Annotated in this window: 23 protein-coding genes (1 of these 23 running past the window's edge); 16 read left to right on the plus strand and 7 right to left on the minus strand. The window is 74.2% G+C overall.

All coding sequences use genetic code 11. The annotated features are described in order from the left end of the window. Positions 1-139 precede the first annotated feature (139 nt). On the minus strand, positions 140-1417 hold the full coding sequence (locus ACGFMK_RS34405; protein WP_392772257.1) for an MFS transporter: 1278 nt from the start codon (positions 1415-1417) through the stop codon (positions 140-142). A 170-nt stretch (positions 1418-1587) separates the two neighbouring features. Here ACGFMK_RS34405 and leuC point away from each other — a divergent pair, with 170 nt between their 5' ends. From leuC to ACGFMK_RS34425, 4 genes are read left to right on the plus strand one after another with little or no spacing between them, the layout of a single operon-like run. Beyond that, on the plus strand, positions 1588-3006 hold the full coding sequence (gene leuC / locus ACGFMK_RS34410) for a 3-isopropylmalate dehydratase large subunit (RefSeq protein WP_392772259.1): 1419 nt from the start codon (positions 1588-1590) through the stop codon (positions 3004-3006). 29 nt (positions 3007-3035) lie between these two features. Then, entirely contained in the window at positions 3036-3665 is a 630-nt protein-coding gene (gene leuD, locus ACGFMK_RS34415; RefSeq protein WP_392772262.1) for a 3-isopropylmalate dehydratase small subunit, read from the plus strand. Further along, positions 3662-4234: a cysteine hydrolase family protein gene (locus ACGFMK_RS34420; protein WP_392772265.1), complete on the plus strand. Its 573-nt coding sequence runs from the start codon at positions 3662-3664 to the stop codon at positions 4232-4234. Before leuD ends, ACGFMK_RS34420 begins: the two co-directional genes overlap by 4 nt. A gap of 16 nt (positions 4235-4250) precedes the next feature. Next, positions 4251-4637: a cupin domain-containing protein gene (locus ACGFMK_RS34425; RefSeq protein WP_392772268.1), complete on the plus strand. Its 387-nt coding sequence runs from the start codon at positions 4251-4253 to the stop codon at positions 4635-4637. On the opposite strand, the gene ACGFMK_RS34430 is transcribed toward ACGFMK_RS34425, so the two are convergent. Next, positions 4590-5171: a CGNR zinc finger domain-containing protein gene (locus ACGFMK_RS34430; RefSeq protein WP_392772271.1), complete on the minus strand. Its 582-nt coding sequence runs from the start codon at positions 5169-5171 to the stop codon at positions 4590-4592. The genes ACGFMK_RS34425 and ACGFMK_RS34430 overlap by 48 nt on opposite strands. A 96-nt stretch (positions 5172-5267) precedes the next feature. Here ACGFMK_RS34430 and gap point away from each other — a divergent pair, with 96 nt between their 5' ends. Further along, entirely contained in the window at positions 5268-6272 is a 1005-nt protein-coding gene (gene gap / locus ACGFMK_RS34435) for a type I glyceraldehyde-3-phosphate dehydrogenase (RefSeq protein WP_392772274.1), read from the plus strand. Positions 6273-6285: 13 nt separating this feature from the next. Here gap and ACGFMK_RS34440 read toward each other — a convergent pair whose 3' ends face one another. Beyond that, positions 6286-6963, minus strand: coding sequence for a LuxR C-terminal-related transcriptional regulator (locus ACGFMK_RS34440; protein WP_392772276.1), 678 nt, complete (start codon positions 6961-6963; stop codon positions 6286-6288). 1379 nt (positions 6964-8342) lie between these two features. Here ACGFMK_RS34440 and ACGFMK_RS34445 point away from each other — a divergent pair. The 11 genes from ACGFMK_RS34445 (at position 8343) to ACGFMK_RS34495 (ending at position 47084) form a co-directional block, all read left to right on the plus strand. Beyond that, positions 8343-16343, plus strand: a complete 8001-nt coding sequence (locus ACGFMK_RS34445; protein WP_392772279.1) for an SDR family NAD(P)-dependent oxidoreductase — start codon at positions 8343-8345, stop codon at positions 16341-16343. Beyond that, entirely contained in the window at positions 16340-24811 is an 8472-nt protein-coding gene (locus ACGFMK_RS34450) for an SDR family NAD(P)-dependent oxidoreductase (RefSeq protein WP_392772282.1), read from the plus strand. The genes ACGFMK_RS34445 and ACGFMK_RS34450 overlap by 4 nt, the downstream gene beginning before the upstream one ends. Next, a complete protein-coding gene (locus tag ACGFMK_RS34455; protein WP_392772284.1) occupies positions 24808-33384 on the plus strand; it encodes an amino acid adenylation domain-containing protein in 8577 nt (2858 codons plus the stop codon). The genes ACGFMK_RS34450 and ACGFMK_RS34455 overlap by 4 nt, the downstream gene beginning before the upstream one ends. 31 nt (positions 33385-33415) lie before the next feature. Further along, positions 33416-39460 carry an amino acid adenylation domain-containing protein gene (locus ACGFMK_RS34460; RefSeq protein WP_392772287.1) on the plus strand — a complete coding sequence of 2015 codons (6045 nt, stop codon included), beginning with the start codon at positions 33416-33418 and terminating at the stop codon, positions 39458-39460. Beyond that, on the plus strand, positions 39457-40797 hold the full coding sequence (locus ACGFMK_RS34465; RefSeq protein WP_392772290.1) for a condensation domain-containing protein: 1341 nt from the start codon (positions 39457-39459) through the stop codon (positions 40795-40797). Before ACGFMK_RS34460 ends, ACGFMK_RS34465 begins: the two co-directional genes overlap by 4 nt. After that, complete coding sequence (locus tag ACGFMK_RS34470) at positions 40794-41018, plus strand: MbtH family protein (RefSeq protein ID WP_392772293.1); 225 nt, start codon at positions 40794-40796, stop codon at positions 41016-41018. The genes ACGFMK_RS34465 and ACGFMK_RS34470 overlap by 4 nt, the downstream gene beginning before the upstream one ends. Further along, positions 41015-41776 carry a thioesterase II family protein gene (locus ACGFMK_RS34475; protein WP_392772295.1) on the plus strand — a complete coding sequence of 254 codons (762 nt, stop codon included), beginning with the start codon at positions 41015-41017 and terminating at the stop codon, positions 41774-41776. The genes ACGFMK_RS34470 and ACGFMK_RS34475 overlap by 4 nt, the downstream gene beginning before the upstream one ends. A 38-nt stretch (positions 41777-41814) precedes the next feature. Then, a complete protein-coding gene (locus tag ACGFMK_RS34480; protein ID WP_392772298.1) occupies positions 41815-43368 on the plus strand; it encodes an MDR family MFS transporter in 1554 nt (517 codons plus the stop codon). 82 nt (positions 43369-43450) lie between these two features. Next, a complete protein-coding gene (locus ACGFMK_RS34485; RefSeq protein WP_392772301.1) occupies positions 43451-46249 on the plus strand; it encodes a LuxR C-terminal-related transcriptional regulator in 2799 nt (932 codons plus the stop codon). 3 nt (positions 46250-46252) lie between these two features. Continuing rightward, positions 46253-46522 carry a hypothetical protein gene (locus tag ACGFMK_RS34490; RefSeq protein WP_392772304.1) on the plus strand — a complete coding sequence of 90 codons (270 nt, stop codon included), beginning with the start codon at positions 46253-46255 and terminating at the stop codon, positions 46520-46522. Between the two features lie 76 nt (positions 46523-46598). After that, on the plus strand, positions 46599-47084 hold the full coding sequence (locus ACGFMK_RS34495; RefSeq protein ID WP_392772307.1) for a hypothetical protein: 486 nt from the start codon (positions 46599-46601) through the stop codon (positions 47082-47084). Positions 47085-47130: 46 nt separating this feature from the next. Here the strand turns inward: ACGFMK_RS34495 and ACGFMK_RS34500 are convergent, their stop codons facing one another. From ACGFMK_RS34500 to ACGFMK_RS34515, 4 genes are all read right to left on the minus strand, one after another. Next, a complete protein-coding gene (locus ACGFMK_RS34500) occupies positions 47131-47907 on the minus strand; it encodes a BTAD domain-containing putative transcriptional regulator (protein ID WP_392772310.1) in 777 nt (258 codons plus the stop codon). A 118-nt stretch (positions 47908-48025) separates the two neighbouring features. Then, positions 48026-49540: an FAD-dependent monooxygenase gene (locus ACGFMK_RS34505; protein WP_392772312.1), complete on the minus strand. Its 1515-nt coding sequence runs from the start codon at positions 49538-49540 to the stop codon at positions 48026-48028. 16 nt (positions 49541-49556) lie between these two features. Next, positions 49557-52766, minus strand: coding sequence for a type I polyketide synthase (locus tag ACGFMK_RS34510; RefSeq protein WP_392772315.1), 3210 nt, complete (start codon positions 52764-52766; stop codon positions 49557-49559). A gap of 22 nt (positions 52767-52788) precedes the next feature. Then, positions 52789-57671 carry part of the coding region annotated (locus ACGFMK_RS34515) for an SDR family NAD(P)-dependent oxidoreductase (RefSeq protein ID WP_392772317.1) on the minus strand (this coding region is incomplete at its 5' end). The annotated region continues 4909 nt past the right edge of the window, so 4883 of the 9792 annotated nt are shown.

Here is a 57671-nt window from a genome sequence, read left to right on the forward strand (position 1 = left end):
TGGTGTGGGGCCGCCTCCGTTTGGGGGGGCGGTCGCCCGGGGGGGGGTTGGGGGGGCCCAACCCCGGGCGGGGGGGGCCCCCCCAGCGAACCCCGGGGGCCCCCCCCCCCCCGTCGATGTCAGCGAGAAGAATTCCGCGTTATGCGGAACCGCCGGCCTGCGTCGGGGTCCGGGCGGCTTTGAGCACGGCCGGCGCCAGCGGGACGGCCAATGCCGAAGCGACGCCGATCAGCAGCCACACCAGCATCCAGGAACCGGACCAGCCGAGCACCAGCGGAATCAGCAGCGGGGTGATGAAACCCATCGAGAACACCGTCGTGTTCTCGAGCCCCAGCGCCGTGCCGGCCTTGGCGTGCCCGGCCATCGACGCGATCTCGGTGTACGCGACGCCGTGCCAGGCGTTGGCGAAGATGCCGCCGACGGCGAGCACGGCGGCGACCAGAACCGTCGGGGCGTCGACGAGGACCGCCGCCAGCAGCAGCATCACCGCGGCCGCGCCGCCGAACTGCTTGATGACCCGACGGCGGTTGCCCCGCTTGTCGGTGTAACGCCCGCTCAAGATGCGCGCCGCGCCGCCGCCGACCTGCACCACGATCAAGGTCAGCACGGTGGTCAGCACACCCGCACCCTTGGCGTCGTGCAAGAACACCGCGCTGAAGGTCAGAATGCCGAACTGCGGCATCGTGAGCAGGGCGCTGGCCAGAGCGAGCCGCCAGATGTCCCAGCGCGCGAGCGGGGAACGCGCCGAGGCGATCTCCGCCGGTCCGCCCGAACTCGCGGTCTTCCCGGGTTCGTGCAACCAGACGAAGGTGGCCACGGCCGTGACGAAGCAGAGCCCGGCGAGGATCAGGTAGACGACGCGGAAGCCGTAGGCGGCGGCCAGGCCGGGAAGCAGGGCGATGCCGATCGCCCCGCCCGCGGGCATGGCCGTCTGCCGGATGCTCATCGCCAGACCGCGTTGTCCCTCTTGGAACCACGCCATGACCGCGCGTCCGGACGAGCCGTTGATGCTGCCCCCCAGCACGCCGACCAGGAACATCCCCGCCACCAGCAGCCAGGTGGGCGGCGTGTCGCCCGCGGAAGGCACCACGCCGATCGCCATCAGGGCGAGCACGGCCGCGGTGGAGAGCAGGCCGACCAGCAGCACCTTGCGCTCGCCGAAGCGATCCGTCCAGATGCCCCAGGCGATTTCGGAGACGGCGATACCGAGGTAGATCGCACCGATGACCAGACCGAGCGTGGCCGTCGTCAGCAGGTAGTCGGCCCGCATCGACGTGCCGGTGACCGGCAGGCCGGAGATGGCGGCGGAGAAGCTGGCCTGAGCGGCGACGCCGATGCCCAGCACCGTCCATCGATGGTTGGGCCCGAACCGGCGCAGCTCGGCGCGCTCTTGTCCGGTGGTCGCACGAACAGACACCGGCTGCTCCTATCGGTAACTGGTTAGTGTGGTTATCGCCAACCTAGCATCCGGTGACAAGCCGCTCAAGCGGTGCTCCACCAGGTGGAGCTGTGCGGTAATCCGGTGGACGACCTCGCCTCCGCCCTTGGCCGTTGTGGACGGAAGGGCGACCGGCCGAAGCTGGCGGCATGAGAGCGATGCCAGGACGAACCCTCGCGCGGAAGGTGTGGGACGAGCACGTCGTGCGCTCGGAAGCCGCCGGCCACGGGGGACAGCCGGACGACCTGCTCTACGTGGACTTGCACCTGCTGCACGAGGTCAACACGCAGTTCGCGTTCGACGATCTTCGCGCGGCCGGGCGCACGGTCCGCAGGCCGGACCTCACCCTCGCCGTGGAAGACCACAACACCCCGACGCGGTCGCCCGCGGAAGCCGTCCACGGGCCGTCGGGCCGGCGCCAGCTCGAGCTCCTGCGCCGCAACTGCGCCGAGTTCGGCATCCCGCTGCGCCGCCTCGGCGGCGCCGATCAGGGCATCGTCCACGTCGTCGCCCCCGAACAGGGCCTGGTCCGGCCCGGCATGGTCGTCGTGTGCTGCGACTCGCACACGACGACGCTCGGCGCGTTCGGCGCACTGGCCTTCGGCATCGGCACCGCACAGGTCGAGCACGTGCTGGCCACCCAGACGGTGCCCGCGCGGCGGCTGGCCGACATGGCCGTCACGGTGCACGGCTTCCTACCCGACGGGGTGGAGGCCAAGGACCTGGTCATGGCGCTGATCGCGCGCATCGGCACCGGCGGCGCGCAGGGCCACGTCGTGGAGTACCGCGGGGAAGCGGTGTCCGCGATGTCCATGGAAGCCCGGATGACCCTGTGCAACATGTCGGTGGAGGCAGGCTCGAAGGCGGGCCTGGTGGGCCCGGACGACACGACGGTGCGCTACCTCCGGGAACGGCCGGGGATGCCGGCGGACTTCGCCGCGGAAGCCGGGCGCTGGCTCGCGTTCCGCACCGACGAGGACGCGGTCTTCGACGCCGAGATCGTCATCGACGCGAGCCGCCTGACCCCGTTCGTCTCCTGGGGCACCAACCCCGGGCAGAGCCTGCCGCTGTCCGGGCGGGTCCCGGACCCCGGCGAGTTCGAGGGGGAGGGGCAGCCGGCGGCCCGGCGGGCGCTGGACTACATGGGACTGCGGCCCGGCACGGCGTTGCGCGACATCGAGGTCGACTCCGTGTTCCTCGGCTCGTGCACCAACGGCCGGATCGAGGACCTCCGGACCGCCGCGGCCGTGCTCGCCGGCCGCAAGGTCGCCGACGGTGTTCACCTGATGGTCGTACCCGGGTCGGCCCAGGTGCGCGAGCAGGCCGTCGCGGAGGGCCTGGACCGGGTCTTCGCCGAAGCGGGCGCCGACTTCCGGCCCCTGGCGGGCTGTTCGATGTGCTGCGGGCTCAACGACGACCGGTTGCGTCCCGGCCAGCGCGCGGCCTCCACGAGCAACCGCAACTTCGAAGGGCGGCAAGGCAAGGGCTCGCGCACGCACATCGTCTCGCCGTCGGTCGCCGCGGCCACCGCGGTCACCGGCAGGCTCACCGCACCGGCCGACCTGTAAGCCCGCCGGCCCCAGCGATCAGAGGACACATGCACCGGTTCAGCCACCACACCGGCACGGTCATGCCGCTGCGCCGCAGCGACATCGACACCGACCAGATCTCCCCCGCCCGGTTCGTGCCCTACTACGCCAGGGGCGGGTACACCAACATCCTGTTCGCCGACTGGCGCGACGACCCCTCGTTCGTGCTCAACCAGCCCGAACACCAGGGCGCGACGATCCTGGTGGCGGGTACGAACTTCGGTACCGGGTCCTCACGCGAGTCGGCCGTGTGGGCCCTCCAGTCGGCGGGGTTCCGGGTGGTGCTGGCCCCGCGCTTCGGCGACATCTTCCACGGCAACGCACTGACCAGGGGCCTGCCGGCGGTCACCTTGCCCACCTCGGAGATCGAGACGCTCTGGGACCTCGTCGACGCCGACCCCTGGCTGGAGGTCACCGTCGATCTGCGCACCTGTCAGGTGCGCCATTCCGGCCGCACGCTGCCCTTCGAAATCGATCCGGCCGCCAGGGAAAGGCTGCTGCGCGGAGCCGACCTGGTCACCGAGACGCTCCGCCACGACGACCGCATCGCCCGCTTCGAGCGGGCTCGCCGTCCTCAGCTGCCCCGCACCTTCGCCGCCGGCCGCCCGCACCCCGACCCCTTGGAGGCCGCTCCATGAGAGCCCTGCTGATGCTCGACCTCATCAACGAGATCACGCACCCCGACGGGTTGTACCCGGAGGTGTGCCTCGATCAGGTGCGCGAGCGCGGCGTCCTGGACAAGGCCGCGCAGGCGGTGGCCGCCGCGCGCCGGACCGGGGTTCTCGTCGTCCACGTCGTGGTGGGCTTCTCGCCCGGCTACGCCGACTGGCCCCGGTCTTCGACGCTGTTCACCGAAGTGCCCCGGCGTGGCGCGCTGGTGCTGGGGACGTGGGGCACCCGGCCGCACGACCTGGTCAAACCCGCGCCGGAAGAGCCGGTCGTCGCCAAGGGCCGGGTCGATCCCTTCCTGGGCACGAACCTGGACCTGCTGCTGCGCGAGCACCAGGTCGACACGGTGCTGCTGACGGGCGTCACCACCGACCTCGTCGTCCTCTCGACCGCACGCCAGGCCCACGACCTCGGGTACCGGGTTGAGGTCCTGGCCGACGCCACCGCGTCCGGCGACGCCTGGACCCACGAGGCCGCGATGCGCCTGATCGCCCGTACCGCGACCATCACGACCGTCGACGAAGCCCTGTCCCGCTGACCATCAAGGAGAAGCCGTGTCCGACATCCCGTTCAAGCTGTTCGCCGGAGTTCCCGGGTCCTCGTTCGAGGAGACCGAGCTGTCCTTCGTGCCGGTCGTGCGCGACGGCCGCGTGGGCGCCGAGATGCACCGGCTGTACTCGACCGACGAGACCGGGCCCGACGGGCCCGCCGCGGCGATCATGCGCTACCTGCCGGGGGCGACCGCGCCTGCCCACGTGCACCCCGGCTACGAGCTCATCTACGTGCTGAGCGGCGAACTGGAGACCGACGACGGCGTCTACGGGCCCAACAGCCTGCTGGTCATGGGCCCGAACAGCGTCCACGCGCCGCGCAGTCCCCACGGCTGCGTCGGCCTAGTCGTCTGGGAGCAGCCCGTGCGTCCCGTCCAGGGCACCGACTGAGCGGTGGCGGTCGCGGAAGGACTGGGCCTTCGCCCGGTTGCCGCACGTGCGCATGTCACACCACCGGCGCGAGCGGCGAGCCGAGTGATCGACGTACAGACGCGTGCACTCCGACTGGCCGCACTCCCGCATGTTCTCCCGGTCCGGCCCCGTCAGCAGCTCGATGGTGGCGCGGGCGATGCTGGACAGCGAAGCGTCGATGTCGGCACTGCGCTTGGCGGCACCGTCGTCGCTCAGCCGCAGGCGCACCGGAGGCAGGGCCGCCGCGAGGTTGAGCGTCCGCCGGTCCTGCGCTTCCCCGGGATCACCTTCGGTGCCGGCTTTGACCAGCCGGTAGATCGCCGCCCGGAGCTCGTGGGTGTTCTCCAGGTCCTCGTCCGTCACGGCCGGCGGATCATCGACCAAGGCCGCCTCCACGCACCACCTGGCCAGATCGCCGGGAGCGGGGAGCAGGTCGACCGGCTCGGTACGCCACCGCCCGATCGTGCCGACGAAGTCGAGCGCGACGTGTCCACTGATGAACGAGAACTCCATAGCAGAGATTTAACCTCCTTGACAGGTTACCCACCCAACTCTAGGGTAACCTCAATATACAGTTACTAGGCGTGATCTGCGAGGGAGTTCGTGGCAATGACACTGCGTGTCGGCATCAACGGGTTCGGCCGGATCGGTCGCGGGTTCCTCCGGGCGGTCCTGTCCCGCGAGGCCGAGATCGAAGTGGTGGCCGTCAATGACCTCACCGACGCCGCGACGCTGGCGCACCTGCTCCGCTACGACTCCGTACTGGGCAAGCTGCCGAACGAAGTGACCGCGGACTCCGAGGCCATCGCGGTGGACGGGCACAAGATCGCCGTGCTGGCCCAGCGCGACCCCGCGCAGCTGCCTTGGGACGAGCTGTCCGTCGATCTGGTCATCGAGTCGACCGGGCGCTTCACGGACGCGAACCAGGCGCGCGCACACGTGCAGGCGGGCGCCCGCAAGGTGATCATCTCCGCGCCCGCCAAGAACGAGGACCTGACCCTGGCCTTCGGCGTGAACCACGAGGCGTACGAGCCGTCCGCGCACACCGTGGTGTCCAACGCTTCCTGCACCACGAACTGCCTGGCGCCGCTGGCGAAGGTGCTGCACGAGCTGGCCGGCGTCGAGCACGGGCTCATGACCACGATCCACGCCTACACCCAGGACCAGAACCTGCAGGACGCCCCCCACAAGGACCTGCGGCGGGCGCGGGCGGCCGCGGTGAACCTGGTGCCGACCACGACCGGTGCCGCCAAGGCCATCGGCCTGGTCCTGCCGGAACTCAGCGGGCGGCTCGACGGGTACTCGATGCGCGTTCCGGTGCCGGTGGGGTCGCTCACCGACCTGACCGTCCTGGTGGGACGGGACACCACGGTCGACGAGGTCAACGCGGCCTTCGCCGCCGCGGCGGCCGAGGGGCCCCTGGCCGGCGTCCTGGACTACACCGAGGAACCGCTGGTGTCGGCGGACATCGTCGGCAGAAAGGCTTCCTGCGTCTTCGACGCCGGGCTGACCAAGGTCGTCGGCGGCCGCACGGTCAAGGTCGCCGGCTGGTACGACAACGAAACGGGCTTCTGCAACCGGCTGGTCGACACCGCGCTGTTCATCGCCGGCTGACGATCGCTTCTGCTCAAAGGTGATTCGCGGCGCGGATCATGAGGACGGCCTCGACTCGGTTGCGTGCGCCGAGCTTGGTCAGTGAATGCGAGACGTGGCTCTTGACCGTTGCCCGCGAAATGTTCAGCACGGCGGACACCTCGGCGGTGTTGTTGCCTTTCGCGAGCAACGTCAGGACCTCGAGCTCGCGCTCCGTGAGCGTCTCGACGAGCCGTTGCGGAGGTAGCGCCGAACCCGGCCGGGCGGTCGTCACGGCCCCGACCAGGCCAGGCGCTCTCAATCGGTAGAAGTGGTCCAGCTCCGGGGACAGGATCAGGTGCCCCGTTCCGACCGCGACCGCGGCCGAAGTGACGGCATCGATCTTGATGCTCTTCACCACGCACCCCCAGACGCCCGCCGCCAGCGCCGCGTCCACGAGCTCCTTGGTCCAGCCGGTTCCCACGAGCAGCACGCGCAGGCCGCGGTCCGCGCACACCCGCACGTGACCGAGTGCAGAATCGTCGAGCGTGGTGCAGAAGACGACCACGTCGACGTCGTCGGACGCGTGCTGCCAAATGGCCTCGGGATTCTCGGTCACCCGGACCAGCTGGGTGACGCCTTCCCAGTCGAGTGCCGACCCGAGAACATGCCGGGAAATCGGATCATGGTCCACCAGCGCCACTTTGACGACTGAGCTGCGTCCGGCTTCCATGGGCAAACCTTCGGATGCAACAGACATTGTTACCCTCAGTCCACTTCTGCACGACGTGTGATATCAAGCCTGCGACAGGTCCTGGTTGAAGCGTTCGGCGGCACTCGCCGACAACGAACGTAACCGGGGTGAAACAATGGTTACCCATGGTTCAAATGAGCGCCGGTATCCCCCACAACCCGCGGACGCCCCGTGCGCCGTCGCACGGGGCAACTCCACTGACGAACGCCAAGATCGTACCCATCTACTCGGTGGAACCGCCAGCGCCTACTCGCCCTAAATCACGCTACCGCCACACAACAGCACATCGAAGTCAAACGAACCGAACAGAGAGCACCATAGGGCAGTCGAGGATGGTCGGCCGTTGACGTCCGGCCGATTGCGCGCTCAGTGAAACCGGGCAATCGCGCGAATCGGACATAAGTGCCGAAGTGTATCTCCGTGTTCGGCGGTCGAATGCGTGTGCCGGTCATTCCCGCAGGTTTGTTCGCTGACCGTGATGGGCGGTTCGGCAATGAGTATTCACGCTGCGGGCGAGCCGGCCCGGGAATTCGCGCCGGGCAATGTGCGAGAGCTGCACCGAGGTGTTCGCGCATGGGCTGCGCCGAACGTATGCGGCAGAAAACCGCACGTTTGCCGACGGATCAAATGATGAGCGGCGCGGACTCAGGCGAATCGTCGATGGCCGGTGGTCGCTACTCGAATCGGCTCGCGGATTGCACGACCGCGGTCCGCCGCCCAAACACCGGGCGCCGAGGTTTGCCCTTTGGTGCTCTCTGTTTGGTCCGTTCGACTTCGATGTGCTGTTGTGTGGCAGTAGGGCGATTTTTGGCGTGCCGACGCTGGCGGTTTCGCGGGGCTTGTGGGTACGATCTTCGTGTCCGTCAGTGGAGTTGCCTGGTGCGACGATGCACGGTGCGTCCGCGGGATATGGCAGAAATGGCGCTCATGTGAGCACCTCGCGCGATTCGGGATGTGCGAGGTGGTTTTCCGGTGCCGTTGGCCGGGTGGTGCTTGCGATGGGTTGATTCCGGGAGTTGGGATGGCTGTTGACGACTCGTTCGTTCCCGCTGATGTACTCACTTGTGGTGAGTTCCGGTGCGAGTATGCGAAATCGTCGAATGGGCCGCGAAAGGAAGAATCGGTTTATCCGGCCGGCTGATCGGCGCCGCGCCGCTCGTCGCGGCTGATCGGTTCGTCCGGCCGCCGGGGTTCCTCTTCGTACCGGTGAACCCGGCGGCCCACCCGCCTCCCCGCGGTGATCCACCGCGGGGAGGGTGTGTCGTGCCCGGCGCGGAAGGCGGCCATGGCCGTCCACAGTGTCCAGTCCGCAGTGTCCAGTCCGCCGGAGCTTCCCGGCGGAAGGCAAGGAGATCGGTGTGGCTGACCCCGAATTCGGGTCCCTGGTGGACCTGCTCGCGCACCGCGTCGCGGAGGCGCCCGACCGGCAGGCGTACACCATGGTCGACGACGAGCTGCGCGAGTTCGACGCGCTCACCTACGCGGCCCTGGACAGCCGGGCGCGGGCTCTCGCCGCCCGGCTGTCCGTCCACGAGCCCGGGGCGCGGGTGCTGGTGCTGGTCCCGCACGGGCTGGACTTCCTGGTGGGCCTGTTCGCCTGCGTCTACAGCGGACTGATCGCGATCCCCGCTCCGGCCCCGGAGCCCGCGCAGTGGAAGCAGCAGCTGCCCCGGCTGCGGGCGATCGGCGAGGACGCCCGGCCCGCCGTGGTCGTCTCGGCGGAGCAGAACACCGACGTGGTGCTGCGGGCGTGTGCGGAGGTGCCGGCGCTGTCCGGGGCGGAGCACCTCGTCCTCGGACGTGACGACGCCGGGCAGGAGCGGGCGCCGCTGCGCCTCGCGGACCCCGGCGAGGCGGCGTACCTGCAGTACACCTCCGGCTCGACGGCCTCGCCCAAGGGCGTGATGATCTCCCAGCGGAACCTGCTGTGCCAGTCCGAGCTGATCCGCGGGTCCTGGGACTACGGCCCGGAATGCGTGAGCGTCGGGTGGATGCCCTACTTCCACGACTACGGGCTCATCGAGGGGCTGATCCAGCCGCTGTACGCGGGCCTGCCGACCGTGATGATGACCCCGATGACGTTCCTGAAGTCGCCGGCCGCGTGGCTCCGGGCGGTCTCCCGGTTCAAGGCGACGCACAGCGCGGGGCCGGTGTTCGCCTACGACTACGCGGTCAAGCGGGTCCAGGACCGGCACCTGGCCGAGCTGGACCTGTCGGGCTGGCTCAACGCGAGCATCGGCGCCGAGCGGGTGCACGAGCGGACGCTGGCCTCGTTCGCGGAGCGGTTCGCCCCCACCGGTTTCCGGCGTGAGGCGTTCCGCCCGTCGTTCGGGCTCGCGGAGTACACCCTGATGGCGACCACCCGGCCGCTGGGCGACCGCGCCACGATCCTGCCCGCCCGCGCACCCGGCGAAGGCGCCGTGGACGGTGCGCGGTACGAATCACCCTGGCCGCTGGTGGGGTGCGGGTATCCGGCCCGGGACACGCTGCTGCGGGTCGTCGACCCGGCGACGCGGCGGGAGTGCGCGCCGGGCGAGGTCGGTGAGATCTGGCTGGCCGGTGAGTCGACCTCGGCCGGCTACTGGAACCGGCCACGGGAGACGGCGGAGACGTTCCAGGCCACGCTCGAGGGCGACGAGCCCGGACAGCGCTACCTGCGCACCGGGGACCTGGGCCTGCTGCACGACGGTGAGCTGTTCGTGACCGGGCGGCTCAAGGAGCTCGTCATCGTCCAGGGAGTCAACCACTACCCCGAGGACATCGAGCGCGCCGCCGCCACCGCCGATCCGGGGTTCGCCGGGCTGCGGGGTGCGGCCTTCGCGACGGAGACGCTGAGCGAGGACGGCACCGAGCGGGTCGTGCTGGTGCACGAGACGAACGCGCGGGCGCTGTCACCGGAGAAGCTGGACGAGCTGGCCGCGACCGTGCGCGAGGTGGTGTCCGCCCACTGCGGCGTCGACCTGCACGCGCTGGTGCTGGTCCGCCGGGGCGGGGTGCCGAAGACGACCAGCGGCAAGGTGCAGCGCACCGCCTGCCGCCGGCAGTGGCTCGACGGATCGCTCGGCGTGGTCGTGGAATGGCGCCGCCGGGACGTCGCCGCGCCCGCCGCGGCGCCCGGGGCCCACCCGGACGCCGCACGGCTGCGTGCGTGGCTCGTGGAGAAGGTGGCGGTGCTGGGCGGAGTCGACCCGGCCACGGTGGACGTGTCCGAGCCGCTGGCCCGCTACGGGCTGACGTCTCTGGTCGCCGCCCAGCTGGTGAGCGATCTTTCGCAGCTGCTGGGCACCCCGGTGGAGGTCGTCGAGTTCTACGAGCACCCGACGATCGCCGCGCTCGCCGCGCACCTGGCCGATCCCGCCCGCCGGAAGGCCCCGGCCCCCGTCACCACCGCCCCGGTCACCGCCGCACCCGCGCCGGCCGAGGTCCGCGCGGACCGCACGGCGGAGCCCGAGCCCGTCGCGATCGTCGGCATGGGCCTGCGGCTGCCCGGCAAGGTGCGTGATCCCGGCGGGTTCTGGCGCCTGCTGCGCGACGGCCGCGACGTGGTCGGCGAGGTGCCCGCGCAGCGGTGGCGCCCGGAGGAGCACTTCGACCCCGACCCGGCGGCGCCGGGCCGGTCGACGACCCGGTGGGGCGCTTTCCTCAGTGACGTCGACAAGTTCGACGCGCGGTTCTTCGGCATCTCACGCCGGGAGGCGGTGCTGATGGACCCGCAGCAGCGGCTGCTGCTGGAGGTGACGCAGGAGGCGCTCGACGACGCGGGCGTCCCCCGCGAGTCCCTGCGCGGCTCGGACACCGGGGTGTTCGCGGGGGTCGGGCACCCCGAGTACGCGTGGCTGCAGCACGAACACCCGGAGCTGGCCGACGGCGGCAGCGCGACCGGGGCGTTCGCCGCGATCGCCGCGAACCGCCTGTCCTACCACTACGACCTGCGCGGCCCGAGCTTCACCGTCGACGCGGTGTGCTCCTCGGCGCTGCTGGCGCTGCACCTGGGCGCCCGGAGCGTGGCGTCGGGGGAGTGCGAGCGGGCGATCGTGGCCGGGGCGAACCTGTTGCTCGGTCCCGACATGTTCGTCTGGTTCTCGAAGCTGGGCGTGATGTCACCGGACGGCCGCTGCCGGACCTTCGACGCCGACGGCAACGGCATCGTGTTCGGCGAGGGCGTCGTGACCCTGGTGCTGCGGCCGCTGGCCCGGGCGCTGGCCGACGGCGACCGGATCTACGCGCTCGTGCGGGGCAGCGCCGCCGTGCAGGAGGGCCGGACCAACGGTCTCACCGCGCCGGGCCGTGAAGGTCAGGAAGCGTTGCTGCGCAAGGCCTACCGCGCTGCGGGCGTCGCGGCCGGGCGGGTGCACTACGTCGAAGCGCACGGCACCGGCACCCCGGTCGGCGACCCGGTCGAGGTGCACGCGCTGGGCGCGGTGCTGGGCGAGGACCGCCCGGCCGAGCGGCCGTGCCTGGTGGGCTCGGTGAAGACCAACCTGGGCCACCTCGGGGTGGTCGGCGGGCTGGCCGGGGTGGCGAAGGTGGCGCTGGCGCTGCGGCACCGGCAGCTGCCGCCGAGCCTGCACTTCCGGCGGGAGAACCCCGCGCTGGGCCTGGCGGAGCGGAAGCTCGCGGTGGCCGACCGGCTGATGCCGTGGCCCGCGGACGAACCCGGGCTCGCCGGTGTCACGTCGTTGAGCTTCGGCGGCACCGACGTGCACGTCGTGCTGGAGGAGGCGCCGCCCGTCGCCCGGCGGGAAAACGCCCTCCCGGCCGGGGAACCGCACGTGCTGGCCGTGTCCGCGCACGACGAGCGGGCGCTGCGGCAGCTCGCGGGCCGGTTCGCCCGGCTCGCGGAAGACGAGGAGGGGCCAGCACTGGCCGATCTCTGTTACAGCGCCACCGTGCGCCGGGGCCACTACGCCCACCGCCTCGCCACCGTGGCCGGCTCCACCGAGGAGCTCGCCGAGGCGCTGACCGCGTTCGCCGGGGGTGCGGGCGACGCGCGGATCTCGCACGGGCTCGTCCGGTCCCTGCGGCCGGCCGAGGTCGCGTTCGTGTTCTCCGGTCAGGGAACGTGGCACCCGGGTGTGGGGCAGCGGCTGCTGCGGTGCGGCCCGGCGTTCCGCACCGAACTGGCGGAGTGGGACCGGCGGACCCGCGAGCTGGCCGGCGTGTCCGTAACGGACCTGCTGGGCGAGCACGACGCCGAGGTCGTGGCGCCGCACCGGCAGGTACTCGCCTTCGTCCAGCAGGCCGCGCTCGCGGCCCTGTGGCGCGCGGTCGGGGTGGAGCCGGACGCCGTCGCCGGCCACAGCCTCGGCGAGGTGACCGCCGCGTACGTGGCCGGAGCGCTGAGCCGCGAGGACGCGCTGAGGATCGTGATCGCCCGCGAACGGGCGGTGCGGCGGTGCGAGGTGCCGTCCTCGATGGCGTCGGTGTCCGCCCGGCCGGAAGAGCTGGCGAAGCTGCTCGCCGAGGACGAGGACCCCGGCACCGTCGTCGTCGCGGCCGTGAACGGTCCACAGTCGACCGTCCTTTCCGGATCCCGAAGTGACCTCGCGCGGGTGCTCGCCGGGCTCGCCGCCCGGGGGATCGCCTCCCGCGAGTTCTCGATCGGCTTCCCCGCGCACAACCCGCTGCTGCTGCCGTTCGCGGACGAGTTCGCCGCGGACATCGCCGGGATCGCCCCGGCCGAGCCGCGGGTGCCGGTGATCTCGACCGTGACCGGGGCGCCGGTGACCGCGGCCGGGCTCGGGGTGGCCCACTGGGTGGACAACCTGATCCGCCCGGTGCGCTTCACCGACGCGTTCGACGTCCTCGCCGAACGGGGCACCACGGCGTTCCTGGAGGTCGGCGCGCATCCCGTGCTGGCACCCGCGATGGCGGAACAGGCGGAGGACACCGGGCGCGACGTGGTCGTGCTCGCCTCCTCCCGCAAGGACGCGGAAACGGCGACCTGGCTGTCGTCGCTGGGCAGGCTGTACACGCTGGGCGCACCGATCCGGTGGGACCAGGTCTATCCGACCGGGAACCTGGTACGGCTGCCCGGGCAGCAGTGGCAGCGTGAGCGGTTCTGGCTCACCGACGAGCTGCCGGAACGGCCGCCGGCCCCGGTGCCCGAGCGGGCCGACCGGCTCGTTCCGCTGACCGGCGCCGACCTGGTTTCGCTGCGCCAGCACCGGGTGCGCGACACCGCGCTGCTGCCCGCGGCGGCCTATCCGGTGCTCGCCTTCCAGGAGACAGGTGGCCCGGTCGCGCTGGCGAACCTCGTCCTGCACGCACCCCGGCCGCTGCCCGGTGGCGAGGACGCGCTCCGGATCACGGTCACCGGCGACAGGATCTCCTTCGGCGACACGGCGAGCTGTGAGCGCGCCGCCTTCGCCGGACCCACGCCGAGCCTGCCGGACCTGTCGTCCACAGTGGACGCACCGCTGACCGTCGTGCCGGGACCGGCCCACGACCGGCTCCTGCGCGCCCGCGGCGCCCGGTACGGCGCGGCCTACCGGACGGTGACCGAGGTGACCCGCCGGGACGGCGAGGCGCAGGCGCGGCTGCGGGTCACGCGGCAGGGTTCGGCCTGGACCACCGCCACGGCGGTGCTGGACGGTGCCTTCCAGGTCGCCTACGCCACCTTGTCCACCGAGGACAGCGCGCCGCTGTTCCCGGTGCGGATCGAGCGCGTGCGGCTGCACCGGCTGCCGGACGCGGGGGAGTACCGGGTGCGAGCCAGGCTCGTCCGTTCCCACCCGGGCGAGAACGCGGTGGTGGACCTCGTCCTGCACGGCGCTTCGGGTGAACCGGCCGCCGAGATCTCCGGGCTGGAACTGCGGCTCTCGCCGGAACCCCGGCCCGCGCCCCTCGTCCGGGTGCCCGAGTGGTGGCGGCTCGTCGCGCCGCCGGGCCCGGCGGATCCGGGCCGGTGGCTCGTGCTCGGCGACGACACGCTCGCCGCCGCGATCCCCGGTGACCCCACCGGTGAAATCACCGGAATCGTCTACGCCCTCGACGCCGAAGCCACCGAAGCCACCGACCCGGTGGCCGCCGCGCAGCGGATCGCCACCGAGGTGTTCGGCTTCCTGCGCGACCGGGCCGACACGACCCTGCCCCGCCTGTGCCTTCTCACCCGGGGCGCGTGCGCGGTGACCCCCGCGGACGCGGCGGATCCCGCCCGCCTCGCGGCCGGGGTGCTGCCGGCGCTGGCGCGCTCGGTCCGCGCCGAGTTCCCGGACACCGCGTGCGGGGTCGTGGACCTCGACCCGGCGGCGCCCGGCGACCTGACCGGGGTGCTCGGCGTGCTCGGCCGGGAGCCGGTGATCGCGGTGCGGGGCGGCGAGTGGTACGTGCCGAGGCTCGTGCCCGCCGAACCCGGCCGTGCCGCCGGGCGGACCGGCAGCACGTGGCAGCTGGCGCAGCGGCGGACCGGGGTGCTCGAGCCGTTCGTGCGGCACCTCGTGACCCGCGGCCCGCTCGGGCCGGGCGAGGTGGACGTCGCGGTCGCCGCGGCCGGGCTGGGTTTCCGCGATGCGCTCAAGGCGCTCGGGAACTACCCGGTGCCGGAGGAGCAGCCGACGTGGTTCGGCGACGGGTTCGCCGGCACGGTCACCGCCGTGGGCGAAGACGTCACGCACGTCCGCCCCGGCGACCGGGTGTTCGGCGTCGGCACCGCGTGCCTGGCCGGCTCGGTGCGGACGCTCGCCGACCTCGTGGTCCCGGCTCCCGCCGCGGTGACGGACGAGGAAGCGGCCGCCGCCATGCCCTACCTGACCGCCTGGTACTCGCTCGTCACGACGGCCCGGCTCGCCGAGGGCGAGACCGTGCTGGTGCACTCCGCGGCCAGCGGCACCGGACTCGCCGCCGTGCACGTCGCGCGCGCCCTCGGCGCCCGGGTGCTCGCCACCGCGGGCACCGAGGAGAAACGCGACTACCTGCGCTCGCTGGGCGTCGAACTGGTCCTGGACTCGCGGCGCCCGGGTTTCGGCGAACAGGTGCGCCGTCACACCGGTGGCCGCGGGGTGGACGTCGTGCTCAACTCGCTGTCCGGCTCGGCCATCGCGGAAAGCCTGGGCACGCTGGCCCGCTACGGCCGGTTCGTCGAGCTGGGCCGCCGGGACATCGAGGACGACGCGCCGCTGAACCTCGGCGGTTTCCGCGAGGACCTCACCTTCGCCGCGGTCGGCATCGCGCGGGTGTTCTTCGACCGCCCGGCGCTGATCGGCGGCCTGCTGCGCGAACTGGCGCACCGGCTGGCGGAGGGCACCCTGCCGCCGCTGCCGGCGCGGTCGTTCCCGGTCGCGCGGGCCGAGGAGGCGTTCCGGGTGATGGCCCGCGGCACGCACGTCGGCACGCTCGCGGTGACGGTGCCGGGTGCGGCCGGGCGCACGAACGAGGCGACCTACCTGGTCACCGGCGGGCTGGGGCACCTGGGACTGCTCACCGCCGGGCGGCTGCTGGCCCGGGGCGTGCGCCGGGTCGCGTTGCTGGGCCGCCACGCGCCGACGGCGGAGGTGGCAGCCAGACTGTCCGAACTGGACCCTACGGGTGAGCGGATCACCGTGCACCAGGCGGACGTCGCCGATCGCGCCGCCCTCGAAGCCGTTCTCGCCGGCTTCGACGCGGGCGGGCCGCCGCTGCGCGGGATCGTCCACGCGGCGGGCGTCTCGGACGACGGCATCGCCACGGCGATGACCGGGGAGCGGCTGGCCGCGGTGCTGGCGCCGAAGGCGGCCGGTGCCTGGCACCTGCACGAGCTGACCGCGGGCCGGGAGCTGGACGCGTTCGTGCTCTACTCCTCCGTCGCGGCGGTGCTGGGCTCGCCGGGCCAGGCGAACTACGCCGCCGCCAACGGGTTCCTCGACGCGCTGGCGGCGCACCGGGCGGCGCGCGGCCTGCCCGCGACCAGCGTCGGCTGGGGCCCCTGGACCGGTTCCGATGAGGCGGCGGCCCGGGGCAGCAGGCACTGGGCCGCCAGGGGAGTCGCGACACTGTCCGAAGAGGACAACTTGCGCGCACTCGACGCGGTGCTGGACGGCGCGCCGGTGCAGGCCGCTGTCTTCGCCCGCACCGACGAGGTTCCGGCGCTCGCGGAGGCGGTGCGCGAGGTCGTCACCGAGCCCGGGACGGACCCGGAGGACCTGGACGACTGGCTGCTCGGCGAGATGGCGGTGGTGCTGAGCTCCGAGCCGGACCGGCTGAGCGCGGACGACCCGTTCAGCGAGCTGGGCTTCGACTCGCTGACGGCACTGGAGCTGCGGAACCGCATCGAAGCGAGGTGGGGGGTCAAGCTGCCCGCGACCCTGCTGTGGCGCTATCCGACGCCCGCCGCACTGGCGGCGCACCTCACCGAGCGGCTGGACGAGGTGGTGGTGGCGTGACGGCCACAGTGGACGGTCCGGTCGCCGTCGTCGGCATCGGCTGCCGGTTTCCCGGCGCCGATTCGCCGGAGGCGTACTGGGACCTCGTGCGCGAGGGCCGCGACGTGGTGGGCGACGCCCCGGCCGACCGGCGGCGGCTGAACTCCGCCGCGCCGCGCCGCGGCGGCTTCCTCACCGGCATCGACCGGTTCGACGCCGGGTTCTTCGGCATCGCCGCGGCGGAAGCGGCGCGGATGGACCCGCAGCAGCGCCTCGTGCTGGAGGTGGCGTGGTCCGCGCTGGAGGACGCCGGGATCGCCCCCGAATCGCTGGCGGGCAGCCACACCGGCGTGTTCGTCGGCCTGCACTCGCAGAGCAGCGACTACTACTGGATGCAGGCCGGCGGGGTCAACGCCCACACCGGCACCGGCACCGCGCACGGCATGGTCGCCGGGCGGCTGGCCTACACGCTGGACCTGCGCGGGCCCGCGCTCACCGTGGACACCGCGTGCTCGTCGGCGCTGGTCGCCGTGCACCTGGCGATGCGCAGCCTGCGTGCCGGGGAGTGCGAGACGGCGGTGGTCGGCGGCGTGAACCTGATGCTGACCGGGCTGTTCTCCAGCGTGGGCGAGCAGATGGGGTTGTTGTCGCCGAGCGGCGGCTGCCACCCGTTCGACGCCTCCGCCGACGGCATCGTCTCCGGCGAGGGCTGCGGGGCCGTCGTGCTCAAGCCGCTCGCCGCCGCCCGCGCCGCCGGGGACCGGATCCTGGGCGTGCTGCTGGGCTCGGCCGTCGGGCAGGACGGGCGCGGGAACGGGCTCACCGCACCCAACCCGCTGGCCCAGATCGACGTGGTGACCCGCGCGCTCGACGACGCCGGGGTGGCGGCCGACCGAGTGTCCTATGTGGAGGCACACGGTACGGGAACGCTGCTCGGTGACCCGATCGAGCTGGACGCGCTGTCCGAGGTCTTCGGCGGCAGGCTGCCCGCGATCGGGTCGGTGAAGGCGAACCTGGGACACCTCGAGGGCGCCGCCGGCCTGGCCGCGCTGATCAAGCTGCTGCTCATGCTGCGCCACCGCGAGATCCCGAAGCAGCCGCACTTCGCCGAGCCGAACCCGAACATCGAGGTGCCCGGCTATCCGGAGTGCGTTCCGGTGGAGACCGCCGCGTGGCCGGGCGCCGACCGGATCGGCGGGGTCAGCGCGTTCGGCTGGTCGGGCACCAACGCCCACCTCGTCGTCGCCGAGCCGCCCGCCGTCGCGCCGCCGACCGAAGCGGACGGGCCGGAGCTGCTGACCCTGTCGGCCCGGTCGGCGCCCGCCCTGCGCGCGCTCGCCGGTGCCTACGCGGACGCACTGTCCACAGCGGAGTCGATCCCGGATCTGTGCCACACCGCGAACAGCGGCCGCCAGGCGATGCGCCACCGGCTCGCGCTGGCGGTATCCGGCCGGGACGAGGCGGTGGCCGCGCTGGCCGCGTTCGGTGCCGGCGAAGACGCGCCGGGAACGCACGCCGGCGAGGCGGGCAAGCGGCCGAAGGTGGCGTTCCTGTTCAGCGGTCAGGGCGCGCACTACCTCGGCATGGGCCGGGAGCTGCTGCGGACCGAGCCGGTGTTCGCCGACGCCGTCCGAGCCTGCGACCGGCTCGCGGCCCGCTGGCTGCCGCCGGGCGCGGTCGAGTCCGTGATCGCGGGCACCGCGGACTCCGGCGTGCTCGCCGACACCCGCCACGCCCAGCTCGCGCTCGTCACGGTGCAGGTGGCGCTGGCGCGGTTGTGGCGTTCGTGGGGCGTGACCCCGGCGGCCGTGCTCGGGCACAGCGTCGGCGAGTTCGCCGCCGCGCACGTGGCGGGCGCGCTGAGCCTGGAGGACTGCCTGCTGCTGGTCGGCGAGCGGGCCCGGCTGATGCACGAACTGCCCGAGGGCGGCGGCATGACCGCCGTGCACGCCCCGCACGAGCAGGTCGCCGTGCTGCTGGACGGGCTCACCGACGGGCTGTCGGTCGGCGCGCTCAACGCGCCCGGCACGACCGTGGTGTCCGGGTTCGCCGCGCACCTCGACCGGCTGGAGGCCCGGCTGGACGCGGTCGCGGTGCGGTACCGCAGGCTCACCGTCTCGCACGCCTTCCACTCACCGCTCGTCGAGCCGGTGCTGGCGCGCTTCGCCGCCGCCACCGGCGGGGTGCGGCACCGGCGGCCGCAGGTGCCGCTGGTCGCGGGCGCGACCGGTGCGGTGCTCACCGCCGCCGACCTGGACGGCGGGTACTGGGTCCGGCAGATGCGGGAGCCGGTCCGGTTCACCGACGCCATGGCGACGCTGGCGGCCCGCGGCTGCACCGTGTTCGTGGAGGTCGGGCCGGGCAGCACGCTGGTCGGCCTCGGGCGGGCCTGCGTGCCGGAGGACACCACGACCTGGGTGCCGTCCCTGCGCTCGGCGCGCCCGGTGCAGCACCTGGACGCGCTGGGGCAGGTGTTCACCGCGGGCGTCCGGATCCGCTGGGACGAGGTCTACCGCGACCGGCCGCGCCGCCGGGTCCCGTTGCCCGGTTACCCCTTCGAGCGGCAGTCGTACTGGCTGCCGGCGACCTCGGCCGTCCAGCCGGACCAGGACACGTTCGTCGTCGCATGGCGAGAGGCCGCCCGCACTCCGCGCGGCGGCTCCCGGCGGCTGCTCGTCGTGGACACCTCCGACGAGCTGGTGGAAAGCCTGCGGGCCCGGCAGGCCGACGCGGCCCGCGTCGAGGAGCTCGCGTTCGACGGTGAACCCGCGGACCTCGTGCTGCGCTGGCCCGGCGGTCCGCGGGAGGGTGTCGAGCTGGTGCTGGCCGCGCTGCGGGCCGTGGACGGCCGGGACGTGCGGCTGTACCTGGTGACGCGGGGCGCGCAGCCCGCCGGAGGGCAGCCGGTCGACCCGGAGCCCGCGGTGTGGTGGGGCCTCGGCCGCACGCTCGCGATGGAGCACCCGGAACTGCGGGTGCGGCTGGTCGACGGCGCCGACGCCGGAGAGCTGGCCGAGGAGATCCTTTCCGGCGACCCCGAACCGCAGGTGGTGCTGGCGGGCGGGCGCCGCTACGTGCCGAGGCTGGTTCCGGCGCCGCGGGACGGCGAGCCCGTGGCGATCCGGCCCGACGGCGCGTACCTGGTCACCGGCGGGCTGGGCGGGCTCGGCCTGGAGACCGCGGACTGGCTGGTGACCGCCGGTGCCCGGCACCTGGTCTTGCTGTCCCGCAACGAACCCCAGGCAGAAGCACTGTCCAGAATGGACGGCTGGCGGGCCGGCGGGGTGACGGTGGACGTGGTGGCCGCGGACGTCTCCGACGCGGCGGCGCTCGACGCGGTGTTCGCCCGGTTCGGCGAGCGGCTGCGCGGGGTCGTGCACGCCGCCGGGGTGGTCCGGGATCGCGCGCTGGTGCACCAGGACTGGGCCCGGTTCGAAGAGGTGTTCGCGGCGAAGGTGCGTGGCGCCCGCCTGCTGCACGAGCGGACCGCCGGGCTGCCACTGGACTTCTTCGTGTTGTTCTCCTCCGCGGCGGCCGTGCTCGGGTCGCCGGGGCAGGCGAACTACGCCGCCGCCAACGCCTACCTGGACGCGCTGGCGCACCACCGCGCCGGGCGCGGCCTGCCCGCGACGGTGCTCGACTGGGGACCGTGGGAGCGGACCGGCATGGCCGCGCGGCTCGACGCGGAGTCGGCCCGCCGCTGGGCTTCGGCCGGGGTGCGGCCCCTGTCGCCGGCCCGTGGCCTCGGCGCGTTCGGCCGCGCGGTGCGGGCGGACGCGGCGCAGGCGGTGGTCGTCACCGTCGACTGGGACACCTACCGCGCGGGCCGTGGCGCCCACCTGGCGGCCTCGCTGCTCGCGGAGCTCGGCGCGGCCGAGCCGGCCGAGCCGGTCCGGGCGGAGACCGGGGCGCCGCTGGCCCGGCAGCTCGCCGAGCTGCCGCCCGCGCAGCGGCGGCCGGCGCTGGTGCGGCGGCTGGCCGCGCTCGTCGGCGGGTTCGTGCCGTCCGGGCAGCCGGTCGACACCGCCGCCGGGTTCTTCGACCTGGGCATGGACTCGTTGCAGGCCACGGAACTGCGCAACACCCTCGTCCGTGAGCTGGGCCGTCCGCTGCCCGCCACGCTGGTGTTCGAGAGCCCCACCGTCGACAGCCTCGCCGGCACCCTGCTCGCCGGCACGCCCGCGCCGGCCGTGATCGCCCCGCGGCCGGAGAGCGGTCCGGTGCCGATCGCGGTGGTGGGGCTCGGCTGCCGGTTCCCCGGCGCCGACTCGCCGGAGGCGTTCTGGCGGCTGCTCGCGGACGGCGTCGACGCGACGCGCGAGGTGCCCGAGGGCCGGTGGCCCGGGGAGATCCCCGTCGGACGCGGCGGGTTCCTCGACGCGGTGGACCGCTTCGACCCGGAGTTCTTCGGGATCACCCCGCGCGAGGCGGAGAAGATGGACCCGCAGCACCGGCTGCTGCTCGAGGTCTGCTGGGAGACCGCGGAGCACGCGGGAATACCGGTGGACTCGCTGGCGGCCCGGCGTGCCGGCCTGTTCGTGGGCCTCGGCAGCCACGACTACGAGCTGCGCCGCGCGCGGGCGGGTGCGGAAGCCGACGCCTACAGCGGCACCGGCAACCCGGCCTGTTTCGCCGCCGGACGCGTTTCGCACCTGCTGAACCTCACCGGACCGGCGATGACGCTGGACACGGCGTGCTCGTCGTCGCTGCTCGCCGTGCACCTGGCGTCGCAGAGCCTCCGGCTCGGCGAATGCGACGCGGCGCTCGCGGGCGGCGTGAGCCTGATGCTGTCGCCGGAGAACTTCCACCTCGGCGTCGCCCTGCACGCGTTGTCGCCCGAGGGCCGGTGCAAACCGTTCGACGCCGCCGCCGACGGCTACGCACGCGGTGAGGGCTGCGGCATGGTGCTGCTCAAGCGGCTGCCCGACGCCCTCGCCGACGGCGACCGTGTGCTCGGCGTGCTCCGGGGTTCCGCGACCAACCACGACGGCCGCAGCAGCGGGCTGCGGGTGCCCAGTGGAGCCGCGCAGCGCCGGCTCCTGGCCGACGCGCTCGCCGCGGCCGGCGCCGCACCGTCCGATGTGGACTACGTGGAGGCGCAGGGTACCGGCAGCGACCTCGGTGACCCGATCGAGGCCGCCGCGCTGGCCGAGGTGTACGGCGCCGGGCGGGACCGGCCGCTGCTGGTCGGCTCGGTGAAGGCGAACATCGGGCACCTGGAGGCCGCGTCCGGCGTCGCCGGGCTGATCAAGGTCCTGCTCGCGCTGCGGCACGGCGCGGTACCCGCACAGCTCAACCTCGCCACCCCGAACCCGAAGATCGACGCCGGCCCGGAGGTCCTGCGGCTCGGCGGCGGGCGGCAGGACTGGACCGCCCCGGCCGGACGGCCGCGGCTGGCGGGCGTCAGCTCCTTCGGCCTCAGCGGCACCAACGTGCACGTGCTCGTCGAAGAGGCCTCACCGTCCGCGGTCGCGGCCGGGGAAAGCGCTCCCATCGAGCGGGCCGGGGACCTGCTGGTGCTGTCCGCCCGGTCCGCGCCGGCGCTGCAAGACCACGTCCGCCGGTACCTGGACGTGGTGACCGCACCGGACGCCCCGGCGCTGGCCGACCTCGCCCACGCGGCCGCGTGCGCCCGCACCCACCTGCCGCACCGGCTCGCCGTCGTCGCCTCGTCGGCGGCCGACGCGGGCCAGCAGCTGCGGGAGTTCCTCGCCGGAAGCGTCCCCGCCTTCGCCGGAACGGCGGGTATTCCGCCGACCGTCACAATGGTCTTCGGCGACCCGGGCGGGGCCTTCGCGGGCTTCGGCACCCTGCCGGTGACGGAGCCCGCCTGGCAGCGGGCGGTCGCGGAATGCGAGAACGCACTCGGGTTGCCCGGCGCGCTCGCGCGGCCGGAAGCCCTGCTGCGCGAGCGTCCCGAGCTTCGCCCCGCCGTCACCGTCGCCCTCCAGTACGCCTACGCCGAGCTGTTCCGGTCCTGGGGCATCGTCCCGGCGGCGGTGGCGGGCGCGGGCGCCGCCGCGTGCGTCGCCGGAACGGCTTCGCTGCGGGAAGTCCTGTCGTCGCCGGTGGAGCTGCCGCGGCAGGCGGAGTCCGGGATCGTGCTCCGGTTCGGCGCGGGCGAGCAGGCCACCGGCGCACCGCTGGAGGTGCTGGTCGAGCCGGCCGGCGCGCCCGCCGACCGCGCGCGTGCCGTCGCCGCCGCCCTGCACGTGCGCGGAGTCGCGCTGGACTGGGCGCGGATCCAGCCGCCCGGCGCCGTGGGCCGGGTCGACCTGCCCCCTTACCCGTTCCAGCGGTCCCGGCACTGGGAGGAGCTGACCCCCCGCGAGGAAACCCCCTTGCCCGGGCGGCGGGTGCCGACGGCGGGCCGCGAGCGCGTCTTCACCCGCACCGTCGGCGTGGACACCCCGGTGCTGCGGGACCACCGCGTGTTCGGCGAGGTCGTGGTGCCCGGTGCCTGGTACGTTTCGGCCGCGCTCGGCGCGGTCCGTGCTCTCGGTGAGCGGCGCCCCGAGCTGCGCAACGTCTCGTTCCGGCAGGCACTGACCGTGCGCCGGGGGGAGGAGCACGAACTGCAGGTGGTGCTCGACCCGCGGGACGGCCGGTTCGAGATCAGCGCGAGCCCGGCACCGGACTGTCTCGAGTGGACAGTCCACGCGGGAGGGTCGTTCGGGACCGCCGCGGCCGCGGCGGAGCCGTTCGCCGCCGGTGAGCCGGTGGGCGACGGCTGGCGGGCCGTCGGACAGGACGAGCTGTACCAGGGGTACGCGGCGGCCGGCGGCGAGCTGGGCCCGGCGTTCCAGTACGTGCGCCGCGCGTGGGTGCGTGAGGCCGAGGCCGTTGCCGAGATGCACGCCGTGGACGGGGACGGTGCCCCGCCGCCGGGCCTGGTCGACTCCTGCTGCCAGCTCCTGCTGGCGACGTTCTTCTCCAGCGGTGCCTGGGTGCCGGTTTCGGTGGACCGCGTCCTCGCGTACGAGCCGGTGCCACCGGAGACGTGGGCCGTGGCGCGGCTGGCGGAGCACGGCGAGACCGGCGCGACCGGCGACGTGCACCTGCTCGCGGCCGACGGCCGGGTGGTGCTGGCCCTGCACGGCGTGCGGTTCCACCGGGTCGACCGCCGGTTCGTGGGCGCGGAGCCGGTGCTGACGCGCCGGTGGGAGGTGGACGACGAGCCCGCCGAGCCGCCCGCACCGCAGACGTGGCTGCTGTTCGCCGAACCCGGCACGCCCGACACCGTGCTCGCCGAAGCCGCCGCGGCGGCCGGGATCGACGTGGTGCGTATCCGCGCCGGCCACGAACCGCGCCGCCACGACGCGGCGCGGTCCGTGGACCCGGCCGACGCCGAGGCCGTGCGGGACGTGGTGACCGCGGCCGTCGACGAGCACGGGGACGACCTGGGCGAGGTCGTCTACCTCGCCCGCGGCGGAGACACCCCCGAAGCCGAGCGCGCCGCCTGCCTCGGTTTCCGGCACGTCGCGCGGGCACTGGCCGGCCTCGCCACCCCGCCGCGGCTGAACCTGCTGACCAGCCGGACGCAGGCCGCGACCGGCACGCCGCGGCCGGGCGGCGCGGCGGTGTGGGGTGCCGGCCGCGCGATCGCGCTCGAGCAGCCGGAACTGCGCACCCTGCTGCTGGACCTCGACCCGGCCGCCGAGGCGGACCCGGCGATCGTGGTGGACGAGGTCACCGCCCCGCGGGGCGGTACCGAGGTCGCGCTGCGGGACGGGCGGCGGCTGCGGGCCACGCTCGTGCCGGCGGAACTGCCGGAGAAGCCCGTCACGATCCACGCCGGCGCGACCTACCTGGTCATCGGTGGCCCGGAGGCGCGGCCGGTGGCGGACTGGCTCCGCGCGCAGGGTGCGACCGACGTCGTGCTGGCCGACGGGCCCGGCGGTCACCCGGCGCCGCGGGGGGTCGTCCACGTGACCGGTGAGGACTTCGAAGCCGCACCACTGGCGGACGTCGGGGACCTGGACTTCCTGGCGTTCCTCGGGACCGGGGCCGCCCAGGCCGCCGTCCACGAGAACCTGGCCCACTGCCTGCGGGCGCAAGGGCGGCCGGCCGTCAGCCTCGTCTGGGACGGGACGGACACCGCGCTGCTGGGCCGGGCACTCGGCGCGGACGCCGCGCACCTGCTGCTGGTCGCGCCGCCCGCGGCCGCCCCCGTCGTCACCCGGGAAGAGACCGCGGTCCTCGAACCGTCCACAGTGGACGTCACCGGCGAGACCGTTCTCCAGGCCCGGCTCCGCACGTTGGTCGCCGGGGTGATGGGCCTGCCGGCGACCCGGCTCGACCCGGCGACCTCCCTGCACGAACTGGGCTTCGACTCGCTCATGGCCTTCGAGGTCAAGGACCGGGTCGAACGCGAACTCGGCGTCGAAGTGCCGCTCGGCCAGGTGCTGGAACGCCCCACCGTGGCCGGGCTGGCCGACCTGGTCGCCGAACTGACCGCTCCCGACCGCACCCGCGAGGTTCTGCGATGACTCAGCTGTCCTCCCTCCCCGTCGCCCCCGGGCAGCCGGAACGGCCCGAAGGCGGGCTCGTGCCCGACCCGGCGAACGCGCACGAGCCGTTTCCGCTGACCGACCTGCAGCAGGCGTACTACGTCGGCCGCAGCGGCGCCTTCGCGCTGGGCAACAACGGCATCCACGGCTGGCTCGAGGTGGTCTGCCACGACCTCGACCACGACCGCCTGGAACGCGCGTGGAACCAGGTGCTGCGATGGCACCCGATGCTGCGCGCGGTCACCGAGAACGGGCAGACCCAGCGCGTGCTGCCGGTCACCGAGTACCGCATGGAACGGCTGGACCTGCGGGCACTGGACGCCGCCGGCCGCGAGGCGCGGCTCGCCGCCCTGCGGGAGGAACAGTCGCACTTCCGCTACGACCCGGCGCAGTGGCCGCTGTTCCGCATCCTGCTCTGCGACGTGCCGGCGGAGGACGGGCGGGCCACCACCGTGGTGCTCGCGAGCTTCGACGGGCAGAACCTCGACCTGTGGAGCCTGCAGAAGATCTTCGACGACTGGGTCGAGGGCTACGAGGACCCGGACGCGGAGCGGCCGGCCGTCCCGGTGACCTACCGCGACTACGCGCTGGCCGTCACCGCGCTGAAGGAGACCGAGGAGTACCGGCGTTCGCTGGCGTACTGGCGCGAGCGGATGGCCGATCTGCCGGACGCCCCGTCCATCCCGCTGGTCCGCGCGTTCGAGTCGGTCGACAAGCCGCACTACGCCCGGCACGCCGCGGTGGTACCGGAACCGGAGTGGAGCGCGATCAAGGCCAACGCGCGCCGCCACGGCGTCACGACGTCCACCGTGCTGCTCGCGGCGTACTGCGAGGTGCTGCACGCGTGGAGCGGTGACGAGCGCTTCACCGTCAACGTCACCATGTCCAACCGGCTGCCGCTGCACCCGCGCATCGAAGAGGTCGCCGGCAACTTCTCCTCCGTCGTGCTGCTGGACGTCGACCACGGGGCGGGAGCGGACTTCGCCGAACGCGCCACGACCATCCAGAAGCGGCTCTGGCACGACTTCGACCACCGCATCGCGTCGGGCGTGCCCGCGATCCGCGAGCTGGCCCGGCTGCGCGGCACGCCGGACGGGCTGCTGTTCCCGTTCGTATACACCAACATCGTCGGCACCTCCACCTACCGGGCGCTGGAACGCCTGGGGCGGCTGGAGAACCTCGTCTCGATGACGCCGCAGGTCGCGCTGGACCAGCAGGTCATGGAGTCCGGCGGCGCGCTCCAGCTCAGCTGGGACCACGTGGAGCAGCTGTTTCCCGAGGGCATGGTGACCGACATGTTCGGCGCCTACCGGCACCTGCTGCGGCTGCTGAAGGACGAGCGGCAGTGGCGGGCGGGGTCGTTCCCGCTCGTGCCGCGGGCGCAGCTCACCCAGCGCGGCGCCGTCAACGCCACCGCCCGGCCGGTGCCGGACGTGCTGCCGCACCAGCTGTTCGAGCGGCGGGCCGCCGAGCACGGCGACCGGGCCGCGGTCGTGTGGACCGGCGGCGGCCTCAGCTACGCGGAGCTGGACCGGGCCGCCAACCGGGTCGGGCACGCGCTGCGCCGCCACGGCGCGAAACCGGACCTGGCCGTGCCGGTGCTGCTGCGCAAGGGGTTCCGCCAGGTCGTCGCGGTCTACGGCACACTGAAGTCCGGTGCCGCCTACGCACCCGTGGACGCCGAGGCGCCGGACGAGCGGATCGCGTTCCTGCTCGACCGGCTGGACAGCCCCGTGGTGCTGACCGAGCACCTGCCCGGGCGGGCGATCACCTGGCCCGCGGGCGTCACGCCGATCTTCCTCGACGACCTGCTCGCGGCCGGAGCCGCGGCGGGGGAGGAGGAGCCGCTGCCCGCGGTCCAGACGGCCGACGACCTCGCCTACGTGCTGCACACCTCCGGCTCGACCGGCCGCCCGAAGGGCGTGATGATCGAGACCGCCGGCGTGGTCAACCGCATCACCGACCTCGCCGAGCGGTTCGAGCTGACCGAAGACGACCGCTGCCTCGGGGTCACCGCGCTGCACCACGACATGTCGGTGTTCGACATCCTCGCCGTGCTCGCGGCGGCGGGCGGCTGCCTCGTGCTCCCGTCCGCCGACGAGACCCGCGAACCCGCCGCGTGGGCCCGGCTGATCGCCGACCACCGCGTCACCGTGTGGAACTCGGTGCCCGCGTTCCTCGAGATGCTGGTCCTCGCGCACGAGCAGCGGCCGGTGCACCCGGACGCGCTCGCGTCGCTGCGGCTCGTGCTGCTGGGCGGCGACTTCATCCCGCTCGACCTGCCGGACCGCCTGCGCGCGCTCGCGCCGGGCGCGCGGGTGCACAGCGTCGGCGGGCCGACCGAGACCACGATCATGGACATCTCGTACGAGGTCGGCGAGATCGACCCGGCCTGGCGCAGCATCCCCTACGGCAGGCCGATGGCCAACCGCACCTACCAGGTGTTCAACGAGCGCATGGAGCCGTGCCCGGTGTGGGTGCCGGGCGAGCTGTGTCTCGCCGGCGAAGGCCTGGCGCGGGGCTATTGGCGCGACGACGAGCTGACCGCCGCCGCGTTCGTCACCCACCCGCGCAGCGGGGTCCGCTACTACCGCTCCGGCGACTTCGGCCGCTACCTGCCGGACGGGACGGTGGAGATCCTCGGCCGCCGCGACCAGCAGGTGAAGATCCGCGGTCAGCGCATCGAGCTGGAGGAGATCAGCGGCTGCCTCGCCGAGCACCCCGACGTCCGGCAGGCGCTGGTGACCACGTCGGTCGAGGAGGGCCGCGTGGGCGCCGGCCGCCTGCACGCCTACGTGGTGCCGGCCGGCTCCGGTCCGTCGCTGGCGGCGGCGCAGGCGTTCGACCCGACGGACGAGGTGGAGCTGAACCCGTTCGAGCGCCTGGAGTTCAAGCTGCGCCGTCCCGGCGTGCGCAAGGACGTGGCGGACCGGCCCGCCGTCGAGTTCCCGCCCGCCGCGGCCGACGGGCCGGAACGCCGCAGCGTCCGGCGTTACCTGTCCGCGCCGGTGCCGGCCGCCCAGCTCGGCGACCTGCTGGCCTGCCTGAGCTCACGCACCGATCCGGACCAGCCGTTCCCGCACTACCGCTACCCCTCGGGCGGCAACCTCTACCCGGTCCAGGCCTACGTGTACGTCGCGCCGGGACGGGTCGAGGGCGTGGCGCCCGGCCTGCACTACTACCGGCCGGACACGCACTCGCTGGTGTCGCTGGACGAGGACGTGGTGCTGCCGGAGAGCATCCACGCGGAGATGAACCGGGCGGTGTTCGCCGCGTCGGCGTTCTCCGTGTTCCTGGTCGCCCGCATGTCGGCGGTCGCCCCGCTCTACGGGTCGCTGGCGGCGGACCTGGTTCTGCTGGAAGCGGGCTATGTGGGCCAGCTGCTGATGACCCGGGCCGCGGCGACCGGGCTCGGGCTGTGCCCGATCGGCGGCGTCGACTTCGAGCGGGTGCGCCCGGGCTGCCGGCTGCTCGACGACGACCGGCTCGTGCACAGCCTCGTCGGCGGCGTGCCCGACCCGGTCGCCCCGCCGCCGCCGGCCGATCCGGCGGCGCAGCCCGGGTTGCTGCGGGACTACCTCGCCACGCGGCTGCCCGGCTACCTGGTGCCCGACACGATCACCGTGCTCGACAGCTTTCCGTTGAGCCCCAACGGGAAGATCGACCGTCGCGCCCTGCCCGACCCGGCCGGCGCGGAGCCGGACGAGGTGACCGACTCGGGCGAGCGCAGCCCGGTGGAAGAGGTCGTCGCCGCGGCCTGGGCCGAGGTGCTGGGCCGCGAACCCGGCCGGCACGACAACTTCTTCCGACGCGGCGGGGACTCGCTGTCCGCGACCCGCCTGGCCGTTCGGCTCGGCGAGCTGCTGGGCCGCGACGTGCCGGTGCGCGCGTTGTTCGAGCACCCGACGGTCGCGGGACTCGGCGCGATCCTGAGTGAGGCCGGCGGTCCCGCCGTGGCGGCACTGCCGCTCGGGCCGGTGGAGCGGGCGGAGCGGCCGCCGTTGTCCCGGCAGCAGCAGCGGCTGTGGTACATCGACCGGATCGCCGACGACGGCGCGTACAACAATCCGATGGCGTTCCGGCTGCGCGGTCCGCTGGACCGGGCCGCGCTGGGCCGCACGCTGACCGAGATCGTGCGCCGGCACGAAGCGCTGCGCACCAGCTTCCCCGCCGAGGACGGCCTGCCGTACCAGGTGGTCGCCCCGCCCGCGGAGCTGCCGGTCGCCGTGGTGGACGTGAGCGGGGCCCCGGACGCCGAGGAGCAGGCGCGGCGGCTGGTCGAAAGCGGCATCGGGGAGCGGTTCGACATCGAGGCGGGGCCCCTGCTGCGCGCGTTGCTCGTCCAGGTCGGCGCGGACGACCACCTGCTGAGCCTCGACGTGCACCACATCGTCTGCGACTACTGGTCGTTCAGCGTGTTCGCCCGCGAGCTGGCCGCCCTGTACGAGGCGTTCACCCAGGACCGTCCGTCCCCGCTGCCGGAGCTTCCCGTGCAGTACCCGGAGTTCGCGCAGCACCAGGCGGGCTGGCTGGAGCAGGGCCTGCTCGACGACCAGGTGGCGTACTGGGAACGCCGGCTCGCCGGGCTGCCCGTGCTCCAGCTGCCGACGGACCACCCGCGCCCGGCGGTCCAGCGGTTCCGGGGCGCCCGGCTGACGTCCACAGTGGACCCGGAGTTCGCCGGAGTGCTGCGCTCCTTCGCCGCCGACCACCAGGCGACGCTGTTCATGGCGCTGCTCGCCGGGTTCGCGGTGACGCTCCAGCGCTACACCGGGCTCGACGACGTCCCGGTCGGCGCGCCGGTCGCGAACCGCACGCACAGCGACCTGGAGAACCTGATCGGCCTGTTCGCCAACTCCGTCGTGCTCCGCGTGGACCTCTCCGGCGAACCCGACGTGCGCGAGCTGCTGAACCGGGTGCGCGCGACCACCGTCGACGCCTACCAGAACCAGGTCGCGCCGTTCGAGGCGCTCGTCTCCCGGCTCGGGACCCGCCGCGACCTCAGCCACAACCCGCTGTTCCAGGTGATGTTCACGCTGGAGACCGCGGCTCCGCGGATCGACCTCGCGGGACTGGCGATCGAGCCGCTGGCGATCGAGCCCGGCAGCGAGCACTTCGACCTCACGGTGTTCTGGAACGAGGGCGGCGGCGACCTGACCGTCACCTTCCGCTACAACACGGACCTGTTCGAGGAAGCCACCATCCGGCGGCTCTGGGAGCACTACCAGGTGGTGCTGCGCGCGATGGTGGCGGACCCGGGCACCGCGGTGGCCGAGCTGCCCATGGCGACGCCGGACGACCTCGCCGAGGTGGCCGAATGGTCCGCTGTGGACGAACCCGCCGGTGCGCCCGTGGCCGCGCACCTGCTGTTCGAGGCCCAGGCCACGCTGACACCGGAGGCCGTCGCGCTGGCCAGCCCCGGCGTCGAGCTGACCTACGCGGAGCTGGACGCGCGGGCCAACGACCTGGCGCTGCGGCTCGTCGCCGAGGGCGCGGGCCGGGGCACGGTGGTCGGCATCCTGGCGCCCCGCTCGGCGGACCAGGTGGTGGCGACGCTCGCGGTGCTCAAGGCCGGCGCGGCGTTCCTGCACCTGGACCCGGGCTACCCGCGGGAACGGCTCGCGCTGCTCGTGGAGGACGCCGGGGTGCGCCACCTCGTGCTGCCGGGCGAGCTCGACGTGGCGCTGCCCGCCGAGGTGCTGCCGGTGCCTCTGGAAGGCGGGGCCGTCGCGGAGCGCCTGCGGGTCGTGCCCGAACCCGGGGACCCCGCCTACGTCATCTACACCTCCGGCTCCACGGGCCGGCCCAAGGGGGTCGCCGTCCCGCACGGCGCGCTCGCCGCGTACCTCCAGGCCATGCTGGAGGTCACCGGGGTCGGCGCCGAAGACGTCTACCTGCAGACCGCGAGCCTGACGTTCAGCGCGTCCTACCGGCAGGTGCTGCTCCCGCTGTGCTCGGGCGGGCGCGTCCTGGTGGCCCCGGCCGAGGCGCTGCGCGAGCCGCCGGAGCTGTTCGCGCTGGCGAAGGCGCACGGCGTGACGGTGGTGGACCTGGTGCCGTCGTACTGGCGGGCCGCGCTGCCGCTGCTGACCGCCGACGCCGGGTTGCCCGCCGTGCGGCTGGTGCTTTCGGCGAGCGAACCGCTGCCCGGCGGTGTCGTCGCCGCCTGGCGGCGGCTGTTCCCCGCCGCCCGGCACGTCAACATGTACGGCCAGACCGAAACCGCGGGCATCGTCGCCACGTTCGACGTGCCGGACGGGTACGACGCCGAGGGGGTCGTCGCGGTGGGCCGCCCGATCCCGGGCGTCCGGCTGCACGTGCTGGACGAGGCGCTGCGGCCGGTGCCACCGGGGCTGCCCGGCCAGATCTGGGCCGGCGGCCCGACGCTCGGCCTCGGCTACGTCGGCGACCCCGCGCTGACCGAGGCCCGGTTCGTCCCCGACCACCTCTCGCGTGAACCGGGAGCCCGCCTCTACGCGACCGGCGACCTCGGCCGCTGGCACGACGGCGTGCTGGAGCACCGGGGCCGCCGCGACGACCAGGTCAAGGTGCGCGGGTTCCGCGTCGAGCCGGAGGAGATCGTCGCCGTGCTCGACACGCACCCCGCGGTCGGCGCCTCGGCCGTGCTGCCGGTGGCCGGCCCGGACGGGCACCAGCGGCTCGTCGCCTACGTCGTGCCGGCGGCCGAGGAGGACGTGGCCGAGCCCGCCGCGCTGCGCTCCGCGATCCGGGCCCACCTCGCGGAGCGGCTGCCGGACTACCTCGTGCCCGGCGCGGTGGTCGTGCTGGCGGAGCTGCCGCGCACGGCCGGCGGCAAGCTCGACCGCCGGGCGCTGGCCGCGCGGGAGATCGCACCGGTGGCGGCACCGTCGGAGGAGCCGTTGCCGGCGGACGGCCCGGCCCGGCGGCTGGCGGAGCTGTGGGCGTCGGTGCTGCGGGTGGACGCCGTCGGCCCGCACGACAACTTCTTCGAGCTGGGCGGTGACTCGATCCTCAGCATCCAGATCGCCGCGCGGGCCGCGGAGCAGGGCCTCCAGCTCACCTCGCAGCAGATCTTCCAGCACCAGACCGTCGCCGAGCTCGCGCCGGTCGTGCGGGAGCGGCGGGCGGCGGGCGAGGATCCCGCGGCCACCACCGGCGAGGTCCCGCTCAGCCCCATCCAGCACTGGTTCTTCGACCAGGACCAGCCCGAGGCGCACCACTGGAACATGTCGCTGCTGCTGCGCGCGAACTCCGGGCTCGACCCGGACCTGCTCACCGAAGCGCTGCGGTTCGTGTTCGCCGCGCACGACGCGCTGCGCCTGCGCTTCCACCGCGACGAAGACAGCCGTTGGCGCCAGCACTACGCCGACGACGCGGCCGGCGTGCCCATCGAGACGGCCGACCTCTCGGGCATCACCGACGAGGCGGCGTACCGGGCCGAGGTCACCGCGATCTGCACGCGCGCGCAGGGTTCGCTCGACCTCGAGCACGGACCGCTGGGCCGGGCCGTCCTGCTGCTCGGCGGCGACCGGCCGGACCACGTGCTCCTTGTGCTGCACCACTTCGTCGTGGACGGCGTCACCTACCGCGTCCTGCTCGACGACCTCCACCGCGTCCACACCCAGCTGTCCCGGGGCGAACCGGCGAGCCTGCCGCCCCGCTCCGACTCGCTGAAGACGTGGACGGAGAAGCTCGTCGAGTGGGCCAACAGCCCCGAGACCGAGGCACGGGCGCGCGACTGGATCGAGGCGGTACCGGCCGGGCGGCCGGGCATGCCGGTCGACTTCCCCGGCGGGGTCGCGGACAACACCGCGGGTTCCGAACGCGCGGTCACCCGGCATCTGTCCGCCGAGGACACCACGGCGCTGCTGCGTGACGTACCGCGCGTCTACCACGCCCGCGTCGACGAGGTGCTCTTCACCGCGCTGGCGCTGGCCTGGCGGGCCTGGACCGGGCAGCCGGAGCTGCTGGCCGACCGCGAGGCCCACGGGCGCGAGGACGTCCTCGCCGACGTGGACGTCACCCGGACCGCGGGCTGGTTCACCACCGCCTGCCCGGTCCTGCTCTCCCCGGGCGACGGTGACCCGGGGGCGGCTCTGCTGCGGGTGAAGGAGCAGCTGCGCACCCGCTCCGGCCAGGGTCTGGACTTCATGGCGCTGCGCTACCTCAACCGGCGGACCGCGCCGCTGCTGGCCGCGCTGCCGGTGCCCCAGGTGCGGCTGAACTACCTGGGGCAGTTCGACCAGGTCGTCTCGGCGGGCTCGCTGCTGTCGCTGTCGGACCTGGACATGGGACCGGAGCGCAGCCCGCTCGGCTCCCGGCCGCACCTGCTGCGGGTGGACGCCTTCGTGGTGGCCGACCGGCTGCGGTTCGACGTGAAGTACAGCGAGAACGTGCACGACCGGGCCGCCGCCGAGGCGTTCGCCGCGGCCTACCTCGACGCGCTGCGGGCCCTCGTCGCCCGCGGCGCCACCGCCGACGGCGAGTTCTACTCGCCGTCGGACTTCCCCGATCTCGACCTGAGCGAGGGCGAACTGGCGTCCGTGCTCGCCACGCTCGACGACCACTGACAGCTCGTCCGCAGACCCGGAAGGAAACCCCATGCCTCAGGTCGAAGCGATGTACTCGCTGTCGCCACAGCAGCGCGGGATGTTCGCGGGCGCACTCGCCGATTCGTCGCACGAGGGCACGCACATCGACCAGTTCGTGTTCACCCTGACCGGCTCGGTGGACCCCGGCCGGCTCGCGGCCGCCTGGCGCGCGGTGGTGCGCCGCCACGCGGCGCTGCGCACGGCGTTCGTGCTGGCCGACCGGGCCGAGCCGGTGCAGGTCGTGCTCGCCGCGGCCGATCTCGTGGTCGACACGCTCGACTGGCGCGACAGCACGGACCCCGGCGCGGAGCTGGACGACCTGCTGCGCGCCGAACGCGAGCGCGGGTTCGACCTGACGAAGCCGCCGCTGATGCGGGTCACCCTCGCCCGGGCCGCCGAGCAGCGGTGGAGCCTGGTGTGGACGGTGCACCACCTCGTCACCGACGGCTGGTGCATGCCACTGCTCGTCCGGCAGGTGCTCGACGCCTACCGCGCCGACGGCCCGGCGGAGGCCGCCCCGTCCTACCGCGACTACGTCGCCTGGATCCGCGCCCAGGACCCGGCCGCGGCGGAGAAGTTCTGGCGGGTGGCGCTCGAAGGCATCGCCGAGCCGACCCCGCTGGGCCCCGTCGTCGAGGACGAAGAGCCCGCCGCGCGGTCCTTCGCCGAGGCGGAGCGCGTGCTGCCCGCCGCCGGCCTCGACGCGCTGCGTGCGGTCGCCGCGCGCCAGCGGGTGACGCTCAGCTCCCTGGTCGAGGGCGCCTGGGCCGCGTTGCTCGCGAGCTACAGCGGCCGGGAGGACGTCGTGTTCGGCGTGACGGTCTCGGGGCGGCCGCCGTCGCTGCCCGGGGTCGAGGCGATGATCGGGCCGTTCTCCAACATCGTCCCGCTGCGCGTGCCGGTCGACCCGGCCACGCCGGTCGCCGAGTGGCTGCGCGGGCTGCAGCAGGAGCGGACCGGCGCGCAGCCGTTCGAGTACTGCGCGCTCGGCCAGATCCACGAGTGGTCGGGACTGCCGGGCGCGCAGCCGCTGTTCCACAGCGCGCTGACGTTCGAGAACTACCCCGTCGACCACGCCGTGCTCGCCGGGACCGAGCTGACCCTCGACACCGAGGACGTCGGGTTCGTCGCCGCGCGCTCGTCGTTCCCGCTCGTGCTGCTGGTGTTCCCCGGAACGGAGCTCTCCGTCCGCGCGGTGTTCGACTCCTCGCGACTGTCCACGGAGGACGTCGAGCGGGTGCTGGACCACCTCGTCGCGGTGCTGAGCGCCTATCCGGAGGCGATCGAGCGGCCGCTGGCGGAGCTGGTCGCGCGGGTGCCCGCGGAGCAGGCGCCGCGGCTGCGGGTCGCCGCGCGGGCCACCGGGCACCGCGGGGCGCGCAACGACCTGGAAGCCGCCGTCGCCGAAATCTTCGCGTCGGTGCTCGGCGTCGAGCGCATCGGCATCGACGACAGCTTCCTCGACCTCGGCGGCCACTCGCTGGTCGCGACCCAGATCGCCTCCCGGCTCAGGGAACGCTTCGAGATCGACATCCCGCTGCGGACGGTGTTCGACTCGCCGACGGTGGCCAGGCTGGCCAAGGTCGTCGCGAAGACCCTGCACGGCGCGGGGGAGCAGGACCTCGCGATCACCCCGCGCGAGGCGGGCGTACCGACCCCCGCGTCACCGGCCCAGCGCCGGCTGTGGTTCCTCGAACAACTGCACTCCGGGATCCCGTTCCACAACATGCCCGGCGGGTTCCGGCTCACCGGGCGGCTCGACCGGGACGCGCTGGAGCGCGCGTTCACCGAGATCGTCGCCCGCCACGAGGCGCTGCGCACGGTCTTCGCCACCACGGACGGCGGCCTGGTGCAGGTCGTGCGGCCCGAGGCGCGGATGGCGCTGGAGGTCGAGGACCTCGCCGGAGTGTCCGAAGAGGACTGGGAGAACGTGCTGCACCGCAGGGCCCTCGAGCTGGCGGCACCGCCGTTCGACCTGGCCGGCGGCCCGCTCCTGCGCGCCCAGCTGGTGCGCCGCACCGAAACCGACCACGGGCTGCTCGTCGCCGTGCACCACATCGTGTTCGACAGCTGGTCCCGGGGGATCTTCCTGCGCGAGCTGACCGCGCTCTACGAGACCTTCAGCGCGGGCGGGCAGCCCGCGCTGCCGCCGGTCGCGTTGCAGTTCGGCGACGTCGCCGCGTGGCAGGACCGGTGGCAGCACGGCCCCGCGGCCGAGGAGCAGATCGCCTACTGGCGCGACCGGCTCGCCGACGTGCCGGTGCTGGACCTGTTCGCCGACCACGTCCGCCCGGCGCTGCCGACGTTCCGCGGCGGGCACCGCCGCGTGCACGTGCCCGCCGAGCTGGTCGCGCGCCTGCGGGCGCTCGGGCAGGAGGAGAACGCGTCGGTCTTCATGGTGCTGCTCGCCGCGTTCGACCTGATCCTGCACCGCTACACGCGCCAGCAGGACATCGCCGTGGGTACCCCGGTCGCCAACCGCAACCGGTACGAGGCCGAGGACGTGCTGGGCTTCCTGCTCAACAGCGTCGTCCTGCGGATCGCGCTGAGCGGCGAGGTGTCGTTCCGCGAGCTGGTCGGCCGCGTGCGCGACGCCGCGCTCGGCGCGTTCGACCACCAGGACATCCCGTTCGAGCGCCTGGTCGAGGTGCTGCAGCCGACCCGCGACCTGGCGCACAACCCGTTGTTCCAGGCCACTTTCGCGGTGCAGCAGCTGCCCGCGAAGCGCCAGCGCGTCGGCGAGCTGGAGCTGACGCTGCTGGAGTTCGACTCGGGGATGACCCGGTTCGACATCGAGTGCAACTTCTACGAGTCCGAGGACGGCATGGTCGGCGTGTTCACCTACGCGACCGACCTGTTCGCCGAGGGCACGGTGGACGCGCTGTGCCGCCAGTACCTGAAGGTGCTGGAGCAGGCCACCGAGGCGGCCGGCGCCGACCGCCCGCTGACCGAGCTGCTGCCGCTGGACGAGGACGAGCGCGACGCGGTGGTCGACCGGCCCAACCGGACGGCCGTGGCGATGCCGCGGGACGTCTCGCTCACCGAGCTGTTCGAGGCCCAGGTCCGCCGCACCCCGGACGCCGTGGCCCTGGAGACACGCGCGGAGAAGCTGACCTTCGCGGAGCTGAACGCCCGCGCCAACCGCCTGGCCCGGCACCTGAGCGGGCTCGGTGCCGGCCGCGAGGTCCCGGTGGGCCTGCACCTGCCGCGGTCGGCGGACATGATCGTCGGCCTGCTGGCCATCCTCAAGACCGGCGGCTACTGCCTGCCGCTGGACGTGGCGTACCCGGCGCAGCGCCTGTCGTTCATGCTCTCCGACATCGGCGCGAAGATCGTCGTGGGCCACGGCGAACACCTCCGCGCGCTGGAAGGCGAGGAGTTCACCCCGGTCGCGCTCGACGAGGAGGCGGACGCCTGGGCCGGGCTCGCGGCCGGGAACCTGCCGGCCGCCGCCGGGCCGAAGAGCCTGGCGATCGTGGACTACACCTCGGGGTCCACCGGCCGGCCCAAGGGCGCGGGCATCCTGCACGAGAACGTGGTGCGCCTGCTGCACAACACGCGCGACCTGTCGGTCGGGCCGGAGTCGGTGACGCTGCAGCTGGCGTCGATCGCGTTCGACGTCGCGATGTTCGAGATCTGGGCCCCGCTGTTCCACGGCGGGCGGCTGGTGATGTGGGAGGGCGGCATCCCCACGGCGGCCGACCTCGGGGCGGCGATCGACGGCGGGGTCACCACCATCGTCCTCACCGCGACCCTCTTCAACACCGTCGTCGACCAGGACGTCACCCAGCTGGCCGGGCTGCCGCAGCTCATCGTCTGCGGGGAGCGGCCCTCCGTGCCGCACATCCGGCGCGCGCTGGCCGAACTGCCCGGCATCCGGATGTTCAACGGCTACGGCCCCACCGAGTGCACGACGTTCACGCACTACTACCCGATTCCGGCGGACCTGCCGGAGAACCGCCGCAACATCCCGCTCGGGCTGCCGATCGTCAACACCACCACGTACGTGCTCGACGAGCTGATGAACCCGCTGCCGCCAGGCATGCCGGGCGAGATCTTCGTCGGCGGCGAGGGACTGGCCCGCGGTTACCTCAACCGGCCGCGGCAGACCGCGGACCGGTTCGTGCCCAACCCGTTCGGCGGGGAGCCAGGCAGCCGCATCTACCGCACCGGCGACCTCGGCCGCTGGCTGCCCGACGGCAACCTGGAGTTCCTCGGCCGCGTCGACTCGCAGGTCAAGGTCCGCGGGCACCGCGTGGAGCCGGGCGAGATCGAGAAGGTGCTGGTGGACCACGACGGCGTGGCCGCGGCGGCGGTCGTCGCGCGCCGCGGCCGCGACGGCAGCAACCAGCTCGCCGCGTACCTCGTGCCCGCGCCGGGCTACCGCACCGACGTCCGCTCCGGCGGCGGCGAACGCCGCAAGGCCGACACCTGGCGCACGGTCTACGACGAGATCTACGGCGGGGGCGGGGCGCCCGAGCGCTTCCACAGCGCGGGCTGGAACTCCAGCTACACCGGCCGCCGCATCCCGGAGGAGCAGATGCGCGCCTGGGTGGCCGACACGGTCGCCCGCATCCGGTCGCTGCGGCCGCGGCGGATACTGGAGATCGGCTGCGGCACCGGCCTGCTGCTGTTCGAACTGCTCGGTGACGTGCGGGAGTACGTGGCCACGGACTTCTCGCGGTCCGCGCTCGACCACGTCCGCACGCACCTGCCCGTGGGTGCTCCGGTGACGCTGGCCGAGCGGTTCGCCGACGACCTGTCCGAGCTGCCGGACGGCGAGTTCGACGTCGTGGTGATCAACTCGGTCCTGCAGTACTTCCCGAGCGCCGCCTACGCCCGCCGCGTCCTCGACGGCGCGCTGAAGCTCGTCGCCCCGGGTGGGCACCTGTTCGTCGGCGACGTGCGGCACCAGGCGCTGCAGGAGGCGTTCCACACGTCGGTCCTGCTCTTCGGCGCGGACGCCGCGGACGAGCACACCGACCCGGCCGAGGTCCGCGCCGAGCTGGGCCGCCGCCTCGTGCAGGACGACGAGCTGACGCTGCACCCGGCCTTCTTCGCCGACTTCGCCGGTGGCCGCGCCGAGCTGCACCTCAAGGAGAGCGGCGTCGACACCGAGATGAACCGGTACCGCTACGACGTCGTCATCCCGCGCGACGAGGCGGCGGAACCCGCCGCGCCGACGGTGCGCGAGTTCGGCGGCCGGGCCGTGCCGCTGGCCGAGCTGACCGGGTTGCTGACCGGAGGCGGGTCGCGTGCGCTCGAGCTGCGGGGCCTGCGCAACGGCCGCGTCATCGCCCACGGCGAAGCCGCCGCCGCGTTGCGCGAGCCCGGCGCTGTCCGGCTGCTGTCGGAGCTGAAGGCGCTGGCGGGAGCCCCGGACTCCGGCATCGAGCCGCAGCAGCTGCGGGAGCTGGGCAAGTCGCACGGCTACGAGGTCGTGCTCTCCCCGTCGCTGGCCGACCCGCACTGCTTCGACGCCGCGTTGCGCCCCGCGGGCACCGGTACCGGACGGCTCACCGTGCCGCCCCGCCTCGGCGACGCGCCGGACCCCGCCACCTGGGCGTCCGACCCGATGCGCGTCGAGGAGGAGCGCGAGCTGATCGCCCGCGTCCGGGCGTGGGTCTCCGAGCGGCTGCCGGACTACATGAAGCCCGCCAGCACGCAGGTGCTCGAGGTGCTGCCGCTGACCAGCACCGGCAAGCTCGACCGCGGGGCGCTGCCCGAGGCGATCGAGGCCCGCCAGCACACCTACGTCGCCCCGCGCCAGTCCGACGAGGAGCTGATGGCCGGGATCTGGGCGCAGGTGCTCGGCGTGGAGCGGGTCGGCATGCTGGACGACTTCTTCTCCCTCGGCGGGCATTCGCTGCTGGCCACGGAGGTGGTGGCGAAGGCCCGCGAGGCGTTCGGCACCGAGGTCCCGCTGGCCGCCCTGTTCGAGGCACCCACGGTGGCTCAGCTGTGCGCGCGGCTCCGGGAAAGCGACGCACCCGCCGCCGCGCCGATCGCGGTCCTGCCCCGGACCCCGGCCCGCGCCGAAGGGAGCCGGGGATGACGGCCACCGGACGCGTCGCGCCGGACGAGACGTACCTGCTGCCGACCTCCTTCGTGCAGCGGGGCGTGTGGGACGTCGCCCGGCTCGCGCCCCGGCACGCGGTGCTCGCCGTGCCGGAGGCGTTGCGGCTCAAGGGCAAGCTCGACCGGACGGCGCTGCGGCGCGCGCTGGACGAGCTGGTGCGCCGCCACGAATCCCTGCGCTCGACGTTCCGGGAGGCCGACGGCGAGCTGGTGGCCGAGGTGCACGCGCACGCCGAGGTCGAGCTGGAGCGGGCCGGCCCGGTCCCGGCCCCGGACGGTCCGCTCGAGGAGGCGCCGGCCCCGCCGGAGCTGACGCACGCGCCGCTGCTGCGGGTGCGGCTGTTCGAACTCGGCCACGACGACCACGTGGTGCTGGTGGTGAGCCACCTGATGGTCTACGACGCCGCCTCGCGCGACATCCTCACCCGCGAACTGGGCCTGCTGTACCGGGCTTACGCGCTCGGGACGGACCCGGCGCTGCCACCGCTTCCCTTCCAGTACGCGGATGTGGCGAACTGGCAGAACGACTCGATCGCCCGCGGTGCCTACTCGGGGCAGCTCCACCACTGGCGCCGGGTGCTCGCCGGGCTGCCGCGGCCGTCCCTGCCGGGAAGTCCCGGCGCGGACCGCTTCGCGGCGCAGGTGCACCGGGGGCGGCTGGACGAGCCGCTGCTCGCGGCGGCCACCGAGAGCGGCAGGAGCTCCGACGCCAGCCTGTTCATGGTGCTGCTGTCGGTGTACCACGCCCTTCTCGCGGGAATCGGCGGCAGCGCGGACTTCGCGATCGGCACGCCGGTGCTGTGCCGCGACCGGCCCGAGTTCCAGGGCATCGTCGGCCGCTTCGTCAACCACGTCGCCATCCGGGCCGAGTCCACATCGGACACCCGGTTCGCCGCGCTGCTGTCCCGGGTCCGCCGCGCCTCGCTCGACGCGTTCGCCCACCGCGACCTGCCACTGGAGTACCTGCAGGCACAGCTGCTGCCCGGCACGGCTAGCACCGACGACCCGTGGTTCCGCGCCACCTTCGTGCTGCACTCGCCCGCCGCGGGTGAGCTGACGCTGCCGGGTCTGAGCATCGCGCGCCATCCCGTGTCGCGCGCCGCCGCCCGTTACGACCTGGAACTGCACGTGTGGCCGACCGGCGACGGCGCCGAGGTCCAGCTGCTGCGCCGGACCGGGGTGCTCTCCGCCGCGACGGGGGACCGGCTCGCCGCCGGTTTCGCCGAGGCCGTGCGCGCCGCGGTGACCGATCCCGCCCGGCCCGTCGGGGAACTGGGCTCCCGGCTCGCCCCGAGAAAGGAGAACGACCGATGACCGGCACCGAAACCCGGGCACCGCACTACACGGTGGTGCGCAACGCGGAGGACCAGTACTCGGTGTGGCCGCTCGCCCGCGAGATCCCGGCGGGCTGGACCGCGTCGGACTTCGTCGGCACCCGCGACGAGTGCCTCGACCACATCGAGCGGATCTGGACCGACCCGCGGCCGCGCAGCGTCCGCGAGGCGATGCGCGACCGAGAGGGAGACCGGTCATGACGGAAGCGCGGTCGCTCTGGTTCCCGTTCGTCAAGCCGCAGGAGCAGGCGCGCCTGCGGCTCTTCTGCTTCCCCTACGCCGGAGGCGGCGCCACCGTGTTCCGCACCTGGCAGGACGCGCTCGGGTCCGAGGTCGAGGTGTGCGCGGTGCAATTGCCCGGCCGGGAGACGCGGTTCCGCGAGGCGGCCCACCGCGCGATGGAGCCGCTGGTCGACGCGCTCGTGCCGGTGATGGAACCGTTGCTGGACAAGCCCTACGCCGTCGCCGGCTACAGCATGGGTGCGGCCATCGCGCACGAGGTCGCGGTGCGGCTGACCGAACGCGGCCGGCCGCCGGAGCACTTCTTCGCCTGCGCGCGCACCAGCCCGTTCCTGCCGCCGGACTTCCCGGTCTACGAGCACACCACCGACGACGACATCTGGTCGCGGCTGCGCGAGCTGGGCGGGATGCCGGCCGCCACGCTGGACAACCCGGAGCTGCGGGAGCTCGTGCTGCCGCAGGTGCGGGCGGACCTCGAGCTGAACTTCACCTACCGGCCGCGCCCCGGCCGGCTGCACGACTGCCCCGTGACCGCGTTCGGCGGCCGTGCCGACGCCGGGGTCACCGAAGAGGAGGTGCTCGCCTGGGCGGAGGCGACTCGCGGCCCGTTCCGCGTGCGCCTGTTCGACGGTGGCCACTTCTTCCTCCGCGAGGACGGCGAGGAGCTGCTCGCCGAGATCCGCGGCGACCTCGGCGCCGTGCTCGCGCCCCGGTCCTGACCCGCAAGAAAGTCCGACACCGGAAGGAAACGAAAGCGATGACCGAGCCTGCCGCACCTGCGGCCGAGTCCGCTCCCGCGCCGCTGAGCCAGCGGCAGATCATGACCGTGCTGGGCGGGCTGATCCTCGGCACGATGCTGTCCGCGCTGGACCAGTCGATCGTCGGCGTGGCGCTGCCGAAGATCGTCAGCGACGTCGGCGGGCTGGACAGCCTGTCGTGGGTGGTGACCGCGTACCTGCTCACCTCGACCGCGACGACCCCGTTGTGGGGCAAGGTGTCCGACCTCTACGGCCGCCGCCTGATGTTCCAGGTCGCCATCGTCACCTTCCTCGCCGGGTCGGCCGTCTGCGGGTTTTCGGGCAACATGGGCGTGCTCATCGCGGGCCGCGCGGTGCAGGGCATCGGCGGCGGCGGGCTGCTGGCCATCGCGCTGGCCCTGATCGGCGACATCATCCCGCCGCGCGAACGCGGGAAGTACCAGGGCCTGTTCGGCGCCGCGTTCGGCGTCGCCAGCGTGCTCGGGCCGCTGCTGGGCGGGTTCTTCAGCGACGGACCCGGCTGGCGCTGGGTGTTCTTCATCAACCTGCCCCTCGGGCTGGTCGCGCTCGTGGTGACCTCGGTGGCACTGCGCATCCCGACCGTGGTGCGCCGCCACGACATCGACTACGTCGGCTCGAGCCTGCTCGTCGCGGCCGTGACCGCGCTGCTGCTCTACCTGAGCTGGGCGAGCGGGAAGTTCGGCTGGGGCGACCCGCGATCGCTCGCGTTGCTGATCGGCGCGGTGCTGCTGGCCGTGGCCGCCCTCCTCGTCGAGCGCCGGGTGGCCGAGCCGGTGATCCCGCTGCCGCTGTTCCGCCAGTCCACCTTCAGCCTCGGCAACGTCTACTCCTTCGTCGCCGGAATCGCGATGTTCGGCGCGATCATCTACCTGCCGCTGTACCTGCAGACGGTCAAGGGGATGTCGTCCACGGAGTCGGGGCTCGCGATGCTGCCCGCCGTGGTCGGCATCCTCCTCACCTCCACGTGGTCCGGCGCGGCGATCACCAGGACCGGCCGCTACAAGATCCACTTGATCACCGGCAGCGTGCTGATGGCGGGCGGTCTCGGCCTGCTCGCCACGCTCGGCACCGCCACCCCCTACGGCCTCATCGCGATCTACATGTTCGTCTGCGGGGCCGGGCTCGGCCTGACGCTGCAGAACATGACGACCGCGGTGCAGAACTCGGTGACCGCCGCGGACATGGGGGTCGCCACCGGCGCGGTGACGTTCTTCCGGTCGATGGGCGGCGCGATCGGCACCGCCGTGCTCGGCGCCGTGCTGTCGAACCGCCTCACCCACCACCTGCGGGAGCAGTTCGGGGAGGCGCCGGCCACGGGCGGGACCGGGTTCTCGCTCGACAACGTGGCCGCGATCCGGCAGCTGCCCGGCGCGGTCCGGGACAAGGTCCTCGAGGCGTTCTCCGGTTCGCTGGGCGACGTGTTCCTGGCGTGCGTGCCGGCGGTGGTCGTGTCGCTGGTCGCCGTCTCGTTCCTGCGGGAGATCCCGCTGCGCGGCGGCGGCGGCGCGCCGGCCGCGCCGGACGGCGATTAGCGAGCCGAGCCGGCCGGGGACCGCCCCGGCCGCGACCCCCGGAAGAGAGGCGATGCCGGTGCGGCCCGGATGCGCACCCGCGGTGTTCACGCGTACGGGGGCCGCGCCGCCCCTGCGGCTGTTCGGCCGCGACGACGAGGTCGAGTCCCTGCGCGCCGTGCTGCGGAAGGTCCACAGTGGACACCAGGGCAGCCGGGCGGCCGGCCTCCACCTGTTCGGCGAGCCGGGTGCCGGGCGCACGGTGCTGCTGGACCGGGCCACGGAGCTGGCGGGGCCGGACACCCCGGTGCTGTGCTGTGGTGGCGTGGCGGCGGAGGCGAGCACGCCCTACGCCGGCCTGCAGCCGCTGCTGATCCGCCTCCTGCCGCGGCTGGGCACGCTGTCGGAGACGCACCGCGCCGCCGTCGCGGCGGCGCTCGACGGCGGCCCGGCCGACCCGGCGCGGGTCGGGCTGGCGCTGCTCGACCTCGTCGCCACCGAGACCGCGGTGTCCGGGCCGCAGCTGCTGCTCGTCGACGACACGCAGTGGTTCGACGAGCGCAGCCGGGTCGCCTTGTTCACGGCCACGCGCCGGTTCCACCGCGCGCCGGTCGCGGTGGTGCTGTCCACCGCGCTGCCGCTGGGGGAGCGCCTGCCGCGGGCCGCGGCCGACAGCGGCCTGCCGCCGCTGGCCGTGCCCCCGCTGGCCGACGACGCGGCCCGCGCGCTCGTGCTCGCCGCCGTCGGCCGGTCCGGTCCGCCGGGACCGCCGCCGGAGGAGGTGGTGCGGCGCCTGCTCGACGAGGCCGAGGGAAATCCCCTGGTACTGCTGGAACTGTGTGCCGCGCTGAACGAGGGCGAACTGTCCGGAGTGCTGCCGCTGCCGGAGTACCTGGCCTCGGGCTGCCGGCTGCCCGAGCTCATCGGGCCGCCCGTGCGGCCCCGGCCCGCGGGCACCGCGACCCTGCTGCTGGCGGCCGCCGCCGACCGCACGGGCAGTGTGCCGGTGCTGATCGAGGCGGCCACGCGGCTCGGCGTCGACGGGGCGGCGGTGCTGGCGGAAGCCGAGCGGCGGGGGCAGCTCGTGGTGCGGGAGCAGGAGGTGACGTTCCCGCGCCGGATCCTGCGCTCCATCGTGTACCACTCGGCGTCGCTGGACTCGCGCCGCGCCGTGCACCGGGCACTGGCCGAGGTGCTGGCGCGCCATCCGGACGAACGGGTCCGCCACCGCGCCGCGGCGACCGCCGGCTTCGACGAGGAGGTGGCCGCGGAGCTGGCGGGAGTGGGGGCGCGGGCGCGCCGCGGCGGTCGACCGCTGGACGCGTCGGACGCCTACGCCGCCGCGGCGGAGCTGTCCGGCACGTCCTCGACCCGCACCCGGTATCTCACCGAGGCCGCGTGGTGCGCCTGGTTCGCGGGGTGCCCGGCTCGCGCGCAAAAGCTGCAGAACGAGATGCAGGCGGTCGCGGAATGTCCGGAAGCGCTCGCGGCGGCGAGCGAGCTGAAGGCGGTGCTCGACAACGCCAACGGCTTGGTGCGCACCGCCTACCACGAGCTGCTGGACTCCGCCGACGGCCTGGCGGCCGACGACCGGACGGCGGCCGCCGACCTGCTGGTGATGGCGGCCGGCTGCGCGCTGACCCTGGGGGACCGCCCCGGCCTGCTCGCCGCGGGCGAGGCGCTCGGGCGCCTGCCGCTGTCCGCGGACGCCCCGGCGCGGGTGCTGGGCGAGGCCCTCACCGAGCTGGCTCACGGCCGGTTTCCCGAAGGCGGCAGGCTCGCGGCGGTGTCCCCGCACTGGCTGCGCCCGCCGGCCACCCGGCCGTGGATCTGGCCGCCGGTCGTGGTGCCCCGGCTGCTGGGCAACGTCTGGCGCACGTCGGCGGCACTGCGGCGATCGGGTGAGACGGTGCGCTCCCGCGCTCAGCTCGGGGCGTTGCCGATGCTGGTCGCCACGGCCGCGGGCAACGACATCGCCGACTCGCATTGGCAGACCGTGCACTCCGACGCGGTGGCGGCCCGCGATCTCGCCGAACAGCTGGGCCAGACCGGGGCGCTGGTGCAGTTGCAGGCCGTGCTCGCGTGGTCGGCCGCGATCGGCGGCCGCGCCCGGGAATGCCGTGAGGCCGCGGAGTTCGTGCTGGCGGAAGCTTCGCCTCGCGGCATCGCTTCCGCGGCGGCGGTGGCTCACTGGGCGCTCGCCCTGCTGGCCGAAGCCGAGGGCTCGCCGCAGGAAGCCGCGGTGCGGCTGCTGAACGTGGTCTCGCCGGAAAGTGCCGGACACCATTTCCTGATCGCCCAGCTGGTGCTGCCGGACCTCGTCGGCGCCCTGGTCCGGGCCGGTGACCGGGAAGGGGCGCGGGAGGTGCTGGACCGCCACGAGCACGCCATCCTCCGTGACGCGCCCGAACTGCGCTCGTTGTGGCACCGATGCCGGGCACTGCTGGCCGACGACGATCCCGAGGCGGCCGGACGCCACTTCGCCGCGGCGCTCGCCGAGGACTCGCCGTCCCTGTTCGACCGCGCGAGAACCCTGCTGCTGCACGGCAAATGGCTCCGCCGTCAGCGACGGGTCATCGAGGCCCGCGGCGAACTGCGGGCCGCACTGGACCTGTTCACCTTCCTCGAAGCGCGGCCGTGGATCGAGGACACGCGCACGGAACTGCGGGCGGCGGGCGCACCGACCGCGGCGGCGGCGGAGCGGATGGTGGAGCTGACACCGCGGGAACAGGAGATCATGGAGCTGGCCGCGCAAGGCCTGTCCAACAAGGAGATCGGTGCCCGGCTCTTCCTGTCCGTGCGCACCGTGGGCTACCACCTGCACAAGATCTTCCCCAAGTTCGGGATCACGTCACGCCACCAGCTGAAGGACCTGTCCCGTGCCGCGTCGATCCCCAGGTGAAAGTTGCGTCCACGGCGTTTCCGCCACCCCGGCCGCAAGCGGCTGCTCGCCGGGTTGGTTGCCGCCGGGCTGCTGGACCCGTCGGCCGCGCTGGTCGGCTCCACGCGCCCGCGGGTCCTCGACGGAGGGGACCACACCGGGCGCAGCCCGGTCGAGCACGGCTCGGGCCTCGGCACCGTCCGCCGGCCCGTGGAACGGCCTTTCGCCTGGCTCAAGGACTTCCGCTACCCGCGCCGGACGACGAGCCGACGTCCATTCCGAACGGACGCCTAAGCGGGTCTTTAGCCCGATCGCGGAGAATGGCAGCGCCGGCCCGGTCGTACCCGGGACGCCCGACGAGAGGACCGAGATGTCGCTTGCCGATCCCGTGCCTGCCTTCACCGAGGCGGTGTCCGGCGCCGTGCCCGTTCCGGAGCCCGGTGACGCCGCCGAGTCCCTGGTGCTGGAGGATCTGACCGAGGACGTCGACTTGCAGTACCACGCCGTCGTGCCGCCGGGTCCGGGCCTCGGCGACCACAACACCTACGACAGCACCTTTTCCGACGCCGAGGGCAACGTCCTCGGCACGCTCAAGGGCGCGGGCTGGAAGGTGCTGGTCCGGGAGAGCGACGGGCACCTGATGTCGTTCTACACCGAGCGCGCGGTGTTCCCGGACGGAGAGGTCCAGACCACGGGCTGGGTCGACGTGCAGGCCATCCTGGAGGGGAAGTGGCAGTCCCTCTACGCGGTCGGCATCAGCGGCCGCTACCTGGGGCTGGTGGGGACCCGTGACCTGAAGGGCGAGATCCCGCGCAAGCGCTTCCGCGCCAACTTCAAGCTGTACCGCCACGGCTGAGCAGCGCGACGCCTGGCCGGCCACGCTGCCGGTCAGGCGTCGCGGGTCAGCCCGTGGGGCGAAGCACGCGCGCGTCGTCGGCGGACAGGATCGCGGTGTGCAGGTCCTGGGCGGCACGACACGGGTCGAGGCCCAGATCGGCCCGGAGCCGGGTGCGCAGCGCCTGGTAGACGTTGAGCGCCTCCGCCCGGCGGCCGCAGCGGTAGTACGCCAGCATCAGCTGCTGGTAGAACGGTTCGTGCAGCGGGTGCTGCCGGACGAGGCCCGGTAGCCGGCTCGTCAGCTCGTGGTGCTGCCCGAGGGCGTGCAGGCAGTCCACGAGGAGTTCTTTGCACTCCAGGCGGGTTTCGTCGAGCCACGTGAGGAAGCCGGCGGTGACGGGCCCGAGCTCGCCGGCGGGCCGCCAGGTTCCCTCCGACAGGGCCAGCGCTTCTCGCAGCAGGGGCACCGCGTCGCCGTGCCGGCCCGCCGTCGCGCAGGCGCGGGCGCGGAACACGGCGGACCGGAACTCGTGCCGGTCGGTGGCCTCCGGCGGCGCGTGCAGCACGTAACCGGGGAAGACGGTGGAGAGCGGCTGCGCGCCCGGGTCCACCGAGGACAGGAACTTCCGCAACTGCGACACGTACACGTGAATCGTCGCGATCGCTCTTCTGGGGGGCCGCTGATCCCACACTTCGGTGATCAGCTGGTCGACGGACACGACCTGGTTGGCCTGCACGAGCAGGGCCATCAGGACCGACTCCACTTTCGGTGCGGTCAGGCGCTGTGGCGCCTGTCCTGGCGCACCGATGACGTGGAGCCGGCCCAGCATCTCGTAGCGCACGCGGGCTCCCGGTAAGGCAGGTGATCGGTTGTCACCACCGACGGTGGCAGGTCCCAATCTAGGGAACCGCGGGAGCCCGGGGCATCTGTCAGATGACCGGCGTAACCGGCCAATGTGGTTATCCGTCGTGCGGCCCCAGCCACCGGGCCAACGCCGCCTCGAGTCCCGCCTCGTCCGCGGGTTCGCCACGGCCCGCCGACCAGGCCACGTGCCCGTCCGGCCGCACGAGGAGCGCCGAAAACGCCGCCAGCTCGCCGTCGGGAGCCCCGGCCTCCACGACGTCCACCCGCTCGCCCCACCGCGCGGCCGCCTTGCCGAACGCGGGTTCCCCGGCCAGGTTCAGCAGCACGCCCTTCGCGTCCCGCAGCAGGCCCAGCGTGTCGCGGGTGGACCCGTCGGCGAGCACCACGGTCGCGGGCGGCACGCGGCTGCCGACGAGCGGCCCGCCGCCCAGGTCGTAGCGGACGCCGAGCGCGCTGATCTCCGCCGACATCCGCCGGTTCGCCTCGGGCACGGCCAGCAGCTCGGCCACGACGGTGCGCAGGGACTCGGTCTCCGGCCCGCCGCGCATGAGCGCGTCCTGGGCGCGGGTGTTGAGCAGCACGCGGGCGGCCACCGGGTGCCGTTCGTCGTGGTAGCTGTCGAGCAGGCCCGCCGGCGCCCGGCCGGTGACCTCCGCGGCGAGCTTCCAGCCGAGGTTCACCGCGTCCTGGATCCCCATGTTGAGGCCCTGGCCGCCGAACGGCGGGTGCACGTGGGCGGCGTCGCCCGCCAGCAGGACGCGCCCCCGGCGGTACCGCGTGACCTGCCGGGTGCCGTTGCCGAAGCTGCTCAGCCAGACGGGTGTGGTGCCGGACAGGTCGATCCCCGCGATCGCGTGCACCACCCGCCGCACCTCGTCGAACGCCGGGGCGGCGGGCCGCCGGGCGGGGGCCCGGCCGAACTCGCCCGCGATGATGCGCACCAGGTCCGGCCGGTCCTCGGACAGCGTCACCACGGACATCGCGAGCCAGCCGTGCTCGCCGCGCACGTACGGGAACGGCCGCCCGCGCAGTGCCGGCAGGTCGGCGGGCAGGCCGGCGACGTCGGCCAGCAGGATCTCGGTGGTCGAGGACGTGCCGGGGAAGTCGAACCCGGCCAGCCGCCGGACCGTGCTGCGGCCGCCGTCGCAGCCGACGACGTAGCCGGCCCGCAGCCGCCGCACCTCACCGGAGCTCTCCCGCACGGTGACGGTGACACCGCCCGAGTCCTGTTCGAGGTCCGCCACGGTGTGCCCGCGCAGCACCCGCGCGCCGAGCTCCTCGGCCCACGCGGAAAGCGTCTTCTCCACGAGGGCCTGCGGCAGCAGCAGCACGGCCTCGGGCGAGCCGAACACGCCGAGATCGAGCCCGACCGGCAGCAGCGCGAAGTGGCTGATCCGGCCGAACCGGTGGTCGGGAAAGCGGTCCAGGATGCCGCGCTGGCGCCAGACCTCGACGGTGCGGGCGTACACGCCGGGCGCGCGGGACTGGCCCGCGGGCGCCGGCTGGGCCTCCAGCACGGTGACCTCGGCGCCGCCGAGGCGCAGTTCGGCGGCGAGCATCAGCCCGACCGGGCCGCCGCCCGCCACGATCACCTGGGTTGCGGTGCTCACGGAACTCTCCTTCGGGTCAGCGGATCGCGAGCTCGGCGCCGACGTGCCGGGCCAGCTGGACGGGCGTGGGGTGTTCCAGCACCACCGCCGGAGGCAGCAGCAGCCGCGTCAGCTTCACGAGGCGGTTGTGCAGCTCCAGCGCGGAGAACGAGGACAGGCCCAGCAGGATCAGGTCGTCGTCGGGGGCGACGGCGTCGTGGCCGAGGACGTCGGCGCAGTGCCGCCGGACCACGTCGAGGAGCACGGTCTCCTGCTCCTCGGCCGACTTTCCGGCCAGCAGCTCCAGCAAAGGGGTCTCCGGCTCCCCGGCGTCGCCGGGATCGGCCGGGCGACGGCACCAGGCGGCGAGAGCGGGCAGCAGCAGGGAGATCGCCGCGCGGTGCTCCGCGCCGTCGACGCCGAGCAGCTCGGTGATCTTGTCGAGGTCCTCGTGTTCCATCGCCTGCCACAGCACGTCCGTCTCGCCCCGCGGGCCGGGCACCGGACGCAGCCAGAAGCGGTCGCGGCGGAACGGGTAGGGCGGCAGGGGCAGGAACCCGGCGCCGGGCAGCAGCGCGGTCCAGTCGACGGGCACCCCGGAGCTCCACAGGCGGCCGAGCCCGGCGAGCAGCCGTCGTGCCTGCGGCTTGCGCCGCTGGGCCAGGGAGATCGTGACGGGCGCGGCGGCGCCCAGCGTCTCGGCCACGGCGGCCGAGAGCGCCGGGTGCGGTCCGATCTCCAGCACGTGCGTGACGCCCTCCTCGGCGAGGGTGGCCAGCCCGGCGGCGAACCGGACCGTGCCGCGGACGTGCCCGACCCAGTGTTCCGGCGTGGTGAGCGTGCTCGGTCCGGCGATCCGGCCGGTGACGTTGGTGACGACCGGGATCTCCGGTTCGCGGTAGGCGAGCCCGGCGGCGAACCGGCCGAACTCGGGCAGGATCGGGTCGAGGTGCGCGGAGTGGAACGCGTGGCTGACGGTGAGGGGCCGGGTCCGGTGCCCGCGGCCGGCCAGCCGGGCGGCGAGTGCGGTCACGGCCTCGCCGTCGCCGGAGACGACGACGGAGCCCGGAGTGTTCACCGCCGCGATCTCGGCTCCGGGTGCCAGCTCCGCCAGCACCTCCTCCTCGCTCGCCGTGACGGAGGCCATCGCGCCGCCCTCGGGCACCGACTGCATGAGCCCGGAGCGGGCGGACACCAGCCGCACGGCGTCCACTTCGGACAGAACGCCCGCCACGTGGGCCGCGACGATCTCGCCGAGCGAGTGTCCGATGAGGACGTCGGCGCGGACGCCGAGCGTCTCCACCAGGCGGTAGAGCGCGACCTCGAACGCGAAGAGCGCGGGCTGGGTGAAGGCGGTGGTGTCGAGCAGTGCGGCCGGCTCGCTGCCGGGGCCGGCGAACATGACCTCGCGCAGGGGACGCGGCAGGTGCGGGTCGAACCGCTCGCACAGCCGGTCCAGGGTCTCGGCGAACACCGGGTAGGTGGCGTACAGCTCCGCGCCCATCCCGGCCCACTGCGCACCCTGGCCGGTGAACATCACCGCGACCTTCGGCTCACCGCCCGCCACGCCCTGCTGGGCCGTGGTGGAGGTTTCGCCCCGCGCGAGGACGTCGAGCCCGCGGGCCAGTTCGCCGGCGTCGGCCCCGGCGACCACGGCGCGGTGGGCGAACGCCGTCCGGTGGCCCGCCAGCGTGCGGGCCGCCGCGGCGAGGTCCAGGCCGGGCCGGTCGTCGAGCAGCCCCCGGAAGCGGGCCGCGTGCTCCCGCAACGAAGCCTCGGACTTCGCGGAGAGCACCCACGCCACGGGTCCGTCCGCAGGCGCCGGCGGCGGTGTCTCCCCGGGAGCGGGGGCCTCCTCGACGATGACGTGGGCGTTGGTGCCGCTGATGCCGAACGACGAGACCCCGGCGCGCCGCGGCCGCCCGCCGGAAGGCCACGGCCGGGCTTCCGGCAGCAGCGCGACCCCGCCGTCCCAGTCGACGAGCCCGGACGGCGGGTCCGCGTGCAGCGTGGGCGGCAGCACGCCGTGGCGCATCGCCAGGAGCGTCTTGATGATGCCGCCGACCCCGGCCGCGGCCTGGGTGTGCCCGACGTTGGACTTCAGCGAGCCCAGCCACAGCGGCGACTCCGGCGAGTGCGCGGGCCCGTAGACCGCCTGCACCGCCTGGACCTCGATCGGGTCGCCGAGCCGCGTGCCGGTGCCGTGGCCCTCGACGGCGTCGACGTCGGCGGGGGACAGGCCCGCGTCGGCCAGCGCCGCGCGGATCACCTGCTGCTGCGCCGGGCCGCTGGGCGCGGTGAGCCCGTTGGAGGAGCCGTCCTGGTTGGTCGCGCTGCCCCGCAGCACGCCGAGGACCGGGTAACCGAGCCGCCGGGCGTCGGACAGCCGGGCCAGCACCAGCACGCCCGCGCCCTCGGCGAGCCCGGTGCCGTCGGCGTCGCGGCCGAAGGCGCGGCACCGGCCGTCGGAGGACAGCCCCCGCTGCCGCGAGAACTCGAGGAACGTGCTGGGGGTGGCCATCACGGTGGCCCCGCCCGCGACGGCGACGTCGCACTCGCCCGACCGCAGTGCCTGGCACGCGAGGTGGGTGGCCACCAGTGAGGACGAGCACGCGGTGTCCACGCTGACCGCGGGGCCGGTGAAGCCGAACGTGTAGGCGACGCGCCCGGACGCCACGCTGCCCGCGGTGCCGGTGAGCAGGTGGCCCTCCAGCTCCGCCGGCACCGTGCCGGGCGCGGCGTAGCCGGAGTCGAAGACCCCGGTGAACACGCCGGTGCGGCTGCCGCGCAGGGACGTCGGGACGAGGCCGGCGTACTCGAACGCCTCCCACGTCGTCTCCAGCAGCAGCCGCTGCTGCGGGTCCATGGCGAGCGCCTCGCGGGGGCTGATGCCGAAGAACGCCGGGTCGAACTCGCCCGCGTCGTCGAGGAACCCGCCGCGCCGCACCCGGACCGTGCCGGTGCGGTCGGCGCCGGGCTCGTCGAACTCCTCGACGGCCCAGCCGCGGTCGGCGGGGAACTCCCCGATGGCCTCGCGGCCCTCGGCGACCAGCCGCCACAGGTCCTCCGGGCCGCGCACGCCGCCGGGGTAGCGGCAGGCCAGGCCGAGCACCGCGACCGGTTCGCGGCGGGCGGTCTTCAGCCGCTCCAGCTCCTCCTGCGTCTCGTACAGCTCGCCGGTGACGCGTTTGAGGTAACCGAGGAGTTTCCCGGGGTCGGCGTGGTCGCCGGTCGTCTCACTGGACATGACGGTCTCCCTGGTCGGCGGGTCAGTGGCGGGCGCCGGGCCGGCCGAGCCCGCCCTCGATGAGGGCGAACAGCTCGTCGGCGCCGGCCTGGTCGATGCGGTCGCGGACCCCGCCGGGTCCGGGCGAGCCGTTCTCCGGCGGTGGTGGCGCGCCGAACCCGGCGAGCAGGTCGCGCAGGCGCTGGGCGACCTCCTCGCGTGCGCCGTCCCCGGCGGGGACGGCCGCGAGCACCTGCTCCAGCCGCGTGATCCCGGACAGCGCCGCCTCGCCCGCGTTCCCCGCGACCTGCCCGAGCAGGTGATCGGTGAGCGCGTCGGCGGTGGGGAAGTCGAACACCACCGTCGAGGACAGGCGGAGCCCGGTGACCGAGCGCAGCCGGTTGCGCAGCTGCACGGCGGTCAGCGAATCCAAGCCGAGATCCTTGAACGCCCGGTCGCCGGCCGCGAGGCCGTCGGCGCCGGTGTGCCCGAGCACGGTCGCCAGCTCGGCGCGGACCAGCGCCGACGCCAGCTCCCGCTGCCGCTCCGGGCCGGCGCGCCGGACGCGGTCCGCCCACGCCTGGGCGGCGGGATCCGGCGCGGTGCTCGTGCCGAGCGGGCGCGGGGGCCGGACCAGGCCGTGGAACAGGGGCGGCAGCTCGTCGAGCCGGTCGCGCAGCGCGGCGAGGTCGAGCCGCGCCGGTACGGCCAGCGCGTCCGGATGCCGCAGCGCCAGGTCGAACAGGGCCAGACCGTCCTCATCGGACAGTGGCACGACGCCGGTGCGGCGCAGCCTCGCCCGGTCCTGCCCGGTCAGCTCGCCGGTCATCGCGCCGGTTGCGGCCCACAGGCCCCAGGCGAGCGAGACCGCGGGCAGGCCCGCCGCGCGGCGCCGGGCGGCCAGCGCGTCGAGGAAGGCGTTGGCCGCGGCGTAGTTGCCCTGGCCGGGGTTTCCGGTCACCCCGGCGGCGGAGGAGAACAGCACGAACGCGTCGAGGTCGGTCCCGGCGGTCAGCTCGTGCAGGTGCCAGGCCGCGTCGGCCTTCGGGCGCAGCACCTTCGCGAGCTGGTCCTCGGTCAGCGAAGCGACCACGGCGTCGTCCAGGACCCCGGCGGCGTGCACGACCGCGATCAGCGGGTGCTCGGCCGGGACGTCGTCGAGGACGCGGGCGAGCGCGTCGCGGTCGGCCGCGTCGCACGCGACGACCGTGGCGCCGGCTCCGGCGTCGGCCAGCCGCGACACCAGCTCCGCCGCTCCCGGCGCGTCCGGGCCGCTTCGGCTGAGCAGCAGCAGGTGCCGCACCCCGTGCTCGGTGACCAGGTGCCGGGCGACGAGGGAACCGAGCGCGCCCGTGGCGCCGGTGACCAGCACGGTGCCTTCGGGCCGCAGCGGCCGCGGCATGGTCAGCACCACCTTGCCGGTGTGCCGGCCCTGGCTGAGGAACCGGAACGCGGCGGGCGCGTGCCGGACGTCCGCGGCGGTCGTGCGCACCGGCCGCAGGACACCGGTCCCGAAGAGCGGGCCCAGTTCCGCCAGCAGTTCCCGCAGCCGGTCCGGCCCGGCGGCCATCAGCTCGAACGCCCGGTACCGCACGCCCTCGTGCGCGGCCGCGACGGTTTCCGCCTCCCGCACGTCGGTCTTGCCCATCTCCACGAACCGCCCGCCGCGCGGCAGCAGCCGCAGCGACGCGTCGACGAACTCCCCGGCGAGCGAGTCGAGCACGACGTCCACGCCCTCGCCGCCGGTCGCGGCCAGGAACGCGGGCTCGAACCCGAGGTCGCGCGAGGAGGCCACGTGGTCGTCCGGCAAGCCGAGACCGCGCAGGACGTCGTGTTTGCCGGGGCTCGCGGTGGCGTAGACCTCGGCGCCGAGGTGCCGCGCGACCTGCACGGCCGCCATGCCGACCCCGCCCGCGGCCGCGTGGATCAGCACCCGCTCGCCCGCCCGCAGCCCGGCCAGGTCCCTCAGCGCGTAGTACGCGGTCAGGAACACCACCGGCACCGACGCCGCGGTCGCGAAGGACCACCCGCCGGGAATGCGGGTGACCAGGCGGGCGTCGGCCACCGCCAGCGGCCCGAAGCCGCCCGCGAACAGCCCGGCCACCCGGTCGCCGGGGGTCAGGTCCGCCACGCCGGGGCCGACCTCGGTGACCACTCCCGCGCCTTCCAGGCCGAGCTCCCCGGCCTCGCCGGGGTAGAGGTCGAGCGCGTTGAGCACGTCGCGGAAGTTCAGCCCGGCCGCCCGCACGGCGATCCGGACCTGACCGGGCTCCAGCGGTCCGTCCGCGCCGGACGGGACCAGCTCCAGGTTCTCCAGCGCGCCCTTCGCCCGCGTCGCCAGCCGCCACGCGTCCGTACCCGGGGGCACCGGCAGCGCGTCCTGCCCGGTCACCCGGGCGAGCCGGGCCGCGCGGACCTCGCCGTGGCGGATCGCGAGCTGTGCTTCGCCGGCCCGCAGCGCCGCGCCGAAGCCGGCCTCGCTGCCGTCGCTGTCGACCAGCGCGAACCGGCCCGGCGCCTCGGACTGGGCCGAGCGCACCAGCCCCCACACGGCGGCCTGCGCCGGGTCGTGCCCGCCGTCGAGAGGATGGACCGCGACCGCGCCCCGCGTGCGGAACACCAGCGTGGCGTCGGGACGGTCGCCGGCCGGCCAGTCGCGCAGGCGCCCGAGGACGTGCCGGGTGAGGGCGTGGGTGCGGTCGGGGACGTCCAGGCCCGCGCCGAACGCCGAGACGTCCTCGACCTCGAACTCGCCGTCCTCGGCGGACCCGCCGGTGGCGAGCGTCGTCCAGTGGAGGCGGTGGAACGCGTCGGAGACGAGGTGCCCGCCGCCGGGAAGCGAGCGGACGACGAGGGAGTCCACGGTGGCCACCGGCGCACCGGCCGCGTCCACAATGGACAGCTCGACGGCGTCCTCGCCGCGGCGGGTCAGCCGGACACGCAGGACACCCGCCCCGGCGGCGTGCGCCGCGACGCCCTGCCAGGTGAAGGGCAGCCGCACCTCGGTCAGGTCCCCGGCGAGGCCGAGCGCGTGCAGTGCCGAGTCCAGCAGCGCCGGGTGGAGCACGTGGCCGTCGCCGGGCTCGACCCCGTCGGGCGCCATGACCTCGGCGAACAGGTCGTCCCCGAGGCGCCAAGCCGCGCGAAGGCCGCGGAAGGCCGGGCCGTACTCCAGCCCGATCGCGGCGAGTTCGTCGTGGAGCCCGTCGATCGCGAGCGGCTCGGCGTCGGCGGGGGGCCAGGTCAGGGGATCCGGTGCCGCGGTGGGCAGCGGGGTGAGAGTGCCCGCCGCGTGCCGGGTCCAGCCGGTGCCGTCGCCGTCCGAATGGACCGACACCGTGCGGCGCCCGTCGTCGCCGGGCTGGCCGACGACCACCTGGATCGCGGCGCCGTCCCGGTCCGGCACGACCAGCGGCGTCTCCAGCGTCAGTTCCTCGACGCCGGCACAGCCGGTCTTGTGGCCCGCCCACAGCGCCAGGTCCAGCAGCGCGGTGCCGGGCAGCAGTACCCGGCCCCGCACGACGTGGTCGGCGAGCCAGCCGCGCGCCGGGACCCGGCCGGAGAACACGGTCTCGCCCGTGCTCGCCACCGTGGTCGTCGCGGCCAGCAGCGGGTGCGCGGCCTCGGCGAGGCCCGCGGCGCGGACGTCGCGGGTGCGGCCCGCTGCCGGATCCGCCCAGAACCGCTCGGTCTGGAACGCGTAGGTGGGCAGGGCGACCGGGCGCGCCGGATCGGCGGGCCAGTCCAGGTCCACCGGCCGCCCGCACAGCTCCAGCCGGCCCAGCGCCAGCAGGAACTCCGCCGGGCCACCGTGGTCGCGGCGCAGGGTGCCGAGCACCGCGGCCGCCTCGGCGCCCGCCGCCTCGGCCGTGTTCTCGATGCCGGGCACGAGCACGGGGTGCGGGCTGACCTCCACGAACAAGTCGTGCCCGTCGGCCAGCAGCCGCCGGACCGCGTCCTCGAACCGCACCGTGCCGCGCAGGTTCTCGAACCAGTAGCCGGCGTCGGCCCGCCCCGGCTCGCCGACGTGACCATCCACAGTGGACAGAAACGGGACGGTGCCCTCCCGCGGGCGCACCTCCGCCAGCACCTCGGCGAGCCGGTCGCGCACGCGGTCCACGTGCGCGGAGTGCGAGGCGTAGTCCACGCGGATGCGCCGGTGCCGGATGTCCCGCGCGGCACAGCGCTCCGCGAGCGCCGCCAGGTCACCGGGTGAGCCGGAGACCACGACCGCCGCCGGGCCGTTCACCGCCGCCACGGACAGGTCGCCGGTCAGCAGCTCCCGCACCTCGTCCACGGGCCGGGCCACCGACATCATGCCGCCGTGCCCGGCGAGGGCGTCGCGGATCACCTGGCTGCGCAAGGCCACCACGCGGGCGGCGTCGTCGAGCGAGAGCACACCCGCCACGCACGCGGCCGCGATCTCACCCTGCGAATGCCCGATCACCGCCGCCGGAACCACGCCCGCCGCCTCCCACAGCGCCGCGAGCGAGACGAGCACGGCGAACAGCACCGGCTGCACGACGTCGACCTCGTCCAAGGTGGGCGCCCCGTCGTCGCCGCGCAGCACCGCGAAGAGGTTCCAGCCGACATGGCGGCTCAGCGCCGTCGCGCACTCCGTCATCCGCTCCGCGAACACCGGACGCGTTTCCAGCAGTTCCAGCGCCATCCCGGCCCACTGCGAGCCCTGCCCGGGAAACACGAACACCGGCGCCTGCCCGGCCGTCACGCGGCCCGCCACGAGGTTCGGCGCACTGCCGCCCTCGGCGAGCGCGGTCAGCGCGGCGGTGAACTCCGCGTGCTCGCCGCCGACCAGCACCGCGCGGTGCTCGAACCGCGCCCGGCCGGCGAGCGCGTGGCCGATCTCGTACGGGCTCGCGTCCGGCGCCGCCGTGAGCAGGTTGCGTGCCTGGTCTCGCAGCGCCG

Source organism: Amycolatopsis sp. NPDC049252 (assembly GCF_043197175.1).
Lineage (GTDB): Bacteria > Actinomycetota > Actinomycetes > Mycobacteriales > Pseudonocardiaceae > Amycolatopsis.

Bases quoted from the DNA above. Each gene is read 5' to 3' on its own strand.
- ACGFMK_RS34510 (WP_392772315.1), bottom strand. From the start codon at position 52,766: ATGTCCAGTGAGACGACCGGCGACCACGCCGACCCCGGGAAACTCCTC.
- ACGFMK_RS34440 (WP_392772276.1), bottom strand. From the start codon at position 6,963: ATGGAAGCCGGACGCAGCTCAGTCGTCAAAGTGGCGCTGGTGGACCAT.
- ACGFMK_RS34430 (WP_392772271.1), bottom strand. From the start codon at position 5,171: ATGGAGTTCTCGTTCATCAGTGGACACGTCGCGCTCGACTTCGTCGGC.
- ACGFMK_RS34475 (WP_392772295.1), top strand. From the start codon at position 41,015: ATGACGGAAGCGCGGTCGCTCTGGTTCCCGTTCGTCAAGCCGCAGGAG.
- ACGFMK_RS34460 (WP_392772287.1), top strand. From the start codon at position 33,416: ATGCCTCAGGTCGAAGCGATGTACTCGCTGTCGCCACAGCAGCGCGGG.
- leuD (WP_392772262.1), top strand. From the start codon at position 3,036: ATGCACCGGTTCAGCCACCACACCGGCACGGTCATGCCGCTGCGCCGC.
- ACGFMK_RS34480 (WP_392772298.1), top strand. From the start codon at position 41,815: ATGACCGAGCCTGCCGCACCTGCGGCCGAGTCCGCTCCCGCGCCGCTG.
- gap (WP_392772274.1), top strand. From the start codon at position 5,268: ATGACACTGCGTGTCGGCATCAACGGGTTCGGCCGGATCGGTCGCGGG.
- leuC (WP_392772259.1), top strand. From the start codon at position 1,588: ATGAGAGCGATGCCAGGACGAACCCTCGCGCGGAAGGTGTGGGACGAG.
- ACGFMK_RS34420 (WP_392772265.1), top strand. From the start codon at position 3,662: ATGAGAGCCCTGCTGATGCTCGACCTCATCAACGAGATCACGCACCCC.
- ACGFMK_RS34470 (WP_392772293.1), top strand. From the start codon at position 40,794: ATGACCGGCACCGAAACCCGGGCACCGCACTACACGGTGGTGCGCAAC.
- ACGFMK_RS34455 (WP_392772284.1), top strand. From the start codon at position 24,808: ATGACTCAGCTGTCCTCCCTCCCCGTCGCCCCCGGGCAGCCGGAACGG.
- ACGFMK_RS34465 (WP_392772290.1), top strand. From the start codon at position 39,457: ATGACGGCCACCGGACGCGTCGCGCCGGACGAGACGTACCTGCTGCCG.
- ACGFMK_RS34495 (WP_392772307.1), top strand. From the start codon at position 46,599: ATGTCGCTTGCCGATCCCGTGCCTGCCTTCACCGAGGCGGTGTCCGGC.